This window comes from Microbulbifer sp. TB1203 (genome assembly GCF_030997045.1).
Lineage (GTDB): Bacteria > Pseudomonadota > Gammaproteobacteria > Pseudomonadales > Cellvibrionaceae > Microbulbifer.
This window is the reverse complement of sequence record NZ_CP116899.1, coordinates 1,845,491-1,903,161: the sequence shown is the minus strand read 5'-3', so window position 1 is coordinate 1,903,161 and position 57,671 is coordinate 1,845,491. Positions and strand designations below refer to the sequence as shown.

The window sequence follows — 57,671 nt, the reverse complement described above, 5'->3', positions numbered from 1 at the left end:
CCCGGGGAAGCGCCGTCCTGTCAGGGGTGCTGCCGATTGGCGGAGGCGAGATGTGCCGGATCGATACGGGACCTGCCTACGGCAGCGTGACGCTCGATGAAAACTCGGGGGAGTTTATCTACACCCCGGACGATGCTTACTATATAGGCAGTGACAGCTTTAGCTATTACATCCTGGGTAGCGACGGCAGTTACAGCCATAGTGAAAAGGTGGGTGTCACTGTGGAATAGGCCCAGAAAACGTTAGATGGTAACGAGAGGCTAACGCGAAAGCGTTAGCCTTTTCTGTAGGGTTGCGGACCTAACCCGCAGCAAAATTTTATACCGCCAGGGAGAGGTGGTGGGAGAAGCATAATGAGAATTGGAACCACCATAGCCAGAAGCTGCCTGCTCGCCATTCTGTTGTCCGCCCTCAGCGCCTGCGGCGGGGGAGTCGCTTCTGACACATTGCCGGCGGAAATCGAAACCCCGGCGGATACGGATGGCGGTTCCGGTGCCGGCGACGATTCGGGGGATGATTCGGGGGATGATTCAGGTTCCGCCGACGGGGCCGGCCCAGATAGCGGCGACGGCGATGACAACCGGGCGCCGCAGATCTCGAGTACTCCGTCGGCTGCCGTGGAGCCCGGGCAGGAATTCCGTTTTACCCCCGTGGTAAATGACCCGGACGGCGATTCCCTCACTTTCAGCGCCGCCAATCTGCCGGCCTGGATGAACTTCGATGCCGCCAGCGGGATTTTTTCTGGCACGCCCGCCAGTGCCGATATCGGCGTTTACGAAAATATCACCTTCACCGCCAGCGACGGCGCGCTGGCGGCGGATCTGGTCTTCGCCGTCACGGTGGCCGGGGATCCGCTCGAGGCGGCCCTCGCCAGCGGCGATCACCGCTATGTGGAGCAGGCGCAGACTTTCCACGAGGCGCTCTATGCGGAGATCGATGCGGGTCTGGCTGGCGGCAGCCTGCCCGCGTCCGCCGCGGAGGTCAAGGCGATGCTCGTGCGCCTGGCGGCCGACGATTTCAGCTTCATGCCCTGGGATTGCTCGAACCATTCCTGTCCGTCGGGTTCCGGCTATTACTCCGAGTTCTACAATGCGGTGGCGCAGCTCAAGAGCACATTCGACACCTTCGACCACAATCGCATCGATATCTTCGCTGCGCCGGGGAAATACCGCTACGAAAAACTGCTGGCCCTGCTCGCGGATCACTACCGCTCGCGGGCGGTATTTCCCATGGGTACCAACAGCGCGCGCGGAGACTTTTTACGCTCCTTTTTCGCTGACCACATAGTACATGTCTATCGCAGGCTCAACCACGGCCAGCCGGATCTCGGCAACTACAGTCGCGCGGATTTCAGCCATATAGTGCCGGAGCGGGTGGAGGTGGGGCTGGTGAGCCGCAAACCCTTCCGCGCCGCCGGCGTCTACGCCTTGCCTGGCAAAACCGTCACGGTCACCCGCAACGATAGCAGCGCAATTGCGGTCCGGGTGCGCGTGGGCACGGTGCGCGATATCGCCGTTCACCAGTTCGGGCGCAACCAGTACAACCGGCCGAAATACACTCGTTCCGCGGGGCTGGCGGTAGCGCCCGGGGAGAGCATCTATTTCACCTCCCCCTACGGCGGTCCCGTACAGCTGGAGTTCGAGGAAAACGGTGGGACGGTTTCACTGACATTCGATAATGTCGGCCGCCACCCCTACTGGAACGGTCTGGAAGACAGTGCCCAATTCCTCGCGGCACTGGACGCGGAAGCATACGACTGGGCTGAATTCTCCACTCCGGATTTCGAGATTCATAGCAGGCGCGACCTGCGCCACCTGATCAACCATCCCTGGCTGGGCAGTATCGATGCGTTGTACGGCTCCATCGTCAACGAATTCATCAACTATCCCTACACCTTATCGGGCATGAAGGGAGAGCGGATTGGCGTAGTGCCGGAGATACACGACTTCGCCGCCGACAACGGCCTGGATATCTACAAGGTGGACTACGTCCAGCATGTGAACGCGGATCAGGCCGGCTGCAGTACCGCCTGCGGTGGCAACCCCTACGACACGGACGGGGGTTTCAATCCCTACGCGTTGACCACCCATATGCACGAGCTGGGCCACTCGGTGGAACCGCAGCGCCGCTTCAGCGGTTGGAGCAGCCACTCCACCACCGATCTCTACTACTACTATGCGGTCTACCGCGCGGGCCAGGCTGGCGAGACGCCGCTCCAGAACTTTTGCACAGCAGTGCGCGAATACCGGGAACTCTTCGAGCTGGTGCAGGAAAGCCGCAACCAGCCGGATCCCTTCGCTTTTATGCAGGCGCAGAATATAGCGGGGAACGAGAACTACACAAAGATCCTCTTCCTGCAGATGATGGCCCTGGCGCAGAACCAGGGCGCGCTGGCGAGTGGTTGGAACATGCTGCCGCAATTGCAGATTGTCGAACGGGAATACCTGGCCGCGCGGAATTCGGCTTCCGTCTGGGGCGCCAAGGCCGCGGGCATGGGCTTCGGCGGCATGGCGCTTGCCGAAGGGGCCGCGCTCGGCGTCGACGACTGGTATCTGATCGTGCTGTCCCATTTACTGGAGCTGGATATGACCGGATACCTGGAAATGTGGGGCCTGGCGTTTTCCGATAACGCCAAGGGGCATGTGGCCGACATGGGACACGCCGACGCGCCGCTGCTCTACTATGCCTTCGGCGAGACCGGTCACTGCGCTGGCTTCGAGCAGCCGGTGGTGCCGGTGGATGGTGTCTCCGCCTGGCCGGCGGGTTAGTTGCCGCGGGTGGGTGGCGGTGCCGGAGAGATCCGCGGTCACGGTACAGTAGCTCATATTGATATCTGTGCACACATGGAGCGGCCGCGTTACTGCTGCGGGCCTGTGCGACGGTAATTTTATTGGTTGCGTATCATCTCAGCCCGCGCCTGTAATATCGGAATATGGGCTGAAGAGGGAGGCAACTGCGACCGCAGTTTCGGTTGGTTTTCCATAATCAGGCGGGTACCTTCGTTGCGCTCGCCCAGTTTCCTAGGGTGCGCCGTGCGCACCGATACCGCCAGGGCCCGCACTAGGGCGGGTTGGTGCGCACGGCGCACCCTACGCTGGTTGGGAGATTGGTACAGCTTCGCTGTGCCGTATCCTGCAGAAATCATCCACTGCTCAATCTTCCCACTTGTATCCCATCGCATAAATGGAGTGAATCAACTCCACCTCCGGCACCACGCTGGCAATTTTCTTGCGGATAGATTTGATATGGGTATCGATGCTGCGCTCGGTCACGGCGCGGTAGTCGCTGTACGCCAGGTCCAATAACTGGCTGCGGGTGTAGATGCGCCCCTTGTGGTCGTAGAGCGGGCGGAGAATGCGGTATTCCGTAGCGGTCAACTCCACCGGCTGACCCATTAGCAGCAGGCGATTGTCGTCGTCCAACAGCAGCGCCCGGGGCTCGCTCGCCTCTGGGCCCTGGGCTTCAAACTCTATTCGCCGCAGCAATGCTGCCACCCGGGCGGCGACGTTTTTCAGGTTGAACGGCTTGCAGATATAGTCGTCTGCGCCCAGCTCCAACCCCAGTAACTGGTCCACTTCCTCCACTCTGGCGGTGAGCATGATGATGGGCATGGTAGAGCGCTCGCGCACCGCGCGGCACACTTCCATACCGTCCATGCCCGGCAACATCACATCCAGCAGCATCACGTCGGCGCGGTTGTTTTCCAGCCAGTCCAGCACCAGGTCACCGCGGTCCAGCAGGGCGCACTTGTAGCCCTGGGCCTGCAGGAAATTTTTCAGCAGTCGGGCCACCTTGGCCTCGTCCTCGACGATCAGCAGTCGTGCGCCTTCAGTCATAAACCCTTCTCCCCTGTCAGGTCATCAACGGTAGACGGCAGGTGATCGCCAGTCCGCCCAGTTCGCTGTGTCCGGCTTCAATGACGCCGTTCTGTGCCTCGACGATACTTTTGCAGATGGACAGCCCCAGGCCCGATCCGCCCGTTGCACGGTTGCGTGAACTCTCGACCCGGTACAGCCGCTCGAACAGTTTCGGCAGGCTCTCCGCCGGCACGCCGGGGGCGCTGTCCTGCCAGCACAGAACCAGTTCCCGTTCGTCCTGATACAGCGAGAGTTGCACCTTGCCGCCTGCATCCGTGTAGCGCCGGCTGTTCTGCAGCAGGTTGTCCAGCAGTTGCTTGAGGCGGCTTTTGTCGGCAAACAGGCTGAGTTTTTCATCCAGTTCTATATCCGGTTCCAGGCTGAGACCATGGGGTTCCAACTGGCTTGTGGCTTTGTGCGCATAGTCGTCGAAGAAGCGCCGCGCCGGTATGCGTTCGCGCTGGAAGGACAGGCCGCCCAGGTCCGATTGGGTCAGCGTGCGCAGGTCGTTGATCAGGGTGTTCAGCTGATGGATTTCCTCGCCCATGGACTCAAGCATGTCGTCGGAAGAGCCCTGGATGCCGTACTGGGCCGACTCCACCTCGGCGCTCAGTACCGTTAACGGCGTGCGCAGCTCGTGGGCGATATCGCTGATCCAGCGCTGTCGCGCCTGCTGGTTCTGCTGCAGGGCGTTGGCGAGGAAGTTCACATCCTCCGCGAGCACGGCGATTTCGTCCTCGCCGTAGATCCCGGCCCTCTGGCTGAAGTCGCCGCTGGCCAGGCTGTGCACTTTTTCCGAGAGGTGATGCACCGGCTTCAGCAGGCGCCGGGCCAGCAGCAGTGCCGCCGCCAGCGCCAGCAGTGACGCCACCAGCGCGCCGGCGACCATGGTCCAGAGCGCGGCGCCGGTAAATCCGGCCTCCACTGTACGGCGCAGCTCGCGTCCGGCCGGGAAACCCAGGTAGCCGACAACCTCGCCATGGGCTCTCACCGGCACCATGGGAAACTGCAGTTCGGGCGGGAAGGGGCCGCCCGGATTCAGTACCCTTTCATCGGCGTCCAGCAGGCGGATATTGGGGAAGGGCGGTGGCCTCCGCCCCCGGCGTCTGTCCGGGGGGGCCGCAAAACGATAGGCCTCCCGCGGCTGCCCCGGAAACAGGCTGCGCAGCCAGCGGTCGTCGGCCAGCAGCGCGTCCCATCCCCGGTGGATTTCATAGAGGCTGCCGACCCGGCCGGCGAAACTGTCGAGGTGGCGGCGATGGAGCTGTTCGGTGATACCGCCGAGACCGGAGCGCACCGCAAAGTAGCCACTGGCATAGATGGCCGCGGCGGCGATCAGGGTTACCCCGAGTATCGTCGCCATCAGTTTGTGGGAGATTTTCTTGAGCATTGGGGTGGCCAGTAAGTGGAGCCCTTATTTAGGGTTGTGACGTCTTCCCCCAACCGCAACAGCCGGTCCCGGCGGGCATTGGAGGTGATTTTGCCCTTTGTGACCCGAGTAAGAAAGAGCGTCGCGTTACTCAATCCTCAAACTTTTCTCACATTTGCCTGATAGCCTCTACAAAAATGTAAACCTGTACGAGGAATGGGCTATGTCCTGGGAAGATTGGTATAAAAAATCGCTGTTTTGCACCTGCTGGTACCCTGCTGCCTGAGCTCAGCCTGGCCGCCTGCGGTAATACTGAGATAGAGCGTGAAAACTTCTACGACGATCTGGCCGGGCCGGTTACCCGGTGGCATAGATCTGGGGTTCGGCAACAGAACAGAGAATACCACGGCAAAGGGTTTCCTTGGGTGCTGCCTGGCTGCCAGCTTCAGGTGATGGAAGGTTACCGCGTGCCCCGGTAATAGCTGCCCAAGGTGCTGGATGCAAAACGAACGGTGAAAAGAGAGGAATACAATCAATTCGTGAAGACTTTGATATCTATTTGTCGTATCTGGTTGAGCGGACGTGGTTTAACCAATGGCATCCTCCAAAGTGGATGCTGTCGACTGAGTAAATTTTGGAGCTACAGGTTAAGGAGAGAAAAATGAGCACTTACCTGGTACGGGCCGAATGGGCAATCGATCATGTAAAAAATACCGTGCGTATTAAAGCGGGCAATCGGGCAGAAGGAATCAATCGAAGGCAGGATGAAAGAGTCGGTACGAACGATTGGATCACCCGAGGCAGAAAGTTTGCCCGCCAACAGTTTACACAACGCAACCTGCAATCCGGTCTCGGCGAGACGGATATCAGAGCCCAGGTGGCAGCATTTTCCAAGTGCGGTAATTGTACTGAACAGTCGGCTCTCGCCTTCGAGTATCTTCGAGGTCGCGGTGAACGCGGAATGGCATGGATGGGCTTGCCGGATCACGATCACATGTTTGTGGTGATGGGTCTGCACACGCGGCCGCGGGACAATGCTTTTTTCAGTATTGGTGGCGGCACTCCCCAGGGCTGGGGGCCCAATGCCGTGGTCTGTGACCCCTGGTATCACGAATGGTTTCTGGTCCGGGACGACTGGAACCGGAAGATTCGCCATATCCTGAATGAATCGGGCGGCGCTCTGCTACCGGACGGAACATGGTGCAAAATCCAGTGCCGCGCTTACGTTTGATAAAAGTTATAGATTGGTCAATGCAGGAAGCATCCAGAAGGACGGCGACCACGTATATATAGGCAGAGCAGGATCTGTAAGGGCGGACGGCAGCTGCCGGAGCGCAGCATTTGTGAAAACTGCTTTAGGTTAGAGCCCGCTAAATAATGACCTTGCTCTTCAATGTCGCCGCCGCCTTCTCCAGCGACTGCAACACTTTGTCCTTGTCGTAATTGCGGATCTTGTCCAGGTCCAGGTGCATGGAGAAACCGGGTGCGTGATCTTCCATATAGCTTTGCTGGCCGCCGAGATTCTTGCGCAGGTCGGTGACCTGGTAGACCTTCACCGGGGTACTGAAGCCTTTTACGGTGATATGGCCCTTGTCACGGCACATGACCGAGTGCTTGATCATCGCCCAGGTTTCGTGGCTGATCAGTATCTCCCCCGGTTCCGCGGCGCCCTCCAGGCGGGCGGCCAGGTTTACGTGGGTGCCCATCACCGTGTAGGACTGGTGGCTGGCGGTGCCGAAGATGCCCACGGTGCAATAGCCGGTGTTGATCCCCATGCGGACCTGTAAAGGCCGGGCTATGCCCTTGTTGTACCACTCCTGTTTCATTTCCCGCACCCGCTTGCGCATGGCCAGGGCCATGGCCACGCAGCGCAGGGCGTCCGACTTGGGGCCTTTGCTCGCGTCGTCGCCGAATACCACCATCACCGCGTCGCCGATAAACTTATCGATAGTGCCGCCGTACTGGCTGGCGATACGCGACATCTCGGTGAGATAACTGTTGAGCAGGTTGGTAAAGACCTCGGCCTCCAATTCCTCGGTGAGCTGGCTGAAATCCTTGATATCCGAGAAAAACACCGTGAGGAGTTTGCGCTCGGTTACCAGCTCCCCCTCGCGGCCGGTAGTGACTGCGCGCCACAAGCGTTGGGGCAGGTATTTGGACAGCTTGTAGGTGCGCATCTTGCTCACATGCTGGTCCGTGGTGAGGGTGTGGTTGGTGCTCCTGAGATTGGCGATCTGCTTGTGGGTGTAGAAGGCGTAGGCGCAGAAGTAAGTGAACACTCCGATAAGGCTGGCGGCGCTGATGGTCAGGTCCGCATTCACTACCAGCGCGGGGCGGTATATCAGGTAGCCGACGCCCACTCCGAGCAACAGCCCGGTGTTGTGCTCGAACCAGCGGCGGCCTCCTCCCTCGGTCAGTGCGTTGAACTGCACCATGGTGACAAACAGCAGACTGGGGAGCAGGCTAAAATTCGCCATTGCGATGGCGGCGCCGATCAGCCCAGCGTCGCTGAAAGACAGCCAGCGGCGCACAGTGGTGGCATTTTCCGGGTGGGCGCGCCGGCCAATTTGATAGGCGATGGCGGTGTATACCAGCAACAGCGCGGCCATGGCCAGGGGCAGCAGTTTGTCGGTGTTCCAGGGGGCCGACCAGTTGACGGCGTTGAGCAGAGTCCCCACCGCGGCAAAGCAGATCAGGGTACGGAAATAGAGCGGGTAGCGGGAATCGACCGCGAGCCCGGTAGTCCCCTCAGGCTGGTCCTGCATGTATGGTTGTCTTTATTCAGTGAACAGAAAAGCTGGCACCGATCCGTCGGCTTCTTCCTATTGAGTGGCCGGATGCTCGCGCCTGGTAGCGCTAAAGTGTACTCCGGGAGGGGGCAGATTGCGAAGACTCTCTGTGGCGCCTGTGGAAATAACGGGCCTGTTATAGGATAGAATTCCCCTCCGCTGTTTTATTGGAGAGCGCTATGGACGCCCTGTTCGCACTGCACAACCGAGTATCCACCGGGCTGCTCACTGAACCGGCTCCCGGTGATCGGCAGCGTAGGAATATTTTTCGCGCAGCACTGCGCGCCGCGGACCACGGTTGCCTGCGCCCCTGGCGCTTCCTTCTGGTGGAGGGAGAGGCCCGCCACCGCCTCGGGGAGTTGTTCCTGAAAGCCGGCGAGCAAGCGGAACCCGCGCCCCTGGCGGAAGCCCAGAGAGAGCGCTTTCTCGCCATGCCCCTTCGCGCACCGCTGATCGTGGTGGCAGTCACCCGCCTGGTGGAGAATCCCAAGGTCCCGTCTATCGAGCAGAGAATGTCCACCGCCGCCGCCGTACAGGCCATGCTGACTGCCGCCTTTGCCGAGGGAGTAGGGGCATACTGGCGCACTGGTGCCCTGGCTGCCAACCCGCTGGTCGCCGGCGGCCTGGGTCTGGCGGAAAATGAGAGGATCGAGGGCTTCATCTACCTCGGCACCCCACAGAAACCGCCTCGCGCGGCGCCGGAGCTGGCAGTGAGCGACTACTTCGCCACCTGGGAGGGGTAGTAAGGCTTGCACAGAGAGCTTCCTTTGTGTAGAGTGCGCGCTCGCTGAAGAGGCTATGTGCCTGATTTAGTGGAACAATTTGCTTCAGAGGGTCCGGAACGCCGGGGCGGGATGAAGCGAAGAGCACGCAGGCGTGCGAACCGGAAGCTCGTAAAAAAGCCGGTTAAGAACGCGATAATTTGATTTTGGTGAGGTGTCCGAGTGGCCGAAGGAGCACGCCTGGAAAGTGTGTATACGGAAACGTATCGAGGGTTCGACTCCCTCCCTCACCGCCATTAAACAAAAAAGCCCGGCAACTGCCGGGCTTTTTTGTTTAATGTGGCTACGGGGCCCTAGCCAGGATTCGACAGGCGGCTCGCAGGGCGCCGCCTTTGGCGGCGGGCGAAGCCGACCCCATCCCCCCGGTTCTTCACTCTGATACCTGTTCAGGTTGAAGGCTTTTTAATTCCCCACACCGCAACCCCACTTTTCTCCAGCCCCCACAAAATGTTATTAAAGTGGCCAGCCCAATCACGCATCACATCAGAATAAAACAAGGCACAAGACATGAGAAAAGCGGCCCTGTCCCTCCTGCTGTCCTCACTGTTCTTTAGCCTGCCCCTGCAGGCAAAAGAGCCCCCGATCGCCATCGCCATCCACGGCGGCGCCGGCACCATCGAGAAAAGCAAACTCAGCCCACAGCAGGAGCAGGCCTACCGCGACAAACTCACCGAAGCGGTGAATGCCGGCTATGCGGTGCTCGATAAAGGCGGCAGCAGCCTGGATGCGGTTACCGCGGCGATCCAGGTGCTTGAGAATTCGCCCCTGTTCAACGCCGGCAGGGGTGCGGTCTATACCTACGACGGTCAGCACGAGCTGGACGCGTCGATTATGGACGGCAAAACCCGCCGGGCCGGCGCAGTGGCCGGAGTCAGGCGTATCGCCAATCCGATCAGCCTCGCGCGTATGGTGATGGAAGATTCGCCCTTTGTAATGCTCGCCGGCGAGGGCGCGGAAGACTTTGCGCAGGCCCGCGGGGTGGCGATGGTGGACAACCGTTCCTTCGATACCGAGCAACGCCTGCAGCAACTGCACAAGGCCAAGGAGGAGCTGCAAAAAGAACTACAGCAGGACAGGGACTACCAGGCTGCGGTGGAAAGCCTGCCGCCGGCGTTCAAAATGGGTACGGTCGGTGCTGTCGCCCTGGACAAGCGGGGTGACCTTGCCGCCGGCACTTCCACCGGCGGTATGACCGCCAAGCGTTACGGCCGCATCGGCGATTCCCCGGTGATCGGTGCCGGCACCTTCGCCGATAACCGCTCATGCGCCGTGTCCGCCACTGGCCACGGCGAGTACTTTATCCGCTATGGCGTGGCTGCGGATATCTGCGCGCGGGTGCAGTACCAGAATAAATCGGTGGGGCAGGCGGCGGATGAGGTGATCAATCAGGTGCTGCTGCCTGTGGGAGGCACCGGTGGGGTGATTGTGCTCGACACCGGAGGCGATATTGCCATGGTCTTCAATACCAAGGGCATGTACCGGGGCAGCCGCACCGCCCGGCAGCCCACCCGGGTGGAGATCTTCAAGGAGTAGCGCCCGGCACGGACTCGGTGCTAAATTTCGCGATGAGACCTTTAAAAGGGACCTTCAGCCATGAAAAGAGCCAAAAAGAACCGGCGACAACTGGAGCGCTCAGTGCAGATTTTTTGGGGCTGGGTATTGCTGGTGGGGTTGTTTGCGGTGGTGCTTATGTACACCGCCCTCGCCTGAGTTTCCTCGGGAGAAGAGTGAATGGCGCCCCCGGGTGGACTCGAACCACCAGTCCGGACTTAGGAGGTCCGTGGTTTATCCTGTTAACCGACGGGGGCGTGTCGACTCGGACGCCGAAAGAGCGCGGTATTCTAACGGCTAGCGCGCCCCGCGCAAAGCGCGCCGGCTGATTTTTCCGGCCGCCCCGGCCGCAGGCCTCTCCCTCGCAACCATCGGGCCTTTCTCTGTCTTCCAGTCCGGATGTCACTCGCGGTAACACCCCGGTTACTCTGTTTCCACCTTGTTTCCCCTGTTTGCAGTCATCGATCTTTCGAAAAACTGTCGCGAATTGGTCACCATTAACCGCTATTTTGGCGCCGCCGCCGGCGGTTGTTGAGTACAATTTTTCACCCGTTGCGAGGTGCCAAAAAGGCGTGAAAAAAACTTGTTTCCGGGGCCAAAATTTTGCTTGACCGGGGTCGGCGAAGCTGGCTAATCTCGGCGGCACAACAACAAGAAACGTGTATGGCAACCCCTTGTGGGGCGCTGTATATAGGGTGTTTTCTGCGCTCGCAGATCGAGATTGTGGAGTTTCGTATGAGCGGCAACGTTAGCGAACATGACCTTGATTTTGAAAACGAGGACATCCCCCAAATAGCCACAGAGGTACTCAAGCAAGCCTCGTCACAGGCTCCCCGCGATGCCCGCCGAATGGTGGAGGACAAGCTGGAGGAAATGCGCCTGCGGCGGGAATTGATGGACTACGATTACGACTTTTAGCATGCTGTCATACCTCTAATGGCGCATTCAGAGGCGTGACAGGGCTCCGGACCGAAAGGCGCCAGGGATGGCGCCTTTCGTCGTTCCGGTGGTCCGGATATCGCTGACGGCACCTCTTTACCTGATGAGGCGAACCCTCTATTGTTCGTCCCTGTAGGTAGTCGGTTTAATTCTTTTTGGCTTTGAACCGGCACCTTCCGGTAGCTGTCTGACAAGGTATAGCGCGGCAACTTCAGTTTGAGTTGAAAAGGAATTTCGCGATGATGGTATCCGAAAGAAGCAGAGCACGGGTGTCCTCTGAACTATCCGAGAGCGGCGAGGTGCTGACCATCAGGGTCTCGGGCAGCTTTGATTTCAATATGCACCGTGAATTCCTGCGCGCCTACCAGAACCTCTCTCCAGCGCCCAAACTCTACTGTATCGACCTTTCCGAAACTCTCCACCTGGACAGCGCCGCTCTCGGAATGCTGCTGCTGTTGCGGGATCACTGCCTGGATACCATCGGTGACGGACAGCCCTGCATCGAACTGCAAAACGCCAACGAGCATGTGGCCAATATCCTCGCGGTGTCCAATTTCGACAAGATTTTCAAAGTCCGCTGAGGATTCGGCGTGCCCGGACCATACCGTGTACTGGTGATCGAGGCCGACAGAAGGGAAGCCGGGCGGCTGCAGCGTTTGCTGCGGACCTGCGTCGGCGGCGAGCCCGGAGCCGGGGCACTGGAACTGGCTGTGCGACCAGATACCGCCACCGCCCTCGCCGATTATCTTCATCTGCGTCCCGACCTGGTGATCTACGGTCCCGCGGCGGCTCGGGATGCGGCAGCCGGGGATCTGCAGCAATTGCGCGGCAGGGCGGGTACCGATCCGGTGCCCATCCTGTTTGTTAGATCCGACCGCGAACCCCTCTCCTCCGCCTGCCTGAAAATCGGTTGTGACGATATATTGTTTACCCCCTACAACTCGCTTCTGGTGCAGTTGAAGCTCGCGGCTCTGCGGCGTTTCAGCCACTTCAACCGCGCCCTGCAGGCTCAGCGCATCCGCATACGGCGCAGCCACGCGGACCTGTTGCAGGAACAGGCCAGTGCGCGGCAGATTTTCGACAAGCTGGGGCACGAGAGTTGCCTGGATCAGGCTTCCGCCATCCGCTACCACCTGTCCCCGCGCGCGGTACTCAACGGAGATGTGCTGGCGGCGGCCTACGCCCCCGGCGGCAAACTGATGCTGCTGTTGGGGGACTTTACCGGGCACGGCCTCGCCGCCGCCGTGGGGGCGGTACCGCTCACCGCCAGCTTTTACTCCATGGTGCCCAAGGGTTTTTCCCTCGGTCATATCCTGCGGGAGATCAACGCCAAGCTCCACCGCATACTGCCGTCCAATATGTTCTGCTGTGCGGTGGTGTTCGAACTGGACCCGCACAAGCGCCATATCCGGCTGTTCAACGGCGGTATGCCCAGGGCCTGCCTGCGCCGGCGTTCCGGTGACCTGCGCCTGCTGGAATCCCGGCACCTGCCCCTGGGGGTGCTGGAAGAGGCCTGGGTGGAAGAGGCCATAGTACATATACCGGTGGAAGCGGGGGATCATCTCTATCTGTGGAGCGATGGCATCCACGAGGCGCACAATCAGCGGGGCGAACTGTTCGGTGAAGAGCGGCTGCTGCAGGCGGTGGTCGAGCCGCTGGCGGAGGGGCGGCGCTTCGATCACCTCCTGAATACCGTCAACTCCTACAGTGCCGACCAGCACGACGATCTCTCGCTGGTGGAGGTGGCCCTGGACGAAGTGTCGCCTGTGACGAACGCGGCGGAGGTGGCTGTGGATACCGCTGCGCAGAGAGGGGGGATCGGCGACTGGTCGCTCAACTTCACCCTCGGATCCCAGGAGCTGCGCGACGCCGACCCGCTGCCGCTATTGCACAGCGTGCTGGCGCAGGTGCCCGGTGCCTGCAGTTTTCACGACCATCTCACTATCGTCCTCGGCGAACTGTTCCGCAACGCCCTGGAGCACGGCCTGCTGAGGCTGGACAGCGGGCTCAAGCAGACGGACCGGGGCTTCACCGAATACTACCGGCAGTTGGAGGAGGGGCGCCGCGGGCTGCGTGAGGGTTGGATTCGTATCCAACTGCGCTGCCGCGACCGCGGTCACAGCGGCGAGCTGGAGGTGGTGGTGGAGGACAGCGGCACCGGTCTGCCGGGCGCGAGCGGGAGCGGCAACGCCTACTCCGGGCGCGGTCTGCCACTGCTGAAAGCCATTTGCCGGGAGGTGGAGATACAGCCGGGCAGCAGCCGGGTGAGGGCGACACTCAACTGGGGCGAAGCTGTATCCACTAAATCTCTCCACCCCTAGGGGCGGTCCACAATCGGGATCAGAAGTACGGCTAATACATTCCGGTCAATGTGGAATTCCATGCAATTGCCGCCAGCCCCGGTATAATGCCGCTCAGTTTTTCATCAGTTGCGGCGTTTTCGGCACCATGCCAGTTACCCCCGAATCCCACAGTCTGCTAGAAGTGCGCCAGCTGTCCTGCGAGCGGGACGGCCGCCGCCTGTTCGCGGGGCTGGACTTCGAGCTGGCTCCCGGCGCGGCGCTACAGATTGAGGGCGCCAACGGCGCCGGCAAGACCACCCTGTTGCGCACCCTGATCGGCAGCGCCGGCGATTTCAGCGGCGAGATACGCTGGAACGGACTGCCGTATCCCCCGGCCCTGCCGCAGCTGCGCGACGCCCTGCTGTATATCGGCCACCATCCCGGTGTGCGCCGCGGCCTGACCCCGGCGGAAAACCTCGCCTGGTACGGTGCGGGAAGGAGTGAGGCGCTGCTGGCACTGGAACAACTGGATCTCTACGGTTTCGAGGACACCCTCTGCCAGCGGCTCTCCGCCGGCCAGAACCGCCGTGTGGCCCTGGCGCGGCTATTCCTGCCCAGGGCTCCGCGCCTGTGGATCCTGGACGAGCCCCTGGCCGCGTTGGACACCGCCGGTGTGTCCCGCCTGCAGGGGCAGATGGCCCTCCATTTGAGTCGCGGCGGCAGCCTTCTGTTTACTTCTCACCAGGCGCTGCCGCTGGCGCAACTTCAACGTATCGACCTGGCGGCTTACGTGCCGACCGAAGCGGAAGAACCCTTCGCGGGGGGTGCCTATGCCGGCTGAAACCGCCCCCACTGTGTTTCGCGCCGGTCCCGGCTTTGCGGCCCTGCTGCGGCTGGAATTGCTGCTGGCCCTGCGCCGCTGTGCGGATATCGCCAACCCGTTGCTGTTCTTCGTCACCGTGCTGGCCCTGCTGCCGCTGGGGGTGGGGCCGGAACCGGAACTGCTGGCACGAATGGCACCGGGGCTGATCTGGGTGGTGGCCCTGCTGGCGACGCTGCTGTCCCAGGAAAGCCTGTTTCGCAGTGATTTCGAGGACGGCTCCCTGGAGCAACTGACGCTTTGCCCGCAACCACTGTATTTCGCGGTGATGGCAAAGGCGGCGGTGCACTGGCTGGTGACCGGCTTGCCGCTGGCGCTGCTGTCGCCCCTGTTGGGGCTGATGCTCAGCCTGCCGGTGGAAGGCTATTTATGCCTGTTGATTTCACTGTTGCTGGGGACCGCCAGCCTGAGCCTGATCGGCGCCGTGGGCGCGGCGCTCACTGTGGCGCTTCGGCGCGCCGGGCTGCTGCTGGCGCTGATTGTTATGCCGCTCTATGTGCCCGTGTTAATCTTCGGCACCGGTGCGGTGCAGGCGGCTGTCGACGGCTACGCCTACGGCGCGCAGCTGGCGGTACTGGCGGGGCTGCTGGCCGCGGCGTCGGCACTGGCGCCGCTGGCGGCGGCGGGTGCAATCCGTATCAGCCTGGATAATTGATGGGGAGGTCCCGTTTGGCTTGGGAATGGTTTCACCGCTTGGGTTCGCCGCGCTGGTTTTACCACAAGACCGGCGCCTGGCTGCCGTGGCTGGCGCTGGCGAGCCTGGTGCTGCTGGCGGTCGGCAGCGCCTGGGGGCTGGGTTTTGCGCCGCAGGACGCCAAACAGGGCAACAGCTACCGGATTATCTATATCCATGTGCCCGCCGCCTTCCTGGCCCTGGCCGGCTACTACATTATGGCGGTGAGCGGCGCCATCGGCCTCATCTGGAAAATGAAACTCTCCTTCGTGGTGATGCGCGCGGCGGCGCCCATCGGCGCGGCGCTCACTTTTATCGCACTGTTCACTGGCGCCCTCTGGGGCAAACCCACCTGGGGCACCTACTGGGTGTGGGATGCGCGCATCACTTCCATGCTGATCCTGCTGCTCCTGTATATCGGCGTGCTGGCGCTGTCCCGCGCCTTCAGCCGCGAGCAGGTGGCGGACAGGGCCTGTGCGCTGCTGGCGCTGGTGGGTACGGTGAATATTCCGATTATCTACAAGTCGGTGGACTGGTGGTTTACCCTGCACCAGCCGGCCAGTATCAAGTTGACCCAGTCCAACAGCATAGACCCGAGCATGTTCTATCCGCTGCTCACCATGATTGCCGGTTTTTACTGTTTTTATGCCTGGACCCTGATCGCGCACACCCGCAGCCTGGTGCTGCAGCGCGAGTGGCGCACTCAGTGGGTGCAGCAAGCACTGGGGGAGGGGAGCTAAGATGCAGTTCCAGTTTTCCGGCCTCGCCGATTTCCTGGCGATGGATGGCCACGGTGTCTATGTGTGGTTTTGCTACGGCGTCACCCTGCTGGTCCTGGCCGGGCTCGCGATCCAGCCGGCCCTCCATCGCCGCCGGTTGCAGCGGGAGCTGCAACGGCAGCGGCGCATTGCCGAGGCCAGGCGGAAGAGATCGGAAAACATAGCGGCCGAACCCGTATAAGAGCGGCCGCCGGCCGCGATCGATATCGCGTTACAGAGAACAACTATGCATCCAGCACGCAAACAGCGCCTGATTCTAGTGGTGGTTCTGGTGGGACTCTCCAGCGCCGCGGTGGGCTTTGTCACCTACGCCATGCGCAACAACATCAACTACTTTTACGCTCCCAGCGCCTTCGCCGCCGGCGACGTACCCTTCGACAGGCGCATCCGCGCCGGCGGTTGTGTGGTGCCCGACAGCGTGCAGCGCGCACCGGACAGCCTGGAGGTGCGCTTCGCACTCACCGACGGCGAGGCGGATCTGGAGGTGACGTATGACAAACTGCTGCCGGATCTCTTCGCCGAGGGAGAGGCCGCGGTGGTTACCGGCGTACTGATGCGGGACGGCACAGTGCGCGCCGATCAGGTGCTGGCCAAGCACGATGAAAACTACACGCCGCCGGAAGTGGCGGATTCGATGGGCGAGAACGCCAGCTGCGCGGACGGGGCAAAAATATGACCCCGGAATTTGGTCACTTCGCGCTGATCGTCGGCCTGCTGCTTTCCATCGCGCTGGCCGCAGTGCCCATGGCCGGCAGCTATACCGCCCGTCCGCTGTGGATGGAAGCGGGGCGCCCGCTGGCCCTGGGGGTGCTGGTATTTACCGCCATCGCCTTTGTGTGCCTCACCGTCGCTTTTGTACAGAGCGATTTTTCCGTTTTGTACGTGGCGCAGAACTCCAACAGCATCCTGCCACTGCACTACAAGATCACCGCGGTGTGGGGCGGCCACGAGGGCTCGATCCTGCTCTGGTTGCTGATGCAGGCCGGCTGGGCCGCGGCGGTGGCCCTGTTCAGCCGCCAACTGCCGACGGAGCTGGTTGCCCGTGTACTTTCGGTGCTGGGCCTGGTGCTAGTGGGTTTCTTCCTGTTTATCCTGCTCACCTCCAACCCCTTCGATCGCAGCCTGCCGTTTCCGCCGGTGGAGGGCACCGACCTCAACCCGCTGCTGCAGGACCCGGGCATGATCATCCACCCCCCGCTGCTGTATATGGGTTATGTTGGTTTTTCCGTGGCCTTCGCCTTCGCCATCGCCGCATTGCTCGGCGGCCATCTGGACAGCGCCTGGGCCCGCTGGGCGCGCCCCTGGACCGCGGTGGCCTGGTCATTTCTCACCCTGGGCATCGCCCTGGGCAGCTGGTGGGCCTACTACGAACTGGGCTGGGGCGGCTGGTGGTTCTGGGACCCGGTGGAGAACGCCTCCTTTATGCCCTGGCTGGTGGGTACCGCACTCTTGCACTCGCTCGCGGTGAGCGAAAAACGCGGTCTGTTTAAAAGCTGGACCATCCTGCTGGCCATTTTCGCTTTCAGCCTGAGCCTGCTGGGCACTTTCCTGGTACGCTCCGGGGTGCTCACCTCGGTGCACGCTTTTGCCACCGATCCGCTGCGCGGCGGATTTATTCTCGTGTTCCTGGCTATCGTAATCGGCCTCTCCCTGCTGCTCTTCGCCCTGCGCGCGCCGGCGGTAAGTGCACAGAGTGTTTTTTCTTTCCGTGCGCGGGAGACTTTCCTGCTGGGCAACAATGTCCTTCTGGTGCTGGTTATGGGTGTGGTGCTCACCGGTACCCTCTACCCGCTGCTGGCGGATGCGCTCAACTGGGGCAAGATCAGCGTGGGCCCGCCGTTTTTCAATATGTTCTTCGTACCGCTGATGGCGCTGCTCTGCCTGCTGTTGGGTCTGGGTATTCACGCCAACTGGAAGGACAGCCGCTGGGACAAACTGCTGCGCGCCTGGGGCCCGCCATTTGCGGTTGCGGGGATCGCAGCGCTGGCACTGCCTTTTGCCCTGGGCGAGTTCCACTGGGGCGCGGCGCTGGGAATTTTTGTCGGCACCTGGGTTGTCGCGGCCAGCGTTGCGGATATTTTTGCCAAAACCCGCAACGCCGATTCCTTTGCCGCCGGACTCAGGCGCCAGCGCGCCAGCTACTACGGCATGCACCTGGCCCATGCCGGCCTGGCGGTGACGGCACTGGGTGTGGCGCTGACCAGTGTGTACAGTGTCGAGCGCGACCTGCGTATGTCCCCGGGCAGCAGCTATGAAGTGGCCGGCTACGATTTCCGTTTCGACGGCGTGCGTTCCGTACAGGGCCCCAACTACCGCGCCTCCGAGGGCGTGCTTTTTGTCAGCCGCAACGGCGAAGCGATAGCGGAACTGCTGCCGCAGAAACGCAATTATCTCTCCGGCGGCAATACCATGACCGAAGCGGCCATCGACACCGGTCTGTTCCGCGACCTCTATGCGGCCCTCGGCGAACCGCTGGACAAAGACAATCCCGGCGGCGACTGGGGGGTGCGCCTGCAGTACAAGGCGTTTGTGGTGTGGATCTGGCTGGGGGCGCTGTTGATGGCCATCGGCGGCGGCATCGCGGTGGCGGACAAGCGCTACCGCAAACTCAAGGCCGCGCGCGCGGCCGAAACCGCTGTCCCCGCGATTGCGTAAGGAGTCATTGTGGCGCGACTGAAACTGTTTCTGCCGTTGATTATCTTCGCCGCGCTGGCGCTGCTGTTCTGGCGCGGTCTCTCCCTCAATCCCCAGGATATGCCCTCCGCCCTGCTCAACAAGCCGGTGCCGCAATTTTCCCTGCCGCAGTTGGCCGAGAGTGGAAAAGAAAAAAATATGCAACGTAGCGATCTGCCGGCGAAACCGCTGTTGCTGAATGTGTGGGCGACTTGGTGCATTGCCTGCCGTGTGGAGCATCCCTTTTTAAACAAGCTGGCGGAAGAGGGCGTGCCCATCGTGGGCATCAACCTGAAAGACGACGGTGCGGAAGCGCAGAAATGGCTGGAAAAATTCCACAATCCCTACCTGTTCAGCATCGCCGACAAAGAGGGGCGCCTGGCCCTGGACCTGGGCGTGTTCGGCGCGCCGGAAACCTTCCTGGTGGATGCGGAGGGAGTGATTCGCTGCAAACATGTGGGCGTGGTGGACGACCGCATTTGGCAGACCAAGCTGCAGCCGCTGTATCAGAAACTGCAACAACAGCGCTGGGACGAATTTGCCGGTGAGCTATCAGATTCCCTGCTCGCCCGTTGTCGCTGAGACGGAAGAAAAGAAAAGCCGCTTTATCTGCTGGCTCGGACCGGTGGGAAATAAAGCGGCCTTCCAGCAGCAGCTGGACGCCGTCCGCGCGCAATACCCGGACGCCACCCACCACTGTACCGCAGTGGTGATCGGCAACCCCTCAAACCCCGAAGTGATGCAGGCGGACGACGACGGCGAGCCCGGCGGCAGCGCCGGGCGCCCCATGCTCGAACTGCTGCTCAAGCAGCAGGTAGGCAATGTGGGTGCCATCGTCACCCGCTATTTCGGCGGCACCAAACTCGGCGTCGGCGGTCTGATGCGCGCCTACCGCGGCGCAGTGGGCACCGCACTGCAACAGGCCGAGCTCAAACCCTTCGTTCCCCTGCTGCAGGTACAGGTAACCTGCGACTTCGCCCAGGAATCCCGCCTGCGCTTCCTGGTCGGGCAGCAGGGAGGCACTTGCGAGGATGCGGATTACAGCGAAAAGGTCAGCATGCAGCTGAAACTACCTCAAGATCAGTGGCCGGCGCTGAGAGAGCAACTGTTGGCGGAAAGCTTCAAAATCCTCATTGACTAGCCCCCGGGACCGCGGAGCCCCAGCTCCGCCTGGGAACGCCGAGCTCCAGCTCGGCAGGCCCCGCAAAGCGGGGCCATACCCCGAAACTTGCCTAGCTCTCCATACAGCGATACTTTTGCCGGGAAGCACCACACCGATAACAACAAACAGGAAGCCACCTAAATGCTACAGGCTCTCATCCTCGGCCTGTTCAAACTCCTCGAACGCGGCAGGGACCGCTTCGTCTTGGGGGCGACCAGTGACTAGCCGCGCGGGCCTTGTTTATTATCGCAAAACGATAGGGCATTTGAAGCCCATTACCTTCTGGCCCGCGCTGGCCGGCATTCTGGCAGTGCTGGCAGCCACCGCGGTGGATAAACAAAACTTTATCCAGCTCACTTCCGCCGTCAACGCAGCGATAATCGAAAACTTTTCCTTCCTGTTTCTCTACGGCGCCCTGGCACTGCTCGCCCTGTGTATTTATATTTTCTTCTCACCCCTCGGCCGAGTGCGTATCGGTGGGGACGGCGCTCAGCCCATCTATTCTCCTTTTCGCTGGTTTTCGGTATCCCTCACCACAGTCATCGCCATGGGTATCCTGTTCTGGGCGGTGGCGGAACCGGTGGTACACCTCCATGAACCGCCGCCCTTTACCGGCGTTGAACCGGGCGGCGCAGAGGCGATGCGCTTTGCCATGTCCAGTGTGTTCGTACACTGGACCCTGGCGCCCTACGCCATCTACACCGTCGCCGCTCTGGCCTTCGCCCTGGCTTTCTATAATTGCGGCCACAGCTTTTCCGTGGGCTCCCTGTTGCGGCCCTTGCTGGGAGATCACTTGGGGGAGAAGACTGCACAAGGTATCGATGCACTGGTACTGTTCGCCGTGGTGGTGGGAATGTCCGCGGTGCTGAGTGCCGGCCTGCTGCTGATTGGCGACGGCTTGCAGGTGCTGTTCGGCATCCCCAAGTCGCCGCAGGTCTACGCCGCCACCGCGGCGTTTATCGTCGCCGTCGCGCTGCTCTCCGCCGCCAGCGGCCTGGGCCAGGGCATACAGGTGCTGGCCCGTATCAATACGGTGTTGTTCGTATTGCTGATGCTGTATGTGCTGGTTGTGGGGCCCAGTATCTTTATCATCAAACTGGGCAGCCAATCCCTGGCCGAATACCTGACCGGCTTTATCCCGCGTCACCTGCTTTTCAATGAGCCCGCATCCAGCCGCTGGTCCGGCTGGTGGACCACTGCCTTCTTCGCCAGTTGGTTTGCCTGGGCGCCCTTGTCCTGCCTGTTTCTGGGCAAGATAGCCCGGGGTTACACAGTGCGGCAGTTTATTCTGGTCAATTTGCTGCTGCCGTCCATTTTTGGCTTTTTATGGTTTTCCACCTTTGGGCTCTCCGCGCTGTATTTCGATATCCAGAATGGCGGTGCCATGTACGGTGTCTATCGGAGCGAGGGACTGGCAGCTATGGCCTACCAGCTGTTCAGTTATCTGCCCGGCAGCATTGTGCTCAGCCTGTTTTTTATCTTCGCCTGTTTTATCTCTTTCATTACTGCAACGGATTCCAATACGGATGCGATAGGCGGGCTCTGCATGCGCTCGGTCACCGCCGAGCATATGGGATCGCCGTTTGGGATCAAGCTGCTGTGGGCCGGTGTGATTGGGATTGTGGGCTGGTGTAGCGCCACTTACCTCGGTTCCGATGGGATCAAGATGTTGGCCAATTTGGCGGGGTTGCCTGGGGTTTTGATTGTTTTGGGGAGTGGGGGAAGTCTGGGGCTTATGGCTTATCGGGTCCACTTGACGAAGGATTACGAAGAGGAGGGAGCCAATTGAATTTTATTGGAAAGATTGTCGCCCTGCTGCTGGCTTGAACCGGATGGGACTGATGAGCGCCGTCATGGCGCTCACCCTTCGGGCGCCTTCGGCATCCAAAATTGCTCCCGGCAATTTTGTCGTAGCCGGTCCGCCATATACAAAAAAGCCCCTCTCTTGCGAGAAGGGCTTTTTTGTATATGGCGGACCGGACGGGACTCGAACCCGCGACCTCCGGCGTGACAGGCCGGCATTCTAACCAACTGAACTACCGGTCCGCGATCCCTGCTTCCCCTGTGAAAACCTGCTCGGCAGGTGAAAGGAAAGTGGTGGGTGGTACAGGGGTCGAACCTGTGACCTACGGCTTGTAAGGCCGCCGCTCTCCCAACTGAGCTAACCACCCCGCGTCAGGAGCTGCGTATCTTAATGATATTTTTTTGCCCGTCAACGCCTCCGGTGAAAAAATTTTTGTCTTTCAATAAGTTAAGCCACCTTCCCGGAGACATCGGGGCGTGTGCCCCGTCCGGTGGCGCTGCTATAATCGCGCAAATTTCCGCCGGAGACCCCCGTGAGACAGACAAGCTGTCGAGCCCTGATTGCCGCGGCACTGTGTGCCTGCCTGTCCCTCGCCGCGCTGGCGACAGTGGAGGTGGAGCAGCTGTCCACGCCGGAGCTGCAGGCGCGCTATGAAGTGCTGATCGAGGAGATGCGCTGCCCCAAATGCCAGAACCAGAACCTGGCGGGTTCCGACTCGCCGGTGGCGGGGGATCTGCGCCGGGAGATCCGCCGGCTGCTGGAAGAGGGTTTCACGGATCGGGAAATATCCGACTACATGGTGGCCCGCTATGGGGATTTTGTGCTCTACCGCCCCCCGCTGCAGCGCAATACGCTGGCCCTGTGGCTGGCGCCTGGGGTGTTTGCGGCCATCGGGCTGCTGGTGCTAATAGTGATCGTTGTGCGCTCGCGCAGCGGCTCCGGCGCACGCCAGGAGGACGCCAGCGGCGAATTGAGCGAAGACGAGCGCCGGCGGCTGCGACAGCTGCTGGGGGAAGACGAGAGCGGCGGGAAGCGACAAGATGACTGAACTCTGGCTGGGCCTGGCGCTGCTGATTCTGCCGCTGGCCTTTGTAATTCTGTGGCCGGCGCTGCGCGGCATTGGCGCCCGGCAGGACTCCGACAAGCGCGCGGCGCTGGCGGCCCTGTATCGCGAACAGCGCGCGGAACTGCAATCCGCCCTGGACAGCGGTTCGATCGACCGGCAGCAGTATGCGCAACTGGAAGCGGAGATGGCGCGCAACCTGCTCGCGGCGGAGGAGTCCGCTGGTGCGAATGTCTCCTCCGGCGGCGGCCGTAGCCTGCTGATCGGCCTGGCGGCGCTGGTGCCACTGTTGGCGCTGGGGCTCTACGCCTTCTCAGACCGCTACGACGACTTGGCGCTGTATCGGGATGTCGTCGCCAGCCAGCAGGGGCGCTCCGACGAGCAGACCGAGGCGCGGATCACCCGCCAGCTGCGCGAGCGCACACAAACCCACCCGGAAGACCTTACCGGCCGCTATGTGCTGGCACAGCGCCTGCTGGTAAGTGGTGACCCGCTTGGCGCAGTGGCTGAGTATCGCGCGATAGTGGCCAGCGAGCCGCAGGCGGTGGGGATCAAGGCGGAACTGGCGCAGGCGCTGTTCTTCGCCGGCGGTTCCCGGATCACCGAAGAGGTGCGCGAATTGGTGCACGAGGTGCTGCAGGTACAGCCGGGTAACGGCACCGCGCTTGGCCTGGCGGGCATTGCCGCCTTCGACCGGGACGAATATCGGGCGGCGCGGGATTACTGGCAGCGCGCGCTGGACCAGCTGTCGCCGGATTCTACGGCGGCGCAGGCGCTGGCCGCCGGAGTGGCCCGGGCCGAGGCTGCGCTGGCGGAAAAGGGTGACCCGGTGGCGGCCAAGGCCGACGCCACGGCTGCCGACGGCCCGTCAATTCGTGTGCAGGTGAAGTTGGGCACAGGGGTTTCCCCCGAGCCCGCCACCCCGGTATTTATATACGCCCGCGGCGCCGACAGTCCCATGCCGCTGGCCATCGTCAAACTCACTGCCGGCCAACTGCCCGCCGAGGTGGTGCTGGATGAATCCCGCGCGATGATGCCGGGGCGCTCCCTGAAGGGTGCGGATTCAGTGCAGCTGGTGGCGCGACTGGCCATCAACGGCGACGCGAGACCGGCGCCGGGGGACTGGCAGGGCGCGGTGGAATCGCTGCCCAAAGCCGAGTGGGGAGAGCCGCAGACCATTACCATCGACGACAAGCTGTAGGAGCGGTCCGGCCGCTCCTACACAATCCTGCGAATCCCGGGGCCTGCGACCCACTTGCGGAGCTGGAGCTCCGCGTTCCCAGCTTGTGAAATATGCGCTGAAACCACTGCCGCCGCCATGTACAATCGCGTATTTGGTGCGGCCACCGCTCGCCGGCATAGAACAAATACCGAGTTAACAATACATGCGTCTGAAGTGCATCAAGCTTGCGGGTTTCAAATCCTTTGTTGACCCGACCACTGTCTATTTTCCGTCCAACCTGAGCGCCGTGGTCGGCCCCAACGGCTGTGGCAAGTCCAACACCATCGATGCGGTGCGCTGGGTGATGGGCGAATCGTCCGCGAAGAACCTGCGCGGCGACTCCATGACCGACGTGATCTTCAACGGCTCCAGTGGCCGCAAGCCGGTGGGCCAGGCCTCCATCGAACTGGTGTTCGACAACTCACAAGGCAAGCTGCAAGGCGCCTACGCCGCCTTCGCCGAGATCTCGGTCAAGCGCAAGGTGACGCGGGACGGCCAGAACAACTATTACCTCAACGGCGACAAATGCCGCCGTCGCGACGTGACCGACCTGTTCCTGGGCACCGGCCTGGGCCCGCGCAGCTATGCGATTATCGAACAGGGCATGATCTCCAAGCTGATCGAGGCCAAGCCGGAAGAGCTGCGCGTATTCATCGAGGAGGCGGCCGGTATCTCCAAGTACAAGGAGCGCCGCCGCGACACCGAAAACCGCATGCGCCGCACCAAGGAGAACCTGGAGCGCCTGACCGATATCCGCGACGAACTGGACCGCCAGTTGTCCCGCCTGGAGCGCCAGTCTGCAGCGGCGGAAAAATACAGTCGCTTCAAAGAGGAAGAGCGCAGCCACAAGGCCCACCTGCAGGCACTGAAGTACCGCGACCTGAACGACCAGTCCAGGGCCAAGCAACAACAGATCGGCGAGCTGGAGCTCACCGTGGAAGAGCTGGTGACCCGCCAGGTCAGCTGCGACACCGATATCGAACAGAAGCGCGTGGGTTATCACGAGCTGTCCGACAGCTTCAACGAGGTGCAGGGCCGCTTCTACGCCGTGGGCGCGGATATCGCGCGCCTGGAGCAGAGCATCGCCCACGCCCGCGAGCGCAACACCCGCCTGCAGTCGGATATCCAGCAGAACGAACAGGAATACCGCGAGGCGGAGACCGGCCTGGAGGCGGACCGGGAAAAGGCCGCCCAGTTCGAGGCCGAACTGGAAGTGATCGTGCCGGACCTGGAGATGGTCCAGGCCGCCGAGGAGGACTCCGCCCAGGCGCTGCTGAGCGCCGAAGACGCCATGCGCGACTGGCAGAACGAGTGGGACCAGTTCAACCAGGGCGCCTCCGGCTCGCGCCAGAAGGCGGAAGTGCAGCAGTCCCGCATCCAGCACCTGGAGACCTCCCGCCAGCGCCTGCAGGAGCGCATCAACAAGCTGCAGGCGGAGCAGGCGGGCCTCAGGGACAGCGGCGATGACGGCGAATTCGAGCAGCTGAACGAACAACTCGCCGAACTGGAACTGCAAGTGGGCGAGCGCCGCGAAGCGGTCGCCGAGAAAAATGAATCCCTCGTCGAACTGCGCGGCCGCGAGAGCGATATCGCCTCCGGGCTGGACCAGTTGCGCCTGCAACTGCAGACCAGCCGCGGCCGCCAGGCCTCCCTGGAAGCGCTGCAACAGGCGGCGCTGGGGCAGGGCAAAGCGGTGGAGAACTGGCTGCAGCAGCAGGCGCTCGCCGACAAACCGCGCCTGGCGGACCAGATCAGCGCCAGCCCCGGCTGGGAAAAGGCCGTGGAAACGGTGCTCGGCGCCCAACTGCAGGCAGTCTGTGTCGATCAGCTCGAGAGCCTCAGTGACGGCCTCTCCACCCTGGAGAGCGGCCAGGCAGTGTTTATCGACGGCGCCGGTGTCAGCCCCGCCACCGGCGGCAGCCTGCCAGCGCTGGCGGATGTGGTGCAGGTTGAAAAAGGCCCGCAGTCCCTGGCCGGTATCCTGTCCGGTATCTACACCGCGGAAGACCTGAACGCGGCGCTTTCCAGCCGGGCCCGATTGCAGGCTCACGAATCCATAGTCACCAAAGACGGCCTCTGGCTCGGCCCCAACTGGCTGCGGGTCAGCCGCGCCACCGACGCCGAGGCCGGCGTGCTGGCGCGCAAGCAGGAACTGGAGGAGCTGGAAGCTTCCATCGCTGCCTGCGAGGAGCAGATCGAGCAACAGGCGGAAGAGCGCGAGGCGCTGCGCCGCCGGGCCGTGGAGCTGGAGAGCGGTATCGAGCAGTCGCGCAACGAGGTGGAGCAGTTCAGCCGCCGCGAGGCGGAACTGCGCAGCCAGCTGTCCGCCCGCCGCGCCCGCGCCGAGCAGATGGACGAGCGCCGCACCCGGGTGGAGCAGGAAATTACCGAAGTGCGCGAGCAGTTGGAACTGGAGGGCGAATCCCTGTCTGAAGCGCGGCTGCTGTTGCAGGAGGCGGTGGAGGCCATGAGCGACGACACCGACCGCCGCGAAACTTTATTGGCGAGACGCGATGAGCTGCGCGAGGCCCTGGATGCGGCGCGCCAGCGCGCTCGCGAGGACAAGGACCGCGCCCACGAACTGGCCATGCGCGAGCAGTCGGTGCGCACCCAGATGATATCCCTGGAGCGCACCCTGCAGGTGATGCGCGAGCAGTTGGAGCGCCTGCGCAGCCGCCGCGAACTATTGCAGGAACAGATGGCCGAGACCCAGGACCCGTCCCAGGACTTTCGGGCCGAGCTGGAGGAAAAACTGGCCGAGCGTCTGGAAGTGGAAGCTGAACTGGGCGAGGCGCGCAAGAAACTGGAAGAAGTGGAGAGCGGCCTTCGCGAGCGGGAACAGGAGCGCCACAAGGTGGAATCCGCCCTGCAAGGAGTGCGCGCACAGCTGGAGCAGGAGCGCCTGGCCGAGCAGACTTTAGAGGTACAGCGTAACGGCCTCGTGGAGCAGTTGCGTGAGACCGATTTCGAGGTGGAGCAACTGCTGGAGGAACTAGCGGACGACCTGACCATCGAATCTGTACAACAGGACCTGGAACTGGTCGCCGCGCGCATCTCGCGCCTGGGGCCGATCAACCTGGCGGCGATCGACGAATACAAACAGGAATCCGAGCGCAAGAACTACCTGGACCGCCAGTACGGCGACCTCACCGACGCGCTGGAAACCCTGGAAAACGCCATCAAGAAAATCGACCGGGAGACCCGCACCCGCTTCAAGGAGACCTTCGACCAGGTCAACAGCGGCCTGCAGGAACTCTTCCCGAAAGTATTCGGCGGCGGCCATGCCTACCTGGAGTTGACCGGCGAGGACCTGCTGGATACAGGCATTGCGATCATGGCGCGCCCCCCGGGCAAGCGCAACAGCACCATTCACCTGCTCTCAGGTGGGGAAAAGGCGCTCACCGCCATCGCGCTGGTGTTTTCCATCTTCCGCCTCAACCCGGCGCCCTTCTGTATGCTGGACGAGGTGGATGCGCCGCTGGACGACGCCAACGTGGGCCGCTACGCGCGCATGGTGCAGGAAATGTCGGAGCATGTGCAATTTATCTATATTACCCACAACAAAATCGCCATGGAGATGGCTCACCAGTTGCTGGGGGTCACCATGCACGAACCGGGCGTATCCCGCCTGGTATCCGTGGATGTGGAAGAGGCGGCCGAACTGGCATCCGCGTAGGGAGGCGTAAAGGAGAGACGCTCAATGGGTAACTGGCTGATTACAATTCTCGCACTGGTGTTGTTGCTCGCAATACTGGACGGTGTGCGGCGGGCGATCAAAAAGCAGCGCTCGGCGATGAAGGTTTCCCGCAACCTGTCCCGGGCCATGCAGCGGGACACCTATGGTGACGGTGATGAAGAAGTGCTGCCGCCGCCGCGCAGTGCGGGCAAAGACACTTCCGTAGAGGGCGAAGAGGAATATCTGGATCCGGAGGAAGAGGCCAGGCGCCGGCAGATCGCCGCGGAGCTGCCGGGCCAGGTGCGCGTGGTGCAGCGCCGCGCCCTGGAGGAGGCCCTGCAGGTGAACCGCCTGGTGCAGGAGACTTTCCAGTCCTCGCGCAAACCCCTGGCCGGCAGTAGTCCCCACAGGGAAGAACCCGGGAGGGACGAGCCGGAACAGACATCCCTGAACCTGGAAGAGCAGGTGCCCACACTGATGGAGTCGGTGGGCGATGATGCGCGCCGCGAGCCGGCACTGGACGAATCCGCGAGCCTGGAAGCGCTGAACGACATGCCCGCGGCGGAAGAGACGGCGCCGCCGCCCGCGGAGGCGCCGCTGCCCACGGAAAGGTCGCGCAGAGCAGAAAAAGCGGCGAGCAAGCCGAAGAAAAAACACCAGGAGAAATCCCCGGTGGAAGAAGTACTGATTATCAACATCATGGCGCAGGAAGGGGATCGCTTCGAGGGCAATGACCTGTTGCGGGTGCTGCTGGCGGCGGGAATGCGCTTCGGCGATATGAATATTTTCCACTACCATGCCGGCGGTGGGGCGGACGGCCCGGTGATTTTCAGCCTCGCCAATATGGTGGTGCCCGGCACCTTTGACCTCACCCAGATGGAAGAATTTACCAGCCCCGGGGTCAGCCTGTTCCTGGCCCTGCCCATCGGGGGCGAGGCGATCAAGGCGTTCGAAATCCTGCTCTCCACCTCGCGCCAGATTGCCGAGCAGCTGGGCGGCGAGCTCAAGGACGAGAACCGCAGCGTGTTCACCGCCCAGACCGCGGAACACTACCGCCAGCGGGTGATGGAATACCAGCGCCGCAAGGCGCTGGCCAGAGCGCAGGCGTAACCCAGGCCCGCCCTGTAGGAGCGGCCCATGGCCGCGATCGGATTTGCTTCGTAGCTTGTGCCGATCGCGGCCATGGGCGGATGGCCGCCCCGCCGCTCCTACAATGTAAAATCCCATTCTTCGGCAAGAATTTCCTGTTTGTGCAAAACCACAATGATTAAAAAAATTCCTTCTGAAAAACACCAGCGCGCACAGGAACTCCGCGAAATCCTCCAGCGCGCCAATTACCATTACTATGTACTGGACAATCCGGAACTCCCGGACGCGGAGTACGACCGCCGCCTGCGCGAGCTGCAGGAACTTGAGAGGGAATACCCGCAACTGGCCACCGCCGATTCCCCCACCCAGCGGGTGGGGGGTGAGCCGCTCACCGCCTTCGCCGAGGTGCGCCACGCTGTGCCGATGCTTTCACTCGACAACGCCTTCAACGAGGAGGAACTGCTCGAATTCGACCGCCGGGTGCGCGATCGCCTGAACACCGGGAATCCGGTGGAATACGCCTGCGAGCCCAAGCTGGACGGCATCGCCGTCAGCCTGATGTATCGCGACGGCGTGCTGGAGCGCGCGGCCACCCGCGGCGACGGCACCACCGGCGAGGACATCACCCGCAATGTGCGCACCATCGGCTCCGTGCCCCTGCGGCTGATGGAAGATGGTGTGCCCCACAAGGTGCCAGAGTTGCTCGAGGTGCGTGGCGAGATCTATATGCCCCGGGACGGCTTCGCCAAACTGAACGACGAGGCGGCGAAGGCCGGAGAGAAAACTTTCGTCAATCCGCGCAATGCCGCCGCCGGCAGTCTGCGACAGCTGGATTCACGCATTACCGCCAGGCGACCGCTGGAGCTGTGCGTCTACGGGGTGGGCCTGGTGGAGGGCGCCGCGCTGCCGGGCCGGCACACGGAGATATTGCAGCAGCTCAACCGCTGGGGTTTCCGCATCAACAGTGAAATGGCTGCGGCGAAGGATATCCAGGGCTGCATCGACTACTACAAAAAGCTCGGCGAAAAACGCGAGCAACTGGCCTACGACATCGACGGCATCGTCTTCAAAGTCAACGATATCGGCCTGCAAAGGCGGCTCGGCTTCGTCGCCCGCGCGCCGCGCTGGGCCATGGCCTACAAGTTTCCCGCCCAGGAGGAAATGACCGAACTGCTGGACGTGGAATTCCAGGTGGGGCGCACCGGCGCGGTAACCCCGGTGGCGCGCCTCCAGCCGGTGTTCGTCGGTGGTGTAACCGTCTCCAACGCTACCTTGCACAACCGCGACGAGATAGAGCGCCTGGGCGTGATGGTCGGCGACACGGTGGTGATCCGTCGCGCCGGCGATGTGATTCCCCAGGTGGTTTCCGTGGTGGAGAGCCGGCGCCCGGAAAATGTCCGCGCGATCGAATTTCCCACCCACTGCCCGGTGTGCGATTCGCCGGTGGAGTCCACTCCCGGCGAAGCGGTGGCCCGCTGCAGCGGCGGCCTGATCTGCAGCGCCCAGCGCAAGCAGGCGATCAAGCACTTCGCCTCGCGTAAGGCCATGGATATCGACGGTCTCGGCGACAAGCTGGTGGACCAGTTGGTGGAGGGGGGGCTGCTGCACTCGGTGTCGGGCCTCTACCACCTGTCGCTGGAGCAACTGGCGGAGCTGCCGCGCATGGGGCAGAAGTCCGCGCAGAACCTGCTCGACGCCCTGGAGCGCAGCAAAGCCACCGCCCTACCCAAATTCCTCTATGCCCTGGGCATTCGCGAAGTGGGCGAGGCAACCGCGCGCAACCTGGCGCGACACTTCGGCGACCTGGAACCCTTGGCGCGGGCGGACGAGGAGGAATTGCAGCAGGTGGAGGACGTGGGTCCGGTAGTGGCGCACTTTGTGGCGGAATTCTTCCAACAGGCCCACGCCCAGGAGGAGATAGAGGCGCTGCGCCAGGCCGGAGTGCACTGGGAACCGGAAGAGCAGAATGGCGAAGAGCAGCCGCTTGCCGGCCAGACCTGGGTGCTCACCGGCAAACTGGAGACCCTGTCCCGCAGCGAGGCCAAGGATTATCTGCAGCGCCTCGGTGCCAAGGTGGCCGGCAGTGTGTCCGCCAACACCGCCAGTGTGATTGCCGGTCCCGGCGCCGGTTCAAAACTGAACAAGGCGCGGGAGCTGGATATTCCCACCATGGACGAGGAAGAGTTTCTCGATATGTTGCGCGACCGCGGCATCGAAATCTGATCGCGTCGCGCGCCGTCGTTAGAGCCTGTTTACGTTCTATGGTGCTGCACGTCCAGTGTGAGGGCGGGAGAGTTCTTCGCGAGATTCTAAACAGGCTCTTACAATTTTTTGAACGCCAGCCATCGTCATACCGGCGCAGGCCGGTATCCAGTTGCCGGCACAGCCCGTATTGCGATCAGACTTTGATCAAAAAAATAATCGGGTTTTTTTCAATTGCGACCCCGGTTATAGCTTTCTCCCGGCTTCGCCGTTAAAGTGGAACGCTATGAGTTGATTGCGCCGGATAATTTTTATCCAGCACTGCCGCACTGAGGAAAAGAATAGTGGTCCAGGGCGATCAGGAATCCATTGTCTACGGCTGTATCAAAGACAGCAACAGCCTCGCCGGAGGTTCGGATCGCCGGCGGGTCAACCGGGAGGCTGTGCTCAACCTGCCAAGCGCCGATGAGCGATCCCTTTTGTGCCGGGATATGTTTTCCATTCCCACGATCAAGGTGAAGCAGTCCCAGTACCAGACCGATGTGATCCATTTTGGTGCTTCCTATCGCGCGGTCGAGTACGAGTGGAGCCACTGGATCGAGAAGTTCGAGGAACTGTTGCGGAGCATGTACTGGGTGTCCGCCACGGTGCACCTGGAAACCGAACTCTCCGGTACCCACTCCTTTACCTGGGAGGCTGCGGGCCTCTACCACGAGCCCGGCAGCGGCGAAATGCAGGTGCGTTGCGAGTGGACCCAGGAGGGCAGGGTCAGCGTGTGACCGCGATATGAATCCGCGGGGTGGATGTGCTGCGATTATTCTTTCTACTACTTAATTGGCATCAGCAAAGGGAGTTTTTATGAAAGCTTATCAATCCATAGTTCTGGCCGGCACCTTGCTGTTTTCCTCTCTGTTGCAGGCACAGGAACAAAAGCCGCTGGAGCTGATCTCCGAGGCTCCGGAAGGCGCAGAGGTCTATATTATTTCCCCGAAAGACGGCGAAAAGGTCGGTGAAACTTTCACGGTTCGCTTCGGCCTCTCCGGTATGGGTGTTGCCCCGGCGGGTGTGAACAAGGCGGACACCGGCCACCATCACCTGCTGATCGACCTGGAGGAGATACCGGACCTGAGCAAACCCCTGCCGTCTTCGGACAAGGTGATCCACTTCGGCGGCGGCCAGACCGAAACCCAGGTTACCCTGCCGCCGGGCGTGCACACGCTGCAGCTTGTTCTGGGCAACTACCTGCACATTCCCCACAAGAAGCCGGTGGTTTCCAAGAAGATCACCTTAGAGGTTCAATAGACACCGCTAGTGGCGCGCTCTGCGCAGGGACAGCCAGCCATGAAAAAAAAGTTCCGCACCGAAAAAGACAGCCTGGGCGACGTGCAGGTGCCACAGGGCGCGCTCTATGGTGCGCAAACCCAGCGCGCCGCCGACAATTTTCCGGTGAGTGGCTACCGGATGCCGGAAGAATTTATTCGCGCGATGGTGTTGATCAAAAAGTCCGCCGCCGAGGCCAATCGCGACCTCGGCCTTCTGGACGAACAACTGGCTGCCGCCATTGTCGCCGCCTGTGATGCCGTCAGCGGCGAGGATTTCGCCGCGCAGTTTCCCCTCGATGTTTTCCAGACCGGCTCCGGCACCAGTTCCAATATGAATGTGAACGAGGTGCTGGCCCATATTGCCGAGCGGGACAGCGGTGTGGAAGTGCACCCCAACGACCACGTCAATATGAGCCAGAGCAGCAACGATGTGGTTCCCAGTGCCATTCACGTATCCGCGTTGCTGGCGGTGCGGGACGATTTGCTGCCGGCGTTGCGCCACCTGCACCGCCAGTTGTGCGACAAGGCGGACAGCGTCACCGATGTGGTGAAAACCGGGCGCACCCATCTGATGGATGCGGTGCCCATGACCCTGGCCCAGGAGATTTCTGCCTGGGCGGATCAAGTGGAATCCTGCCGCGAGCGCATACGCGGCACCCTGCCGCGGCTGGCGCAGTTGGCCCAGGGCGGCACCGCCATCGGCACCGGCCTGAACGCCCACCCGCGCTTTGCGGAATTGTTCGCGCAGAAACTCAGTGCCAACAGCACCCAGCAGTTTCGTCCCGCGGAAAATTTGTTTACGGCGATCGCCACTCAGGACACTGCGGTGGAGGTGTCGGGCCAGTTGAAGGTACTGGCGGTGGCATTGATGAAAATCGCCAACGATCTGCGCTGGATGAACAGCGGCCCGCTGGCGGGCTTCGCAGAAATCGAATTGCAGGCGTTGCAGCCGGGCAGCAGCATTATGCCCGGCAAGATAAACCCGGTGATTGCCGAGTCCGCGGCCATGGCTGCGGCCCAGGTGATAGGCAACGATACCACCATCACTGTGGCCGGGCAGAGCGGCAATTTCCAGCTCAACGTGATGCTGCCGGTGATCGCTTACAACCTGCTGGAAAGCATCCGCCTGATGGCCAACAGCGCGCGGTTGCTGGCGGACAAGGCCATCGCCACCTTTGCGGTCAAGCGCGAGAATATGGAGCGGACACTGGCGCGCAACCCGATCCTGGTAACGGCACTGAATCCCGTGATCGGCTATGCCCGGGCGGCGGAAATCGCCAAGAAGGCCTACAGCAGCGGCCGGCCGATTCTGGATGTGGCGCGGGAGATGACCGATCTGGGCGAGGACGAGTTGAAGCGGCTGCTGGACCCCAGATCAATGATCGGTGACCAGTGATCAAAGTCCATTGGTATCTGGTAACCGGTAACTGATCATTGGTATTTGACACCGGCCGGCGGATGGCTCAGGATTTTGCGCCGCAATGACTCCGGCGACCGTCGAGTCCGGCCGGGAGTCCATTTTCACCCCAATCGCCGGTAGATTCCCATGGCTAGAAAATCCCGCCGCTCCTTCATTACCAGTGTCCTCGCCTGTGTCGCCTTCGTCGTGGCGGCGGTGTGGAGCTGGGACCTGCCGGTGGAAGATGTGATTTCCTACCTGGTGCTGCTGCTGATTTTTCTGCTGGTGATTATCGTCGCTGCGCTGGGTTTTGGTGCTCTGCTGAGCTGGCTGCGCAGGCGCAGGAAATAATGGGCACCTCCCACAATCTCTTGCGGGTGCGCCTGGTGGCGGCTCGCTACAGTTTTTAGAGGTGCCGGGATGAGCGTGACGGAAGAGGACATCCGTATTCCCATCGCCTACCTGGAGCGGCTGCTGGAGGAGGCGGCGCGGCATGGCTGCGACCGCGCGGAGCTGCTGGCTTCGGTCGGCATCGAGGAGTCGGAGTTGCAGGGGCGGGCGGCGTTTTCCGCGCTGAAATACGGTCGCCTTTACCAACGGGTGATGTGGCAGGTGCAGGACGAGTGGTTCGGCATGCTCAGCGGCGGTCGGGTGCGCTCCGGCTCCTTTCGCCTGTTGTGCCTCACCGTGGTCAACTGCGCAACCGTCCGCCAGGCCATCACCCTGAGTGCGGAGTTCATGGAGATTTGCCGCGGTTTCAAGGTGAAGCCGGTCCTGGAACCCGCCGGTACCGGTCGCGAGCGGGTGGTGATCCGTGGAATCAGTTCCCTGGCGGAAGGCGAGTTTCAAAAACTGATCGCGCAGACGGACCCGGGAGTGGTCCGCACGACCCTGGCGGTATGGCACCGCTTCTACTGCTGGCTGGTGGGGCGCGAGATCCCGCTGGCGCGGCTGCACTTTTCCTTTCCCTGCCCGGAGGAGTTCCGCACTCTGGCCCAGAGCGAGGCGGGGGAGCTGCTGTTCGAGCAGGAGGCCAACGCCCTGGAGTACGACAGCCGCTATCTGGATTACCCGGTGGTGCAGAATCCGCAGACGGTGGAGGACTTTATCCGCACCGCCCCCTACCACCTGGTGATCAGCGACGGCAGTGCCAACAGCATCAAGACCAAGGTGAAGACCATCCTGAACCGCGATGTGAGCGAATCCATGCCCGCGGCGGAAGTGGTGGCGGAGCGCCTGAATATGTCGGTCACCACCCTGCGGCGGCGACTGCAGCAGGAGGGCACCTCCTATCAGAAGCTGAAGGACGAGTGCCGCATGGAGGCTGCGTTTCACTACCTAAGCTGCCCGGACCTGTCCAATGCGCAGATCGCGGAAATGCTCGGTTTCGACGAGTCCAGCGCCTTCTTCCGCGCCTTCAAGAAATGGACCGGCGTCACCCCGGGTGAGTACCGCAGCCGCAAAGCCGGCTAACCCTGGGAACGCCGAGCTCCAGCTCGGCAGGGTTGCAGCCCGCTCGGGCGAATGCCGTGGCGGCCCTGCTACCGGTAGCCGTTCGTTCAACAGCCTTATCGGTCTGTTTATCAGCCGCAGGCGCTTTTCTCGAACGGCTACCGGTAGCAGGGCCTTCGCATCAAGCTTCGGTATTCCCGGAGCCCCGAAGGCGAGTAGTTACCTCCAAATTCCTGAGAGGCGAACACCAGGTTCGCCCCTACAATGACATTGCCGAGCCCATCCCGACGCCCAGATTTGTCACCGCTTTGGACGGATTTCGCCATAGTGGCCTCCGCCGACTTGCTACTATGATGAACAAATCGTAAATTTGAGTCACAAAGTTGACCGTCCGGTCCCCGGGATCGGAGCCACAACAGCGAATTGAGGGTAGCAGGATGACCGATATCAAGATTCCACTGCGCGATATGCGCTTCGCCATGCGCGAACTATTCGACTGGGATCAGCACTACGCCTCCCTGGGCTACGAGGAAGCCACTCCGGATCTGGTGGACGCCATCCTGGAGGAGGGCGCCAAGTTCTGCGAGAACGTGCTGGCGCCGCTGAACCAGATCGGCGACCAGCAGGGTTGTACCTGGAAGGACGGCGAAGTCATCACTCCCGAGGGCTTCAAGGAAGCCTACCAGCAGTTTGTGGAAGCCGGCTGGCCCTCCCTGGCCCACGATGTGGAGCATGGCGGCCAGGGCCTGCCTCCCTCCCTGGGCACGCTGATGAGCGAGATGGTGGGCACCGCCAACTGGTCCTGGGGTATGTACCCGGGCCTGTCCCACGGCGCCATGAATACCCTGGAGGCCCACGGCACTCCGGAGCAGAAGGAAACCTACCTGACCAGGCTGGTGGAGGGTTCCTGGACCGGCACCATGTGCCTCACCGAGCCCCACTGCGGCACCGACCTGGGCATCCTGCGTACCAAGGCCGAGCCCAACGCGGACGGCTCCTATGCCATCACCGGCACCAAGATCTTTATCTCCGCCGGCGAACACGACATGGCGGAAAATATCGTGCACATCGTGCTCGCCCGCCTGCCCGACGCCCCTCCCGGCACCAAGGGCATCTCCCTGTTTATCGTGCCCAAGTTCCTGCCCAACGCGGACGGAACTATCGGCGAGCGCAACGGCGTGGTTTGCGGTTCCCTGGAGCACAAGATGGGGATCCACGGCAACGCCACGGCGGTGCTCAACTTCGACGGGGCCAAAGGTTTTTTGATCGGGCCGCCGAACAAGGGTTTGAACTGCATGTTCACCTTTATGAACACCGCGCGCCTGGGCACCGCCCTGCAGGGTCTCGCCCACGCCGAGGCCGGCTTCCAGAAATCCCTGGCCTATGCCAAGGACCGTTTGCAGATGCGCGCCCTGTCCGGCCCGAAAAATCCGCAGGGCCCGGCGGACCCGATTATCGTGCACCCGGACGTGCGCCGTATGCTGCTGACCCAAAAGGCCTTCGCCGAGGGCGGCCGCATGCTGATCCTGCTGTGCGCACAGCAGGTGGATCGCACCCACAAAGGTAGCGAGGAGGAGAAAAAGGAAGCCGACGAACTGCTGGCCTTCCTGACGCCGATCGCCAAGGCCTTCCTCACCGAAACCGGTTTCGAGTCCGCCAACCTGGGCCTGCAGTGCTTCGGTGGTCACGGCTATATCGCCGAGTGGGGCATGGAACAGAATGTGCGCGACGCGCGTATCGCCACCATCTACGAGGGCACCACCGGAGTCCAGGCGCTGGACCTGTTGGGTCGCAAGGTGCTGATGAGCCAGGGCGAACTGCTGCGCCGTTTCACCAAAGTCGTGCACAAGTTCTGCCAGGGGGAAGTCGACAACGAGGCTCTGTCCCCGTTTATCGGCACACTGCAGGAGCTGAACAAACAGTGGGGCGATCTTACCCTGCACGTGGGCGCCAAGGCGATGGAAAACCCGGATGAAGTGGGAGCTGCCTCCGTGGACTACCTGATGTTCTCCGGTTATGCCGTCCAGGCCTATCTCTGGGCCCGCGTGGCCAAGGTGGCCAATGACAAACTGGCCGAGGGCTCCGGCGAGGCGGATTTCTACAAGGCCAAGCTGGCCACCGCGCGCTTCTTCTACGACCGCATAGTGCCGCGCACCGCCGCCCACGCCGCGGCGATCCAGAGTGGCGCGGACAACCTGATGGAGCTGGATGCAGAGCACTTCGCTTTCTGAGCCCTGTTGCCAATAAAAAACCGCCGCTGCCCCGGCGGTTTTTTATTGCACCCCTTGTAGGAGCGGCCGTTGGCCGCGATCGGACTGCGATTCAATCCACAGCCATTGATTCGCGCGATAGCTCGGCACATCCATGTGCCTCGGCCTTCAGCCAGCTAAAGCTGTTCAAATCCACTCCTGGCGGATTTGTCCATGTGGCGCTCGCCCTACGGGCGCCTTCGGCGCCCAAATTGGTTCCCGACCCATTTGTCGCGGCCAACGGCTGCTCCTACGAGGGGGAATACAAACTATAAAAAACTTTCGGAATTGACCGCCCCATGCAACTGCCGGACCACACACTCACCCGCCTGCGGCGCCTAACTTGTTTGCACCCACTCACTCGGGTACAGTTCCGGCTACCGGATGCCAGCGATTTTTACATTCTCCTTTCGGGTCAATCCGGCGACAATGCTGCGGTGCAGAAACCGGGACAGACGGAGGGGGCGGCGCTGGTACTGGAAATGTCACAGAGCACACTCAGCGCGGTCATCGACGGTCGTCTCAGCGCGCGCCACGCGTTTCTACTGGGGGAAATCCGCTATTCCGGGGACCGGGAACTGGCGGCCTCACTAGCAGACCTTTTCTGCGCTAAAGAACAATAAATAGTGTCCGTATTCCTCGCAGTTTGGGCGATTTCGTCTATAAAAACGGAAGGTGCGGGCAAACGACAACAATAGACTGGGAGAAGACAGTTGGACATCGAACGCAGCATACTCGAGGTATTTTCAGACGCCTGCGCCAGGTTCAGTGACAGGCCGGCATTTACCTGCCTGGGGCAGACGCTCTCCATCGGCGATATCGACAAACTGAGCGCAAAGTTTGCCTCCTACCTGCAAAACCACACCGACCTGGAGCCCGGCGATCGCATCGCCGTGCAACTGCCCAATGTGCTGCAGTACCCGGTAGTCGTGTTCGGCGCCCTGCGCGCTGGGCTGGTGGTGGTGAATACCAATCCCCTGTACACCCAGCGCGAGCTGAAACACCAGCTCAACGACGCCGGTGCCAAGGCGCTGGTGGTGCTCGCCAATATCGCCGATACCGCTTCCCAGGTGGTTCCCGAGACCGGCGTCGAGCAGGTGATCGTCAGTGAAATCGCCGACCTGCACAGCCCGGTCAAACGGGTGCTGATCAACAGCGTCGCCAAGTACATCAAGAAAATGGTGCCCGAATTCTCCTTCGCCAACCAGGTGAACTTCCGGGACGCCATGGCCCTGGGTGGCAAGCAGCCCCACAGCGACGTACAGCGGACGCCGGACGATATCGCCGTGCTGCAGTACACCGGCGGCACCACTGGCGTGGCCAAAGGCGCCATGCTCACCAACCGCAACCTGGTGGCCAATATGGAACAGGTGCGCGAGGCCCTGGGCGATTCCATGAAAGAGGGTGCGGAACTCTATGTGGCACCGCTGCCCCTGTACCATATCTACGCCTTCACCATTCACTGCATGTGCCTGTTCGCCACCGGCAACCACTCCCTGCTGATCCCCAATCCGCGGGATATTCCGGCGTTCGTGAAGACTCTCAAAGGGCTGCGCTTTACCGGCTTTGCCGGTCTCAATACCCTGTTCAACGGCCTGATGCGCAACCCGGATTTCGCCAACCTGGATTTCAGCAAGCTGCACACCACCTGTTCCGGCGGCATGGCGCTCACCCGCGATACCGCCAACCGCTGGAAAAAAATAACCGGCTGCCCGGTGACCGAGGGCTACGGCCTGACAGAAACCTCTCCGGTGGTTTCCTTCAACCCCACGGAAGCGGTGCAGATGGGTACCGTGGGTGTACCGGTTCCGGGTACCGAAGTGAAAGTGATCGACGAAAACGACAACGACCTGCCCAACAACTCCCCGGGTGAGCTGTGCGTGCGCGGCCCGCAGGTAATGAAGGGCTACTGGCAGCGCCCCGAGGCTACGGCGGAGTCCATCGATAGTGACGGCTGGCTGAGGACCGGCGATATGGCGGTGATCCAGGACGACGGCTATATCAGGATCGTCGACCGCAAGAAAGACATGATCATCGTCTCCGGCTTCAACGTCTATCCCAATGAGATCGAGGACGTGGTCAGCACTCATGACAAGGTCGCAGAGGCCGCGGCCATCGGCATCCCCGACGAAAAGAGCGGCGAACTGGTCAAACTGTTTGTGGTCAAGGCCGATCCCTCCCTCACCGAAGAGGAGGTGCTCGCCTACTGCCGGGAAAACATGACCGCTTACAAGGTGCCCAAGCAGGTAGAGTTTCGCGAAGAACTGCCGAAGACCAATGTGGGCAAAATTCTGCGCCGGGCGCTGCGCGATGAGGAATTGAAAAAATCCGAGACGCCGGTAAGTGCCTGATTTCCGCTCTCCCAAATAAAAAACCCCGCTGGAGACAGCGGGGTTTTTGGTGAAGCACATCCCTGTGCTTCATCCTCCGGGTCAGCTAAAACCGACCCGAAGCACTCCCGGCGCTTTTGTGCGGGAGGACCAATCACAGTCTTTAACGCAGCTGCATTCAGATCCGAGCAACCTCACCTCAGAGAAAAGCAAAAAGCTTGCCACCGGGCAGCCGTTCCATCGCCTGCTCAAAGGCCGGTCTTCCCTTGATGCGGTGATACCACGCCAGTACAGCGGGATAGTCGTCGAAGCTGGCCGAGGTGAGCTCGTGGGTGTGGCAGTAACTGAAGCCGATCAGGTCGGCGATTGTCAGGTCATCGCCCGCCAGGAAGGGGTGCGCGGACAGCTGCTTTTCAATGACGGGGAGCTGAGCAGTCAGGAACTGCGTGGCCTCCTCAACGGCGCCACCATCTGGGTTGCCGCCCAGTGCCTTCGGCCTGACCACCTCTTCAAATACCAGCACGGTCAGATGGCGGCCGATATGCAGTGCCATTAAATCGACCCACTGATTGATCCGGGCCCGAGACTCCGGAGAATCCGCATAGAGTCGATTACCGCTGCGCTCGGCCAACAGGCGGCAGATGGAGTTGCTTTCAAAATAGTGGTTGCCGTCCAGTTCCACCGCAGGCACTTTGCCCAGCGGGTGGCGCTGCAGGTGCACAGGCGTTTTGTGTTCGCCGGCTTGGGCATCCAGCAGATGCAACTGGTAGTCGAGGCCCAGCTCTTCGGCAGTCAGGAGCACCTTGACCAGGTTGAAAGTGGGAAAGCTGTAAATATTCACCGCAATTATCTCCTTTTGGGTTAGAGCGCGAATTCATTTCGATATACTTGCATTTCGCAAGTACGTTAGACAGATTAATTGCGAAATGCAAGTATATTTCCTAAACTGATTTTATGCCCAACTGCCCTGATACCATCCCCGCTACCGTGCGCTCCCGCTGTGCCCTGGCCAACGGTCTCGAAATCCTCGGCGATCGCTGGACATTGTTGATCATTCGCGACCTGATGTTTACCAACCGCCGCGAGTTTCGCCATTTCCTCGCGTCCAGCGAGGGCATTTCCACCAATATCCTCACCGACCGGCTACAGCGCCTGCAAGGCGCCGGTATTATCAGCAAACGCCCTCACCCCGACCACGGTAAAAAATTCATTTACGAACTCACCGCCGCCGGCCGGGCCCTGGCGCCTACCATGATCGAATTCGCCCTGTGGGCGCTACACACCATCGAAGGCACCTTCCTGCCGCAGCCACTGCTCGACATGATGGAAAATCACCGGGGTAAACTGATCGAAAAGATCACGAGGGGCGAGTATCTGCTGGAACTTGATCTGCGGTGAGAGTGCGAGGGCTGTCTCCCGGGGCGCGGTAGTAGAACTCGATCGGGTAGTTGCAATCGCGCGATAAGAATTCTGGCGACAGTGTCGAAACCTGGTCGCGCCGCTCGACTATTGTGTGAGACGGCAATTTGCCATTTGAATCGCATTCAATAAATTTTGACTATTACTACAGGAGAGTGGTTATGCGTTTCATGATGTTGATGATTCCCAAGGGTTACGAGAAGGCCGAGCCGGGCGCTATGCCGGAGACGGACGCCGTGGAGGCGATGATGAAGTATAACGCCGAGTTGCAGGAGGCCGGGGTGCTGCTCAGCCTGGAGGGGTTGCATCCACTCTCCATGGGGGCACGGGTGTCCTTCAGCGACGGTGTGCCCACGGTTACCGACGGCCCTTTTGTGGAAACCAACGAAGTGCTGGGTGGTTTCTGGATGATCAACGTGGCATCCAAGGAGGAGGCGATCGAGTGGGCCAAACGCTGCCCGGCGTCCGATAACGAGATTATAGAGCTGCGCCAGGTACAGGAGTTCGAAGACTTCCCGGAGGATGTGCAGGAGGCCGCCGCCGAGTTCAAGGCCATACAATCATAACGATTCAATAAAAGGAGCCATACCATGGCACGTTATATCGATGGATTTGTACTGCCGGTACCCAGGAAGAACCTGGAGGCCTATCGCAAGATGGCAGAGGAGGCGGGAGAGGTGTGGAAGGAATACGGTGCGCTGGAATACATCGAGTGCGTAGCCGACGATGTACAGTCCGGCGAGGTCACTTCCTTCCCCCAGAGTGTGCAGCTTCAGGATGATGAGACAGTGATCTTCTCCTGGATTGTGTATGAGTCACGGGAAAAGCGCGACGAGGTCAACGAGAAGGTGATGAAGGACCCGCGTATCGCCGGTATGGATATGCAGAATCTGCCCTTCGACGGCAAGCGCATGTTCTGGGGCGGTTTCGAGACCATCGTGGAGATGTAGCGGTCCGCGGCCCGCTTTTGCGCTATATATTTACCCTGCAGATCAAAGAGCAGGGAAGGCCATGAGCGATGGTGATCCGCAGCTCGGCATAGCGGGCCGGAGGCCCGCTCGGGCGAACATAAGGTTCGCCCCTACCTTCTGTTTACTTATTTTCTGACTTCGGCACTGGCATCGCGAATCGCGCGGAATTCGTTGCCTTCATACCAGTTGGGCCAGTCGCGGCTGTTGGCCAGTTGCAGGCCCAGATCCAGCCCCAGTTGCAGGTCCATGGCGGTGCCTTCCAGGTTCCAGTCGGGGTCGTACTCGTCCGCCGGCTTGTGGTAGGCGTGGGCGGTGTACTGCTCGGACCGCTGCTGGGCCCATTCGCGGCCGTGCTCGAAGCTGTCGCTTCCGGACTTGAAATAGAGCATGGGTACGCCCTTCTTCGCCAGGCTGAAGTGATCGGAGCGGTAGAAGTAGCCGCGCTCCGGATGCTCTTCCGGCGCCAGGTAGCGGTCCTGTTGTTTGGCGGTTTTTTCCAGCATTTTTTCCAGTTCGCTATTGCCGTAACCCACCACGATCACATCGCGCATGGGCCCGAGCACGCCCAGGGCATCGAAGTTGATGCCGGCAACCGTGTTGGCCAGCGGCACCACCGGATTGGCGGCGTAGTATTTGGAGCCCAGCAGTCCGGATTCCTCCGCGGTGACCGCGACGAACAGCAGTGAGCGGTCCGGCCTGTCTTCCAGCGCGGCGGCCTGGCGGGCCATGGCCAGCAGGCCGGCGGTGCCGGTGGCGTTGTCCACTGCGCCGTTGAAAATATGGTCCTCGCCTCCGGCATTTTCATTGATGCCGAGATGGTCCCAGTGGGCGGTGTAGATAACGGCTTCGTCCGGGAATTTCTCGCCGGGCAGCTTGGCCACCACATTGCGGGAATCGGAAGTGCGCAGCTGGTTGTTGAGTTGCACGCTGGCGCTCAGGTCCAGGGGCTTGGCCACAAAGTCACGGGTCTTGGCCGTCTCCATTTCCCCTGCCAGATCCAGGCCCGCGGCCTTGAAGAGTTTCCCGGCGGCTTCGCCGGTCATCCAGGCCTCCACCGCCACGCGGCCGGCATTTTTGTCTTCCGCTGCCAGGCTGATCTGCGCGCCGGACCAGCTGCCGCTGACTACTTCCCAGGGATAGCCGGCCGCACCGGTCTCATGAATGATGATGGCGCCGTCGGCGCCCTGGCGCGCGGCCTCCTCGAATTTGTAGCTCCAACGGCCGTAGTAGGTCATGGCGTTACCATTGAACAGGGCCTTGTCCTGGGTGGCGTAGCCGGGATCGTTGACCAGGATCACCGCGGTCTTGCCTTTCATATCCAGGCCGGCGTAGTCGTTCCAGTCGTTTTCCGGGGCGACAATACCGTAGCCGACGAATACCAGTTCGCTGTCTTCCAGCGCGGAGGACTCTGTCTGGCGCTGGGTAAAGGCGACCATATCGGTGAGCGGCTGCAGTTGTTTGTCGAAATCTTCGCCCTTGATCGTCAGCGGGGTGGATTCGATTTGCATTTCCACCACCGGCACCTGCTGAAACCAACTGGGTTTGCCCTCGGCGTCGACGGTGCCTGGTTCCAGGCCCAGGGCTTCGAATTGTTCCGCCAGGTAGTTGACCGTCAGTTCCTCGCCGCGGGTGGCGGGGGCGCGGCCCTCGAATTTGTCGGAGGCGAGAATTGCGATGTGCTTGTGCAGGTCCGCGGCCATTTCCGCGATCTGCGATTGGCCGGCTTTCGCCTGCTCTTGCTGTTCAGCTTGCGGTGCGGCGGTCTCAGTTTGGGAGGCGGGCGTTGCGGCTTCTTTGCCACAGGCACCCAGGCCGCCGGCAATGGCTGCGGCCAGGCCCAGGCGGCGCCAGAGTTGTGGGATCTGCATAGTGCTGTCCTGTGAATCTTATTCTGAAGCGGATTAAGGTAGCAAAAAGCGCGCCGGGGGCCGAAGGATTCTGTGCTGAAAAATCTGCTTTGCGCAGAGGATTTTATTTGCAGGTGCTTGTAGGAGCGGCCCATGGCCGCGATCGGTATTGGACCAGAGCAATGATCGCTCGACCGCCATGGATGGCGGGGTGCCGCCCAGCGAAAGTGCAGATTTTGCAGGAGCAAAAATCTGCCAAGGATGTATTTAAGGGGGGCGCCCAGCCCGTGTCCCGCAAATTACCTCCGGCAGCAGGGACGCCCATTCATAACTACGAAATGAAGCTGATCGCGGCCAACGGCCGCTCCTACACAAGACAGCGCGGGCCTGCGGCCCGTTGCGGAGCTGGTGCTCCGCGGTCCCCGGTTACAGTGCCTTCAGGGTTTCGCGGATTGGGAAGAGAATATCCCGCGCCAGCTGCTGGCTGCGTGCCGGGGACCAGCCCTCGATGGGGTCGGGTAATTCCTCGTTATCCTTGAACGGCATTTCCAGGGTCAGCGCCAGGGTGCGGAACTGGTGGCCGCACCAGTTGGTGGCGACGGTCATGTTGGCCTCCCCGGGTTTGTCCAGTTCGTAACCGCGAGCGGTCTGGAAGTCCGGGCTGGCGGCGACAAAAGCGCGCTTGAAGGTATCCTCCAGCCTGCCGTGGCGTTCGTCGTAGCCGGGGATGCCCTCACAGGCGGCCACGAAGTTGTAGGGCAAGGCCTCATCCCCGTGAATATCCAGGAAGATATCGCCGCCCACTTCCAGCATCCTCTCCCGCACCAGGTAGACCTCCGGGCTTCTGTCCATGCTGGGCTCCAGCCACTCGCGGTTGAGATTCGCGCCCACGGCATTGGTGCGCAGGTGACCGCGCACGCTGCCGTCCGGGTTCATATTGGGGACGATGTAGAAGACGGTGTCGTCGAGCAGGTTTCGCGCCGAGGGGTTGGCCGGGTCCAGCAGCGCCTCCAGGAAGCCCTCCACAAACCACTCCGCCATGGTCTCGCCCGGGTGCTGACGGGCGATCATCCACACCCGGTGCTTCGCCGTCCCGGGGGCGCCCGCGGTGAGCAGGCTCATATCGCGGCCGTCCAGGGTGCGGCCCAGGGTCTCCAGCTGCACCCGGTCGTCCCCCTGGGCCCAGGCCAGCAGGTCCAGGTGGCGCTCCCAGGAGAAGGGGGCGAAGTAGGCCAGGTAGATGGCCGGGCGGTCCAGCTCCACAGTGAAATCCAGGGTTTTGCCGTCGTACTCTGCGCCGATACGAAACCAGTTCTGGCGATCGTAGGAAGCGCACACCCGGTAGTTTTCCCAGCCCTCCGGGTAGGCGGACTTGCCGGCGTTGACGATGCGCAGGGGGTAGCTCGCACCCACTTCGCCCTCCAGGCGGAAATGGAACCACTGGTAGAAGTCGGAATTATTATCCTGACGGATCGCCAGTTCGATGGGGCTGCTGTCGATATTGACGATTTCGATATTGCCGCTGTCAAAGGCACTGGTGATATACATGAATCCGCTCCGGGTTGGGTAACGCGCGCAGGATACAGCGGTGCGAAGAATTTTTCAGTTTATGCATAGCGGTACAGGACGTACCGCCACGGCCGAAGACCGGACAAGTAGGTAAAAGTAAAGCGGGGCACCGCTCACGCGATACCCCGCTTTCGCCAGTCCATGGCGGCACCCGTTGCGACTACTGCTCCCTGAAATTTCCGGTGTCGGACCCCGGCGACTGCTCACTGCCCGGCCTGAACACAAGTGCGCAAGATCGCACCGACAGAAATTGTGTACTGCTCCCTTACATACCGCATCAGGTGCTGATTAAAGTTTAGGCAGTCGCGCGGCGGCTTGGTGGTGTGTGGCGTGAGGTTGGCGCAGATTTGGTTAAGTTTTGACCATTTTGATTCGGAAGAGTTCGTTTCCTCGCCCCACAAATACTGTCTTTGCGACCTGGGCTACATTATTAACCCGTCACCAATCTAAATTGGGTTGATAACGCGGCACAGGGCTATGCCGCCGCCGGCCGAAGGACGGCGCGATCCGCCAGCATTTTGTGAGCGACATCAAATAGAAGGGAAGTGACGCCACTTCCGACTTCAGGGATATACCGGTAAGCTAGCGGGTCGGTTGTACGGGCCCGTGCCCGCCATTCACGGTTGTTATTAAGAGATAGATTATGAACAGAACACTCAAGCGCGACGTTGCCGCCAGTTGCCTGCTGGCCCTGACCATCAACCTCACCGCCTGCGGCTACTTTCTCTATCCGGAGCGCAAGGGCCAGACCGGCGGCCGTGTGGACCCGGTAGTGGTGATCCTGGACGGCGCGGCCCTGCTGTTCGGCATACTGCCGGGTATCGTGGCCTTCGCGGTGGACTTTACCAACGGCACCATCTACCTGCCGGCCGGCGGCAGCTCCGCCATCGACCGCCACCTGAGCGCCATCGATACCGACAAGGCGCAGACTGTGATTGATCAGAACGGCCAGGTCTGGCTGCGGCTTCCACTGGAGGAGTTGTCCGCCGGGGGAGAAGACCTGCAGCAGCTGGGAGCGGCCCTGTCCAGCTACACCGGTCGCCAGGTGGCGGTGCGGGACATCGTCTGGCTGGAAGACCTGGCCGCGTTGCGTGCGGTAACCGCCGAGGCCGGTGCCACCGCCGCGCGCTGATCGGTTCGTTTGCAGGGGCGGCTGTTGACCGCGATTGGTTTGTGGAACCAAACCACCGCCGATCGCGGCCAGCGGCCGCTAGTATCAGGGGATTTCGCCAAACAGCGCTTTCCCCCGAAAAATCCTGATTGCTCCCTTCCTATTCATCACTCACCTTAAAAGCTTTGGGTGACATCCCGGTCCAGCGCCGGAATGCTTTTCCGAAGGCGCTCTCGTCGCAGTACCCCAGCGCCATAGCGATTTCCGAGTTGTTCCTATCCCCCCGGCGCAGCCACTGGCGGGCGTAATGGCTGCGCACTTCATCCTGGAGTTTGCGAAAACTGGCCTTCTCTTCCAGCAGCTTGCGCCCCAGGTGGCGTGGACTAATGCACAGCCGGCTGGCCACCTGCTCGCGTGTGAGTTGGGGTTCCTGCTGCAGCAGGTGGGTCACCTGTAGTTGCAGATTTTTACGATTGAGGGTGCTGAGCAGCGCGTCCGCCTCCGGCTTCAGGCGCTCCATTACCTGTTGGTCCGCGGCCATCAGGGGAAGCTCCAGGTCCTCCGGGCGCAGGCGGATGGCGGAGACCGGCGCATTGAACTGTACCTGGCACTGCAGCAACTGCTGGTACTGCTGCCGCAGTGCCCGGGAGGGAGAAGGGTGGGCCAGTTGTACGCCCTGCGGGCGGAAGCGGCGCCCGGTCATACTGCGAGCCTGGGTCAGGCAGGCGGAGAGCGCCGTTTCCACCCGCAGCCTCGCGCAGCGCAGGTAGTTGTGCTGGTAGCAGAGATCCACATGATGGCCGCCGCGGCGCAGTTCGAATTGTCCGCCTTCCCCCACCAGCGGGTGGTAGGTCAGCAGCTGTTCCATGGCGGCGCCCAGGGTTTTCTGGGCCATCAGCAGGTAGCCCACCAGGCCCATCTGGCTGATCTGCATGGCCCCGCCCAGCTTGATGCCGAGCAGCGGGTCCGGATAGGCCTCCGCCACAGCCAGCCACAGCTGCTCCTGGACTCCCATGGGCACCCGCTGATGGGCGTCCATCCCGGCCAAAACAGTTTGAGCGGCCGGAGGTATGGGCAGTTCCAGGCTGCGCAAAGCCGCTGTAATCGCCCGGGTATAGCTAAGTGTGACGCTTCTGGAATCGGTGGATTTCACTGCTCCTGTCCGAAATTAACCAATAATTGCCCTATTGTGACGATCTGCCCGGGGCTTGTCACGGTATCTTTAACTTCGCAACTGCCATAGCGGAAGAATAAGTTAGTGAAGCCCTACGCGGTGATCGGCGCGGGCCCCATGGGACTCTGCACGGTACGCAACCTGAAAAAATACGGCATTCCCTGCGTGGGTTTCGAGATCCATCGGGATGTGGGCGGCCTGTGGGATATCGACAGCCCCACCAGCACCCTATACGAATCGGCGCACCTGATTTCCTCCAAGCAGATGACCGAGTTCGTCGATTTCCCCATGGCGGAGTCGGTGGCCCAGTTCCCGCACCACCGCGAGCTGCGCGAGTACTTCCGCGCCTACGCCCGGGAATTCGGGCTCTACGAACACTACGAATTCAATACCGAGGTGGTGCACTGTGAGCGGGATGGAGAAAACTGGCGGGTGACCACCCGCTGCAAAGGCGGCGAGCAGACGCGCCTCTTCGGCGGGCTGTTGATTGCCAATGGCACACTGCACCATCCGAATGTGCCGGAATTGCCGGGGCAGTTTGGCGGTGAACTGTTGCATTCCAGTGACTACCGCCACCCGCAGATTTTCGACGGCAAACGGCTGCTGCTGGTGGGCTGCGGCAACAGCGGGGCGGATATCGCCGTGGACGCGGTGCATCGTGCCGCGAGTGTGGATATCAGTCTGCGCCGGGGCTACTACTTCCTGCCCAAGTTTATCGGCGGCAAACCCATCGACGCGTTGGGCGGCAGCATCAGGTTGCCGCGTTTTATCCAGCAGCGCTTGAGCACCGCGCTCAGCCGCTTTGTCCTGGGCCGGCCCTGCCGGTACGGTCTGCCGGAGCCGGATTACAAAATGTTCGAATCCCATCCGGTGATCAATTCCCTGATCCTGCACCATATAGGCCACGGCGATATCCGCCCGCGGACCGATATCGCCGCCATTGCCGGCAACACCGTGACCTTCGAGGGCGGTGGCCGCGGCGACTACGATATGATCCTGCTCGCGACCGGCTACAAACTGCATTATCCGTTTATCGACAGCGAGCATCTGAGCAGAAAGGGTTTCGCTCCCCGACTGTATCTCAACGTATTTCACCCACAGTACGACAACCTGTTCGTGATGGGCATGGTGGAAGCGGCCGGCCTTGGCTGGGAGGGGCGCAACCGGCAGGCGGAACTGGTTGCGCTTTATATCCATCAGCTGGCGGCGGGAGCGGAATCGGCCAGGCAACTGCAGGCCCTCAAGCGTAAACGCGCCGGGACGCGCGCCGACGGTGGTATGAACTACCTGCCCCTGGAGCGCATGGCCTACTACGTGCACAAGGAGACCTACCTGAAGGCAATGCGCGGCCACATCCGGGGCTTGCAGCGGGATCTGGCCTCGCGGGATACTGCCCGTTTGCCCGACAGTAATATGGAGACAACCTAGTGGATAAGCTGGCGGCTGCTAATTTTCAGATGTCACCCGCCACCCTGCTGGCGTTGAACGGGGTGCTGGCATTTATGATGTTCGGCGTCTCCCTGGGCCTGCGGCTGACGGATTTCACCGTGGTGCTGCGCCGCCCGCTGGCACCGGTCACAGGGCTGGTGGCCCAGTTCCTGTTTCTGCCGGCGCTCACCTGTCTGGCCACCTGGCTGTTGCATATCGCCCCCGGATTGGCGTTGGGCATGATTCTGGTGTCCTGCTGTCCCGGCGGCACCTTCTCCAATGTCATGACCTGGTTGGGCCGCGCCAATGTGGCTACCTCGGTAAGCATGACGGCGGTCTCCAGCCTGGCCGCGGTGGTCCTGACCCCGCTCAATTTCGCCTTCTATGGCAGCCTCAATCCCTATACTCGGGAGGCTCTGCAGGCGATTGCGTTACCGGCGGAGAGCATGGTACTGCTGGTGGTTCTGGTCCTGGCGCTGCCCATGCTCTCAGGCATGATGATCGGCACCCGTTTTCCCGCTTTTGCCCGCAACAGCGAGGGCTGGTTTCGCGGCGCTTCGCTATTGGTATTTTTTCTGTTTGTGGCGATTTCTGTCGCCAAACACTGGCAGACCGCCGTACAGCTGGCCAGTGCGGTGCTGACGCTGGTGATCGCGCACAATGCGCTGGCTTTTGTCATCGGGCATTTCAGTGGTTGCCTGATGCGCCTGCCGGTTGCCGACCGGCGGGCGGTGACCATGGAAGTGGGTATCCAGAATTCCGGGTTGGCGCTGGCGATCCTGTTCACCTTTTATCCCACCGCCGGGGAAATGCTGGTGGTGGCGGGTTTCTGGGGGGTGTGGCACCTGGTGGCCGGTTTAAGTTTGGCGGGTTACTGGAATTTTTGCAGTAGGAGCGGCCGTTGCTCCCAACCGGCGGTGGTTTTCCCCACAGACCAATCGCGGCCAGCGGCCGCTCCTACAGTGGAGGGCAAATCGCCGTGAGTGAAAAACGCGTATTGATCACCGGCGCTTGCGGTTATGTGGGGCACCGGTTGGGAGAGCTGCTGGTAAGGGAAATGTCGGTAGTGGGGGTGGATATCGTCCAGCGTCCCGCCTCCTTTCCAGTTTTCACCCTGGATATCTGCGACCCCGTACTGGTTGAATTGCTGCGCGCGGAGCAGATCACCCATGTAGTGCATCTCGCTTCGGCCCTGGCATCGGCCCGCGATCGGGAGCTGGAGTACCGTATCGACGTGCAGGGTACGCGCAACCTGCTCGAGGCCTGTATTCGTGCCGGAGTGGAACACATCACCGTTATCAGCAGCGGCGCCGCCTATGGCTATCACGCCGACAGCCCCGAGTGGCTGCGGGAGGAGCATCCGTTGCGTGGAAACCCGGAGTTTGCCTATTCCGACCACAAGCGCCAGGTGGAGGAAATACTTGCAGAATACCGCGAGCAAAATCCCGGTTTGAAACAACTGGTTTTTCGCCCCTGTTCCATCGTCGGCGCCGGTACTGATAACAAAATTGGCCAGCTGTTTTCCGGCCGCGCGATCCTCGATCCCGGCGGGTACAACTCGCCGTTCGTATTTATCTGGGACGAGGATGTGGTCCGCGCAATCCGGTACGGGGTGCGGCGCGACGCCCGTGGTATCTATAACCTGGCCGGCGATGGCGCGCTGACGCCGGAGCAGATCGCCGCACTGCTGGGCAAACCGCTGCGCAGGCCGCCGGTATGGCTGGTGAAAATGCTTCTGGGGACCGGCTATTTGCTGTATCTGACCGACAAACAACCCGGACAGGTGATTTTCCTGCAGTACCGACCGGTGCTCTGCAATCGCCGCCTGAAAGAAGAGTTTGGTTTTGTTCCGAGAAAAACTTCCCTGGAGGCCTTCGAATATTTCGCCCGCGAGGCACTAAAGCTTGAATTGCAGGCACAAGCGGCAGAAGGTGCGGCGTGAGTGAAAAAGTCTTTGTGGTAACTGGCGCCGCCGGCGGTCTGGGTTGGGCCATCGTGGAAGCGCTGGTTGCACGGCGCGGTGCACGCTTTGCTCTGGTGGACGTAAACCGTCCGGCGCTGGAAGAGCGGGCAGCACAGCTGCATGGACGCGGAATTGCCGTGGACACTTTTACCGCTGACCTGGCCAGCGAGGCGGCGGTTGCCGGACTGGTGGCGGAGTTGCTCGCTTGCTACGAGCGTGTAGATCTTCTGGTCAACAATGCCGGCATTACCCATCGCAGTCTGTCCACCCAAACCAGCAATGTGGTGATCCGCCGGGTGATGGCGGTGGACTACCACGCGCCGGTGGAACTGGCTCAGGGGCTGCTGACCCGGCTGCGCGCCGCCGGCGGCTGTGTGGTAAATATCAGTTCCATGGCCGGGTGGATGCCGGTTCTCGGCCGCGCCGGCTACTGCGCGGCGAAAAGCGCGCTGCACCAGTATTTCGAAACTTTCCGCGAAGAGGTACGTGACGAAGGCGTACGGGTGCTGATGGTCTATCCCAGCTTTGTAGCCACCGATATCGAAAACAATGCCCTGTCCGGCGACGGCGGCCGCGCGCGCCATAGGCAGAGCACCGTCGGGCGGGTGCGCTCCGCGGAGTGGACGGCCCGGAAAATCATCGATGCGCTGGATAAAGGCCGGGAGCGGCTGTTTCCGCGGGATCGCTCGCTGTTCGGCGCTTACCTGTACCGGTTGGCGCCGCGCCTTTTTATGAAGCAGATGGTGAAAAGCTTTCGCGTGGAACTGGAGACTGCAAAGAATTCCTGACGGGTTGATACGGTCAGTTTCAACTCAATCGATCGCCATCGGCACCACGCTGGCCGCCAGCAGCAGTCCCATGGTCAGATTGAAGCGGCGAAGGTGCTTTGGCTCCGTCAACAGCCGTTTCAGTCCCACACCGAACAGCAGCCACACTACGATACACGGCCCGCCGATAGCGATAAACGCCAGCGCGATACGCGCTATCTCGGCCCACATCTCCCCGTTGGGGCTGGTAAAGGCCGCCAGTGCCCCGACAGCCATAATCCACCCCTTGGGGTTTACCCACTGGAAAGCTGCTGCTTGAAAAAAGGTAAACGGCTTTTGGGTGTCGGCCGATCCCACCTCCCGGGTACTGGCGATCACCCAGGCCAGGTACAGCAGGTAGGCGATGCCCACCCAGCGAATCACCTCATGTAACAGTGGGAACTGGCTGAACAGGGTCCCCAGTCCGAGGCCAATGGCCACGATCATCGCCGGAAAGCCCAGACAGATACCCAGCACATGGGGCAGGGAGCGGCTGACCCCGTAATTGAGCCCGGAGGACATTATCATCAGGTTGTTGGGACCCGGAGTGATACTGGTGGAAAAGGTAAACAGCACTATCGGGAGCAGGCTTTCTAACACTGGAACCTCGGGGATCGGTGCAATCTGGCCGTGATAAGATGCGGGCAAATCCGGAGAATCACAAGTGCAATTGATCGACAGCCACTGCCATTTCGACTTCGACGTATTCGATACCGACCGCATGCAGGTCTGGCAGCAGTGCCGGGATGCCGGTGTGGAGCGGTTGATCATTCCCGGTGTCAGCAAACCCCGTTGGCCCGCCCTGTTTGATCTGATCAATAAAGAGCCCGCCTGGTATGCGGCGGTGGGGCTGCACCCCTGGTGGGTGGCGGAATCGGAGACCGAGCCGGCGCAATTGCAGCGGGACATCGCTGAACAGCTGCAGGCCAACCGCTGCGTGGCCATCGGGGAGTGCGGCCTGGACGGGGCAATAGTCACGCCCCTGGAGGAGCAGGAACCACTGTTTCGCACCCAGCTGGCGCTGGCCATCGATGTGCAGCTGCCGCTGATCGTGCACGCCTGCCGATGCCACGGCGAGATGCTGCGCCTGCTGAAAGAATATCGCCCCGGATGCGGCGGTGTGATTCACGCCTTCAGCGGCAGCGAGGAGATAGCGCGGGAATACTGGAAACTGGGGTTTTACCTGGGTGCGGGCGGCACCATCACCTACGAGCGCGCTGCCAAGACCCGCCGCGCCTTCGCCGCTTTACCTCTGGAATCTGTGTTGCTGGAGTCGGATGCGCCGGATATGCCCATACAGGGCCGTCAGGGACAGCGCAATAGTCCGGCCTATTTGCCGCTGATTGCCGGGGAACTGGCAAAACTGCGCGGTATATCCCTCGAGGAAATCGCCGTGCAGACCCGCCGCAACACCGAGCATCTGTTTTCCCTATGAGATTTTCCGCAGAAGAATTCAAACAGCAGTTTCCGCTTTTTGCCGAGGCGGAAAACAGGCAGCTTGTCTACCTGGACAACGCCGCCACCACACAGAAGCCGCAGGTGGTGATCGACGCGGTGCGGGATTTTTACCTGCACAGCAACGCGAACACCCACAGGTCCAGCCACCGCCTCGCGCGCCGCGCCACAGAAATGCTGGAGGAAACGCGCCGCAGGGCGGCGCGTTTCCTGAATGCCGCCAGCGAGCGGGAAGTGATCTTTGCCCGCGGTGCCACCGAGGCGCTGAACCTGTTGGCGTACAGTCTGTGCAACGAACTGCAGTCGGGAGACGAGATCGTACTGTCCACCGCCGAGCACCACGCCAATATCGTGCCCTGGCAAATGGCGGCACAGCGCAGAGGCCTGACTCTGCGCTACGTGCCACACACCGCCGGTGTTCCCCAGTTCGACCGCCTGGAAGAAGTGCTGAGCGAGCGCACAAGAATTGTCTCCCTGACCGGCGGTTCCAACGCCCTGGGCCTGCGCCCGGACCTCGAGGATATCGCCCGACAATTGCGCGGGCGGGATCTTTTCTGGATTGTGGATGCGGCGCAGTTGGCGGCGCACGAAACGGTGGATGTACAGCGGATCGGCTGCGACTTCCTGGTGTGTTCCGCGCACAAGTTCTACGGTCCCTCGGGCATCGGCCTGCTATGGGGCCGCGAGGCGCTGCTGGAAGCCATGCCGCCCTGGCAGGGCGGTGGCGAGATGATCGCCGAGGTGGATCTCTACTCGAGTACCTATGCAGAATTGCCGCACAAATTCGAGGCGGGCACCTCGCCGCTGGCGGCGATTGCCGGCCTCGGCGCCGCGCTGGATTTTCTCGCCGATTGGGACCGGGGCGCCATGGCGAAACATGAACAGCAACTGTTGCAGCAGCTGCACGGGGAAATTGCCTCGCTGCCGGGCCTGCGCCTGTACAGCCAGCCGCAGCACAACCTGGGAATACTGGCCTTCGCACCGGTAAGCGGCAGCGCCGCCGATCTGATGCACTGGCTGGATGAAAAGGATATCGCCGTGCGAGTGGGGCACCACTGTGCCCAGCCGCTGCTGCGCGCCGCCGGTGAAACCGCAACGGTGCGCACCTCCCTGGCCGCTTACAATACCGAGGCGGATGTGGTGGCCTTTGTCGATGCGTTGCGGGAATACCTGGCGCTGGAGGATTCGACCGACGCATTTCCCGAGGCACCGGCGTGGCAGGTGGATGATCTCTCGGCGCTGCAGGTCGAACTGCTGGCGTCCCAGCGCAACTGGCAGGATCGCTACCGCGAGCTGATGCGCTGGGGAAAGGCCATCGGGAGCAAGCCGGAGATTCGTCGGTCGCAGAACCTGGTGCGCGGCTGCGAGTCCGATGCCTGGCTGGTGCACCGGGTGGAGGAGGGACGACACTATTTCGCCCTGGACAGCGACAGTCGTGTGGTGAAGGGCCTGGGGGCGCTGCTGCTGTCTCAGGTAGACGGCGCAACCGCGGAGGAGATCCGTGCCCTGGACCTGAAAAAGCTGTTTGTCGAGCTGGGCCTGGCCAGGCACCTCAGCCAGTCGCGCAGCAACGGTTTCTACGCACTGTTGCGTCAGGTATTAGCACAGGTTGAGGGTGCCGGCTGATCCGGAAATCGGCCGGTGCTTCCCGCCCTGCTTCTACGGCTGTTCCTGTATCAATCCCACCACAGCCCCACGGACTGGTGCTGCTTCAGCCAGCGGGCGAGGAGCTTGCGGCCGAAGTCGTCGGATTCGAAGTCGACGCCATCGACGAGTTGCCGGATATCGTCGGGCGGTTGTTTGCCCATTTCCTCGTAGTGTTCGAGCATTTCGTCCATCGCGCCGAAGTGCTGGTGGATCAAATCGGGACAGAAGTCTTCGAGTTCCTGTGCGAAGGCGTCGAGGTCGGCGGGCAGTTTTTTGAACTGGACGGTAAGGCGGTCTTGGCCGGTCTCGACCACGTGGATGCCATAGGCACTGTCCCATTGCGCCAGGCGGGCGACGATGGCGCCGGTGTCCAGATCGTAGTTGGGCGCGGCGGTGCGCTGGCGGTAGAGGTCGGCGAACTTTTCGTGTTCGCCGCCGTTGCGCGCCTCCGCGGGCATGCCTCCGGTGCCCGGCTTGCCGGCCTGTTCGGCAAGCCAGTCGGCCAGTTCGTCGTGGCCCTCGTCGCGGGCGTAGTCGATGGCGGTGTAGGAGGGCGAATCGGGCAGGCCGCGGCTGATGTCGGCGCCGTGTTTTACCAGCAGCTTTGCCATCTCGAAGTTGCCCTTGCTGGCGGCGTGCATCAGGCAGCTCATACCTACCTCTTCCACGTTGCTGCCTTCGGGGTTGGCGCCGCGTTCCAGCAGCAGGCCAGCCACGGCGAGATGGCCGCTGCCGGCGGCCGCTCCCAGCGGGCAGAGCGGCGGGAATACGGGGCTGGCGCCTTCGTCCAGCAGGCGGCGCGCGCCGTCCAGGTCGCCCTTGCGGGCCATGTCGTAGAGAGTGAATTGTTCTTCGCCTTCGCGGGAAGCGCCGGCCTCTTCCAGGATTTCCTGTATCTCCCGTTGCTCCTCGGCGACCACCCGGTCGTCCAGTCGCGAGAGGCAGCCCAGCCACGGCGTGTCACCGTTGGCGTCCACGCGGTTCGGGTCGGCACCCAGCTCCAGCAGGGTGCGCACCGCCTCGGGTTCGCCCATGCCGCCGAGAATGGCCTCGGTCAGCGGCGTGGTGCCGCTCTCGAAACAGGCTTCTAGGTCGGCACCCTCGGCGTGAGCTTCGCGGATCAGGTTGGTGTCGCCGAAGGCGACGCCGTTGAGCAGCTTGATTTCCGGCGTCATTACGAAGTCGTCGGTCATTCCTTTTTCTCCCTGCATTGTTGTTTTCGGGGATTTTGGCATGACGCGGCGCGGGTGTCGAAAGTACGGGCCGCTACCGCCAGCTACACCCGGAGTTGGGTGTCCCGGCGACGACAGTCGCATAGTGATAGGCGTAGTCGCCGTCGATCGGCTGCGTTTCTTCGCTGCCCGCTTCCGGACCGATGATATAGGTCTCCGCCTTGGGCAGGCCCGCGTCGGCATAGGCGGCGATATCGGTGCCCGCATTGCCGTAGGCGCGGACAATATCCAGCTCTACATCTTCCAGCAGATAGCGGATATAGGCTGTCTTGTATTCCCGGGTTTGCGGCGCTGCGGGATTTTCCGCGTTGCTGTCCGTGCGCAGGTGCCAGTCGAACAAGCCTTTGCTGTTGAACCAGTTGCGGGTGGTGCTGGCCATCCAGTACTGGCGGCCGGTGAGGTAGATTATCTGGTAGCCCTTTTCGATATAATCCCACACCACTTCGGCGGCGTAGCCGTGCATCTCCGCGGTGTCGGTGCCCAGGTAGTCACCGACGGCTTCGAAGTCGTTCAGGGTGAGGGTGCCGTCGATATCGAACAGCACCGTCTTGCGATTGGGTTGGACAACAGTGAGATAGCCCGAAGCCGTGGAGTGATCCCCTTCCACCACCATGCGCAGCTCGTAATCGCCTTCCGGCTTCGCCACCTCCAGATAAATTTTTCCGTCGCTGTCGGTGCGGTATTCGCCGAGGTATTCCCAGTCCTCCATACCGGTGCCGTACAGGTAGACGTGGACATCTTCAAACTCGAGATCTTTGTGGAAGATACTGGAGTAGTCGAACTTGCCGGTGAACGTTGCAGATGTTCCGGCCTTGACAATCTGGTCGTGCACCATATGAAAGGGGCGGTGCAGGGAGGAGAGCAGCTGGTTCGACCAGTTGTGAAAGGGTTGCTGTTCGGGTTTCTGCAGCTGTGGAGGATTGAGAACCCGGTCATAGTCCGGGCAGTAGTCGGCGGAGGCGTGAAAACTAAAAATTGCCGCGAGTATGCCGCTGATGAATACAAGCCATTTGTCCATTGTCATTTCCCTTGCCTTGTCCATTTTTAATGTTGTTGAAACCGCATTTCACCACGCCGGCTACACCAATAGCGTGATATCGGGCAATTTTTCACATAAAAACGTTAAATTTTTATTAATTGACGGTTTGCTATTCTCTAGTTCAAGACAATTCTTTTGCGATCAGAAACGGCCGCGCCGGTCGGTAAGGGTTTCAGCCCGAACAGTGGACGCAGAATGGCGAACCTGCGAATTAAAAATTCGTGCAGCAACAAGCATCCAGCTACGGTCGCTATTAATACGAGCATTGGCTCCAGCACTGGGCCCAGCGACCATCGCGCCAGCTGGTATCCGGCGATTACAGTGATTGTCTGGTGCAGTATGTACCAGGGATACACCGCCTCGTTGGCGTAGGGCAGCCAGCGAAAGGGCCGGTTCAGGCAGTGGTGCGCCCAGGCGAGTACCGCCAGTATCCAGCACCAGCGGTTCAGGTAGACCGCGGTCCCAT

51 protein-coding genes and 4 tRNA genes (2 of these 55 running past the window's edge) are annotated in these 57,671 nt (G+C 61.5%); 41 read left to right on the top strand and 14 right to left on the bottom strand.

The window, feature by feature from the left end:
* Positions 1-230, top strand: partial view of a LamG-like jellyroll fold domain-containing protein gene (locus PP263_RS08120; RefSeq protein WP_308367899.1) — the 3' portion only. 6,436 nt of this gene lie to the left of the window's left edge; only the last 230 of its 6,666 coding nucleotides appear in the window; the start codon falls outside the window, past its left edge; it ends in the stop codon at positions 228-230.
* A gap of 123 nt (positions 231-353) precedes the next feature.
* Entirely contained in the window at positions 354-2,768 is a 2,415-nt protein-coding gene (locus PP263_RS08115) for an ImpA family metalloprotease (protein ID WP_308367898.1), read from the top strand.
* Positions 2,769-3,152: 384 nt separating this feature from the next.
* On the opposite strand, the gene PP263_RS08110 is transcribed toward PP263_RS08115, so the two are convergent.
* Together PP263_RS08110 and PP263_RS08105 are read right to left on the bottom strand one after the other, a co-directional pair.
* Positions 3,153-3,836, bottom strand: a complete 684-nt coding sequence (locus PP263_RS08110) for a response regulator (protein ID WP_308367896.1) — start codon at positions 3,834-3,836, stop codon at positions 3,153-3,155.
* Positions 3,837-3,852: 16 nt separating this feature from the next.
* Positions 3,853-5,247 carry an ATP-binding protein gene (locus tag PP263_RS08105; RefSeq protein ID WP_308367895.1) on the bottom strand — a complete coding sequence of 465 codons (1,395 nt, stop codon included), beginning with the start codon at positions 5,245-5,247 and terminating at the stop codon, positions 3,853-3,855.
* Between the two features lie 640 nt (positions 5,248-5,887).
* Between PP263_RS08105 and PP263_RS08100 the strand changes: the two genes are divergently transcribed.
* Positions 5,888-6,457 (top strand): hypothetical protein, encoded by a 570-nt coding sequence (locus tag PP263_RS08100; protein WP_308367894.1) that lies wholly within the window; start codon positions 5,888-5,890, stop codon positions 6,455-6,457.
* A gap of 139 nt (positions 6,458-6,596) precedes the next feature.
* Here PP263_RS08100 and PP263_RS08095 read toward each other — a convergent pair whose 3' ends face one another.
* The gene (locus PP263_RS08095; RefSeq protein WP_308367893.1) at positions 6,597-7,991 is read right to left on the bottom strand and encodes an adenylate/guanylate cyclase domain-containing protein; all 1,395 of its coding nucleotides are present in this window, start codon (positions 7,989-7,991) and stop codon (positions 6,597-6,599) included.
* A gap of 203 nt (positions 7,992-8,194) precedes the next feature.
* Here PP263_RS08095 and PP263_RS08090 point away from each other — a divergent pair, with 203 nt between their 5' ends.
* From PP263_RS08090 to PP263_RS08080, 3 genes are all read left to right on the top strand, one after another.
* Positions 8,195-8,758, top strand: coding sequence for a nitroreductase family protein (locus PP263_RS08090; protein ID WP_308367892.1), 564 nt, complete (start codon positions 8,195-8,197; stop codon positions 8,756-8,758).
* A 187-nt stretch (positions 8,759-8,945) separates the two neighbouring features.
* Positions 8,946-9,033, top strand: a tRNA-Ser gene (locus tag PP263_RS08085).
* A 271-nt stretch (positions 9,034-9,304) separates the two neighbouring features.
* On the top strand, positions 9,305-10,330 hold the full coding sequence (locus tag PP263_RS08080) for an isoaspartyl peptidase/L-asparaginase (RefSeq protein ID WP_308367891.1): 1,026 nt from the start codon (positions 9,305-9,307) through the stop codon (positions 10,328-10,330).
* A gap of 199 nt (positions 10,331-10,529) precedes the next feature.
* Here the strand turns inward: PP263_RS08080 and PP263_RS08075 are convergent.
* Positions 10,530-10,605 (bottom strand) — tRNA-Arg (locus tag PP263_RS08075).
* A 478-nt stretch (positions 10,606-11,083) separates the two neighbouring features.
* On the opposite strand from PP263_RS08075, the gene PP263_RS08070 reads away from it, so the two are divergent.
* From PP263_RS08070 to PP263_RS08015, 12 genes are all read left to right on the top strand, one after another.
* Positions 11,084-11,266: a PA3496 family putative envelope integrity protein gene (locus PP263_RS08070; RefSeq protein ID WP_308367890.1), complete on the top strand. Its 183-nt coding sequence runs from the start codon at positions 11,084-11,086 to the stop codon at positions 11,264-11,266.
* Between the two features lie 290 nt (positions 11,267-11,556).
* Positions 11,557-11,868, top strand: coding sequence for an STAS domain-containing protein (locus PP263_RS08065; RefSeq protein ID WP_308367889.1), 312 nt, complete (start codon positions 11,557-11,559; stop codon positions 11,866-11,868).
* A 9-nt stretch (positions 11,869-11,877) separates the two neighbouring features.
* Positions 11,878-13,608 carry a serine/threonine-protein phosphatase gene (locus tag PP263_RS08060; RefSeq protein WP_308367888.1) on the top strand — a complete coding sequence of 577 codons (1,731 nt, stop codon included), beginning with the start codon at positions 11,878-11,880 and terminating at the stop codon, positions 13,606-13,608.
* Between the two features lie 127 nt (positions 13,609-13,735).
* Positions 13,736-14,410, top strand: a complete 675-nt coding sequence (gene ccmA, locus PP263_RS08055; protein ID WP_308367887.1) for a cytochrome c biogenesis heme-transporting ATPase CcmA — start codon at positions 13,736-13,738, stop codon at positions 14,408-14,410.
* Complete coding sequence (gene ccmB / locus PP263_RS08050; RefSeq protein WP_308367886.1) at positions 14,400-15,104, top strand: heme exporter protein CcmB; 705 nt, start codon at positions 14,400-14,402, stop codon at positions 15,102-15,104. Before ccmA ends, ccmB begins: the two co-directional genes overlap by 11 nt.
* Before the next feature lie 14 nt (positions 15,105-15,118).
* Complete coding sequence (locus PP263_RS08045; RefSeq protein ID WP_308367885.1) at positions 15,119-15,862, top strand: heme ABC transporter permease; 744 nt, start codon at positions 15,119-15,121, stop codon at positions 15,860-15,862.
* Between the two features lies 1 nt (position 15,863).
* Entirely contained in the window at positions 15,864-16,082 is a 219-nt protein-coding gene (ccmD, locus tag PP263_RS08040) for a heme exporter protein CcmD (protein WP_308367884.1), read from the top strand.
* 45 nt (positions 16,083-16,127) lie between these two features.
* Positions 16,128-16,577 carry a cytochrome c maturation protein CcmE gene (gene ccmE, locus PP263_RS08035; protein ID WP_308367883.1) on the top strand — a complete coding sequence of 150 codons (450 nt, stop codon included), beginning with the start codon at positions 16,128-16,130 and terminating at the stop codon, positions 16,575-16,577.
* Entirely contained in the window at positions 16,574-18,556 is a 1,983-nt protein-coding gene (locus PP263_RS08030) for a heme lyase CcmF/NrfE family subunit (protein ID WP_308367882.1), read from the top strand. Before ccmE ends, PP263_RS08030 begins: the two co-directional genes overlap by 4 nt.
* A gap of 9 nt (positions 18,557-18,565) precedes the next feature.
* Positions 18,566-19,156 carry a DsbE family thiol:disulfide interchange protein gene (locus PP263_RS08025; protein ID WP_308367880.1) on the top strand — a complete coding sequence of 197 codons (591 nt, stop codon included), beginning with the start codon at positions 18,566-18,568 and terminating at the stop codon, positions 19,154-19,156.
* Positions 19,119-19,715 carry a YigZ family protein gene (locus PP263_RS08020; protein ID WP_308367879.1) on the top strand — a complete coding sequence of 199 codons (597 nt, stop codon included), beginning with the start codon at positions 19,119-19,121 and terminating at the stop codon, positions 19,713-19,715. Before PP263_RS08025 ends, PP263_RS08020 begins: the two co-directional genes overlap by 38 nt.
* Before the next feature lie 286 nt (positions 19,716-20,001).
* Positions 20,002-21,525 carry a BCCT family transporter gene (locus PP263_RS08015; RefSeq protein ID WP_308367878.1) on the top strand — a complete coding sequence of 508 codons (1,524 nt, stop codon included), beginning with the start codon at positions 20,002-20,004 and terminating at the stop codon, positions 21,523-21,525.
* A gap of 180 nt (positions 21,526-21,705) precedes the next feature.
* Here PP263_RS08015 and PP263_RS08010 read toward each other — a convergent pair.
* Together PP263_RS08010 and PP263_RS08005 are read right to left on the bottom strand one after the other, a co-directional pair.
* A tRNA-Asp gene (locus tag PP263_RS08010) sits at positions 21,706-21,782 on the bottom strand.
* Positions 21,783-21,831: 49 nt separating this feature from the next.
* Positions 21,832-21,907, bottom strand: a tRNA-Val gene (locus PP263_RS08005).
* A gap of 165 nt (positions 21,908-22,072) precedes the next feature.
* Here PP263_RS08005 and PP263_RS08000 point away from each other — a divergent pair.
* From PP263_RS08000 to PP263_RS07940, 13 genes are all read left to right on the top strand, one after another.
* A complete protein-coding gene (locus PP263_RS08000; protein ID WP_308367877.1) occupies positions 22,073-22,588 on the top strand; it encodes a cytochrome c-type biogenesis protein CcmH in 516 nt (171 codons plus the stop codon).
* Positions 22,581-23,804 (top strand): c-type cytochrome biogenesis protein CcmI, encoded by a 1,224-nt coding sequence (gene ccmI, locus PP263_RS07995; protein WP_308367876.1) that lies wholly within the window; start codon positions 22,581-22,583, stop codon positions 23,802-23,804. Before PP263_RS08000 ends, ccmI begins: the two co-directional genes overlap by 8 nt.
* A gap of 184 nt (positions 23,805-23,988) precedes the next feature.
* The gene (smc, locus tag PP263_RS07990) at positions 23,989-27,501 is read left to right on the top strand and encodes a chromosome segregation protein SMC (protein ID WP_308367875.1); all 3,513 of its coding nucleotides are present in this window, start codon (positions 23,989-23,991) and stop codon (positions 27,499-27,501) included.
* A gap of 24 nt (positions 27,502-27,525) precedes the next feature.
* Positions 27,526-28,611 carry a cell division protein ZipA gene (gene zipA / locus PP263_RS07985; protein ID WP_308367874.1) on the top strand — a complete coding sequence of 362 codons (1,086 nt, stop codon included), beginning with the start codon at positions 27,526-27,528 and terminating at the stop codon, positions 28,609-28,611.
* 153 nt (positions 28,612-28,764) lie between these two features.
* Positions 28,765-30,813, top strand: a complete 2,049-nt coding sequence (gene ligA / locus PP263_RS07980) for an NAD-dependent DNA ligase LigA (protein WP_308367873.1) — start codon at positions 28,765-28,767, stop codon at positions 30,811-30,813.
* A gap of 323 nt (positions 30,814-31,136) precedes the next feature.
* A complete protein-coding gene (locus PP263_RS07975) occupies positions 31,137-31,571 on the top strand; it encodes a hypothetical protein (RefSeq protein ID WP_183458578.1) in 435 nt (144 codons plus the stop codon).
* Between the two features lie 79 nt (positions 31,572-31,650).
* On the top strand, positions 31,651-32,094 hold the full coding sequence (locus PP263_RS07970) for a DUF4399 domain-containing protein (RefSeq protein WP_308367871.1): 444 nt from the start codon (positions 31,651-31,653) through the stop codon (positions 32,092-32,094).
* Between the two features lie 39 nt (positions 32,095-32,133).
* A complete protein-coding gene (locus tag PP263_RS07965; protein WP_308367870.1) occupies positions 32,134-33,510 on the top strand; it encodes a class II fumarate hydratase in 1,377 nt (458 codons plus the stop codon).
* 150 nt (positions 33,511-33,660) lie between these two features.
* Entirely contained in the window at positions 33,661-33,864 is a 204-nt protein-coding gene (locus PP263_RS07960) for a hypothetical protein (RefSeq protein ID WP_308367869.1), read from the top strand.
* 69 nt (positions 33,865-33,933) lie between these two features.
* The gene (locus PP263_RS07955; RefSeq protein WP_308367868.1) at positions 33,934-34,986 is read left to right on the top strand and encodes an AraC family transcriptional regulator ligand-binding domain-containing protein; all 1,053 of its coding nucleotides are present in this window, start codon (positions 33,934-33,936) and stop codon (positions 34,984-34,986) included.
* A gap of 416 nt (positions 34,987-35,402) precedes the next feature.
* Positions 35,403-37,196: an acyl-CoA dehydrogenase C-terminal domain-containing protein gene (locus PP263_RS07950; RefSeq protein ID WP_308367867.1), complete on the top strand. Its 1,794-nt coding sequence runs from the start codon at positions 35,403-35,405 to the stop codon at positions 37,194-37,196.
* Between the two features lie 365 nt (positions 37,197-37,561).
* Positions 37,562-37,837, top strand: a complete 276-nt coding sequence (locus PP263_RS07945; RefSeq protein WP_374693703.1) for an SCP2 sterol-binding domain-containing protein — start codon at positions 37,562-37,564, stop codon at positions 37,835-37,837.
* Positions 37,838-37,927: 90 nt separating this feature from the next.
* Positions 37,928-39,565, top strand: coding sequence for an AMP-binding protein (locus PP263_RS07940; RefSeq protein ID WP_308367865.1), 1,638 nt, complete (start codon positions 37,928-37,930; stop codon positions 39,563-39,565).
* Positions 39,566-39,743: 178 nt separating this feature from the next.
* On the opposite strand, the gene PP263_RS07935 is transcribed toward PP263_RS07940, so the two are convergent.
* The gene (locus PP263_RS07935; protein ID WP_308367864.1) at positions 39,744-40,385 is read right to left on the bottom strand and encodes a glutathione S-transferase family protein; all 642 of its coding nucleotides are present in this window, start codon (positions 40,383-40,385) and stop codon (positions 39,744-39,746) included.
* Positions 40,386-40,498: 113 nt separating this feature from the next.
* Between PP263_RS07935 and PP263_RS07930 the strand changes: the two genes are divergently transcribed.
* The 3 genes from PP263_RS07930 to PP263_RS07920 all read left to right on the top strand — a co-directional run bounded on the left by PP263_RS07930 (position 40,499) and on the right by PP263_RS07920 (position 41,913).
* Positions 40,499-40,942 carry a helix-turn-helix domain-containing protein gene (locus tag PP263_RS07930; protein WP_308367863.1) on the top strand — a complete coding sequence of 148 codons (444 nt, stop codon included), beginning with the start codon at positions 40,499-40,501 and terminating at the stop codon, positions 40,940-40,942.
* A gap of 182 nt (positions 40,943-41,124) precedes the next feature.
* Positions 41,125-41,529 carry a YciI family protein gene (locus PP263_RS07925; RefSeq protein WP_183458556.1) on the top strand — a complete coding sequence of 135 codons (405 nt, stop codon included), beginning with the start codon at positions 41,125-41,127 and terminating at the stop codon, positions 41,527-41,529.
* Positions 41,530-41,553: 24 nt separating this feature from the next.
* The gene (locus PP263_RS07920; RefSeq protein ID WP_183458554.1) at positions 41,554-41,913 is read left to right on the top strand and encodes a DUF1428 domain-containing protein; all 360 of its coding nucleotides are present in this window, start codon (positions 41,554-41,556) and stop codon (positions 41,911-41,913) included.
* A gap of 146 nt (positions 41,914-42,059) precedes the next feature.
* On the opposite strand, the gene PP263_RS07915 is transcribed toward PP263_RS07920, so the two are convergent.
* Positions 42,060-43,802, bottom strand: coding sequence for a M28 family metallopeptidase (locus PP263_RS07915; protein ID WP_308367861.1), 1,743 nt, complete (start codon positions 43,800-43,802; stop codon positions 42,060-42,062).
* A gap of 405 nt (positions 43,803-44,207) precedes the next feature.
* The gene (locus tag PP263_RS07910) at positions 44,208-45,329 is read right to left on the bottom strand and encodes a M14-type cytosolic carboxypeptidase (RefSeq protein ID WP_308367860.1); all 1,122 of its coding nucleotides are present in this window, start codon (positions 45,327-45,329) and stop codon (positions 44,208-44,210) included.
* A gap of 664 nt (positions 45,330-45,993) precedes the next feature.
* On the opposite strand from PP263_RS07910, the gene PP263_RS07905 reads away from it, so the two are divergent.
* Complete coding sequence (locus PP263_RS07905) at positions 45,994-46,482, top strand: hypothetical protein (RefSeq protein WP_308367858.1); 489 nt, start codon at positions 45,994-45,996, stop codon at positions 46,480-46,482.
* A gap of 139 nt (positions 46,483-46,621) precedes the next feature.
* Here the strand turns inward: PP263_RS07905 and PP263_RS07900 are convergent, their stop codons facing one another.
* On the bottom strand, positions 46,622-47,500 hold the full coding sequence (locus tag PP263_RS07900; protein ID WP_308367857.1) for an AraC family transcriptional regulator ligand-binding domain-containing protein: 879 nt from the start codon (positions 47,498-47,500) through the stop codon (positions 46,622-46,624).
* Positions 47,501-47,719: 219 nt separating this feature from the next.
* Between PP263_RS07900 and PP263_RS07895 the strand changes: the two genes are divergently transcribed.
* Genes PP263_RS07895 through PP263_RS07880 form a run of 4 tightly spaced genes read left to right on the top strand, consistent with a single transcriptional unit; the run spans position 47,720 to position 51,814 of the window.
* A complete protein-coding gene (locus tag PP263_RS07895; RefSeq protein WP_308367856.1) occupies positions 47,720-49,063 on the top strand; it encodes an NAD(P)-binding domain-containing protein in 1,344 nt (447 codons plus the stop codon).
* A complete protein-coding gene (locus PP263_RS07890) occupies positions 49,063-50,046 on the top strand; it encodes a bile acid:sodium symporter family protein (RefSeq protein ID WP_308367855.1) in 984 nt (327 codons plus the stop codon). Before PP263_RS07895 ends, PP263_RS07890 begins: the two co-directional genes overlap by 1 nt.
* Complete coding sequence (locus PP263_RS07885) at positions 50,043-51,005, top strand: SDR family oxidoreductase (RefSeq protein WP_308367854.1); 963 nt, start codon at positions 50,043-50,045, stop codon at positions 51,003-51,005. The genes PP263_RS07890 and PP263_RS07885 overlap by 4 nt, the downstream gene beginning before the upstream one ends.
* Positions 51,002-51,814 carry an SDR family NAD(P)-dependent oxidoreductase gene (locus tag PP263_RS07880; protein ID WP_308367853.1) on the top strand — a complete coding sequence of 271 codons (813 nt, stop codon included), beginning with the start codon at positions 51,002-51,004 and terminating at the stop codon, positions 51,812-51,814. The genes PP263_RS07885 and PP263_RS07880 overlap by 4 nt, the downstream gene beginning before the upstream one ends.
* 24 nt (positions 51,815-51,838) lie before the next feature.
* Here PP263_RS07880 and PP263_RS07875 read toward each other — a convergent pair whose 3' ends face one another.
* Positions 51,839-52,432 (bottom strand): LysE family translocator, encoded by a 594-nt coding sequence (locus PP263_RS07875; protein WP_308367851.1) that lies wholly within the window; start codon positions 52,430-52,432, stop codon positions 51,839-51,841.
* A gap of 64 nt (positions 52,433-52,496) precedes the next feature.
* Between PP263_RS07875 and PP263_RS07870 the strand changes: the two genes are divergently transcribed.
* Together PP263_RS07870 and PP263_RS07865 are read left to right on the top strand one after the other, a co-directional pair.
* Positions 52,497-53,267 (top strand): TatD family hydrolase, encoded by a 771-nt coding sequence (locus PP263_RS07870; protein ID WP_308367848.1) that lies wholly within the window; start codon positions 52,497-52,499, stop codon positions 53,265-53,267.
* Entirely contained in the window at positions 53,264-54,913 is a 1,650-nt protein-coding gene (locus PP263_RS07865; RefSeq protein ID WP_308367847.1) for an aminotransferase class V-fold PLP-dependent enzyme, read from the top strand. Before PP263_RS07870 ends, PP263_RS07865 begins: the two co-directional genes overlap by 4 nt.
* Before the next feature lie 50 nt (positions 54,914-54,963).
* Here the strand turns inward: PP263_RS07865 and PP263_RS07860 are convergent, their stop codons facing one another.
* The 3 genes from PP263_RS07860 to PP263_RS07850 all read right to left on the bottom strand — a co-directional run.
* A complete protein-coding gene (locus tag PP263_RS07860) occupies positions 54,964-56,127 on the bottom strand; it encodes an ankyrin repeat domain-containing protein (RefSeq protein ID WP_308367846.1) in 1,164 nt (387 codons plus the stop codon).
* 73 nt (positions 56,128-56,200) lie between these two features.
* Positions 56,201-57,184, bottom strand: coding sequence for a hypothetical protein (locus tag PP263_RS07855; RefSeq protein ID WP_308367845.1), 984 nt, complete (start codon positions 57,182-57,184; stop codon positions 56,201-56,203).
* Between the two features lie 137 nt (positions 57,185-57,321).
* A protein-coding gene (locus PP263_RS07850) for an acyltransferase family protein (protein WP_308367843.1) crosses the window boundary here: on the bottom strand, positions 57,322-57,671 show its 3' portion. 859 nt of this gene lie beyond the right edge of the window; 350 of the gene's 1,209 nt are visible here — the last part of the coding sequence; its start codon lies beyond the right edge, outside the window; it ends in the stop codon at positions 57,322-57,324.

What these genes read in the sequence shown, in the direction of transcription:
- PP263_RS07855 (WP_308367845.1), bottom strand. Translation starts at nt 57,184, where the DNA reads ATGGACAAATGGCTTGTATTCATCAGCGGCATACTCGCGGCAATTTTT.
- PP263_RS07950 (WP_308367867.1), top strand. Translation starts at nt 35,403, where the DNA reads ATGACCGATATCAAGATTCCACTGCGCGATATGCGCTTCGCCATGCGC.
- PP263_RS07910 (WP_308367860.1), bottom strand. Translation starts at nt 45,329, where the DNA reads ATGTATATCACCAGTGCCTTTGACAGCGGCAATATCGAAATCGTCAAT.
- ccmE (WP_308367883.1), top strand. Translation starts at nt 16,128, where the DNA reads ATGCATCCAGCACGCAAACAGCGCCTGATTCTAGTGGTGGTTCTGGTG.
- PP263_RS08070 (WP_308367890.1), top strand. Translation starts at nt 11,084, where the DNA reads ATGAGCGGCAACGTTAGCGAACATGACCTTGATTTTGAAAACGAGGAC.
- PP263_RS07860 (WP_308367846.1), bottom strand. Translation starts at nt 56,127, where the DNA reads ATGACCGACGACTTCGTAATGACGCCGGAAATCAAGCTGCTCAACGGC.
- PP263_RS07865 (WP_308367847.1), top strand. Translation starts at nt 53,264, where the DNA reads ATGAGATTTTCCGCAGAAGAATTCAAACAGCAGTTTCCGCTTTTTGCC.
- PP263_RS07920 (WP_183458554.1), top strand. Translation starts at nt 41,554, where the DNA reads ATGGCACGTTATATCGATGGATTTGTACTGCCGGTACCCAGGAAGAAC.
- PP263_RS07970 (WP_308367871.1), top strand. Translation starts at nt 31,651, where the DNA reads ATGAAAGCTTATCAATCCATAGTTCTGGCCGGCACCTTGCTGTTTTCC.
- PP263_RS07905 (WP_308367858.1), top strand. Translation starts at nt 45,994, where the DNA reads ATGAACAGAACACTCAAGCGCGACGTTGCCGCCAGTTGCCTGCTGGCC.
- ccmA (WP_308367887.1), top strand. Translation starts at nt 13,736, where the DNA reads ATGCCAGTTACCCCCGAATCCCACAGTCTGCTAGAAGTGCGCCAGCTG.
- smc (WP_308367875.1), top strand. Translation starts at nt 23,989, where the DNA reads ATGCGTCTGAAGTGCATCAAGCTTGCGGGTTTCAAATCCTTTGTTGAC.
- zipA (WP_308367874.1), top strand. Translation starts at nt 27,526, where the DNA reads ATGGGTAACTGGCTGATTACAATTCTCGCACTGGTGTTGTTGCTCGCA.
- PP263_RS07930 (WP_308367863.1), top strand. Translation starts at nt 40,499, where the DNA reads ATGCCCAACTGCCCTGATACCATCCCCGCTACCGTGCGCTCCCGCTGT.
- ccmD (WP_308367884.1), top strand. Translation starts at nt 15,864, where the DNA reads ATGCAGTTCCAGTTTTCCGGCCTCGCCGATTTCCTGGCGATGGATGGC.
- PP263_RS07965 (WP_308367870.1), top strand. Translation starts at nt 32,134, where the DNA reads ATGAAAAAAAAGTTCCGCACCGAAAAAGACAGCCTGGGCGACGTGCAG.
- PP263_RS07955 (WP_308367868.1), top strand. Translation starts at nt 33,934, where the DNA reads ATGAGCGTGACGGAAGAGGACATCCGTATTCCCATCGCCTACCTGGAG.
- PP263_RS08105 (WP_308367895.1), bottom strand. Translation starts at nt 5,247, where the DNA reads ATGCTCAAGAAAATCTCCCACAAACTGATGGCGACGATACTCGGGGTA.
- PP263_RS08095 (WP_308367893.1), bottom strand. Translation starts at nt 7,991, where the DNA reads ATGCAGGACCAGCCTGAGGGGACTACCGGGCTCGCGGTCGATTCCCGC.
- PP263_RS08115 (WP_308367898.1), top strand. Translation starts at nt 354, where the DNA reads ATGAGAATTGGAACCACCATAGCCAGAAGCTGCCTGCTCGCCATTCTG.
- ccmB (WP_308367886.1), top strand. Translation starts at nt 14,400, where the DNA reads ATGCCGGCTGAAACCGCCCCCACTGTGTTTCGCGCCGGTCCCGGCTTT.
- PP263_RS07900 (WP_308367857.1), bottom strand. Translation starts at nt 47,500, where the DNA reads ATGGACGCCCATCAGCGGGTGCCCATGGGAGTCCAGGAGCAGCTGTGG.
- PP263_RS08100 (WP_308367894.1), top strand. Translation starts at nt 5,888, where the DNA reads ATGAGCACTTACCTGGTACGGGCCGAATGGGCAATCGATCATGTAAAA.
- PP263_RS07960 (WP_308367869.1), top strand. Translation starts at nt 33,661, where the DNA reads ATGGCTAGAAAATCCCGCCGCTCCTTCATTACCAGTGTCCTCGCCTGT.
- PP263_RS08110 (WP_308367896.1), bottom strand. Translation starts at nt 3,836, where the DNA reads ATGACTGAAGGCGCACGACTGCTGATCGTCGAGGACGAGGCCAAGGTG.
- ccmI (WP_308367876.1), top strand. Translation starts at nt 22,581, where the DNA reads ATGACTGAACTCTGGCTGGGCCTGGCGCTGCTGATTCTGCCGCTGGCC.
- ligA (WP_308367873.1), top strand. Translation starts at nt 28,765, where the DNA reads ATGATTAAAAAAATTCCTTCTGAAAAACACCAGCGCGCACAGGAACTC.
- PP263_RS08080 (WP_308367891.1), top strand. Translation starts at nt 9,305, where the DNA reads ATGAGAAAAGCGGCCCTGTCCCTCCTGCTGTCCTCACTGTTCTTTAGC.
- PP263_RS08030 (WP_308367882.1), top strand. Translation starts at nt 16,574, where the DNA reads ATGACCCCGGAATTTGGTCACTTCGCGCTGATCGTCGGCCTGCTGCTT.
- PP263_RS07925 (WP_183458556.1), top strand. Translation starts at nt 41,125, where the DNA reads ATGCGTTTCATGATGTTGATGATTCCCAAGGGTTACGAGAAGGCCGAG.
- PP263_RS08090 (WP_308367892.1), top strand. Translation starts at nt 8,195, where the DNA reads ATGGACGCCCTGTTCGCACTGCACAACCGAGTATCCACCGGGCTGCTC.
- PP263_RS07915 (WP_308367861.1), bottom strand. Translation starts at nt 43,802, where the DNA reads ATGCAGATCCCACAACTCTGGCGCCGCCTGGGCCTGGCCGCAGCCATT.